Origin of the sequence: Actinomadura madurae, assembly GCF_900115095.1 — a bacterium.
In the GTDB taxonomy this organism is placed as follows: Bacteria; Actinomycetota; Actinomycetes; order Streptosporangiales; family Streptosporangiaceae; genus Spirillospora; species Spirillospora madurae.
This window is the reverse complement of sequence record NZ_FOVH01000004.1, coordinates 1-56,786: the sequence shown is the minus strand read 5'-3', so window position 1 is coordinate 56,786 and position 56,786 is coordinate 1. Positions and strand designations below refer to the sequence as shown.

At 69.5% G+C, this 56,786-nt stretch carries 57 protein-coding genes, 3 tRNA genes and 1 pseudogene (1 of these 61 running past the window's edge); 43 read left to right on the top strand and 18 right to left on the bottom strand.

Annotated features, from left to right (window positions below):
* Positions 1 to 2,753: the 5' portion of an NACHT N-terminal Helical domain 1-containing protein gene (locus BM339_RS47565; RefSeq protein ID WP_083597654.1), read on the bottom strand. Its footprint begins 532 nt before the window's first position; 2,753 of the gene's 3,285 nt are visible here — the first part of the coding sequence; the start codon lies at positions 2,751 to 2,753; its stop codon lies beyond the left edge, outside the window.
* A 1,332-nt stretch (positions 2,754 to 4,085) separates the two neighbouring features.
* Between BM339_RS47565 and BM339_RS13045 the strand changes: the two genes are divergently transcribed.
* The 4 genes from BM339_RS13045 to BM339_RS13030 all read left to right on the top strand — a co-directional run bounded on the left by BM339_RS13045 (position 4,086) and on the right by BM339_RS13030 (position 6,867).
* Positions 4,086 to 4,457, top strand: a complete 372-nt coding sequence (locus BM339_RS13045) for a hypothetical protein (protein WP_083597599.1) — start codon at positions 4,086 to 4,088, stop codon at positions 4,455 to 4,457.
* Positions 4,458 to 4,485: 28 nt separating this feature from the next.
* Positions 4,486 to 5,133: a hypothetical protein gene (locus BM339_RS13040; protein WP_075021002.1), complete on the top strand. Its 648-nt coding sequence runs from the start codon at positions 4,486 to 4,488 to the stop codon at positions 5,131 to 5,133.
* A gap of 355 nt (positions 5,134 to 5,488) precedes the next feature.
* Positions 5,489 to 6,061 carry a hypothetical protein gene (locus tag BM339_RS13035; protein WP_075021001.1) on the top strand — a complete coding sequence of 191 codons (573 nt, stop codon included), beginning with the start codon at positions 5,489 to 5,491 and terminating at the stop codon, positions 6,059 to 6,061.
* A gap of 224 nt (positions 6,062 to 6,285) precedes the next feature.
* Positions 6,286 to 6,867: a hypothetical protein gene (locus tag BM339_RS13030; protein ID WP_075021000.1), complete on the top strand. Its 582-nt coding sequence runs from the start codon at positions 6,286 to 6,288 to the stop codon at positions 6,865 to 6,867.
* A 6-nt stretch (positions 6,868 to 6,873) separates the two neighbouring features.
* Here the strand turns inward: BM339_RS13030 and BM339_RS48625 are convergent, their stop codons facing one another.
* From BM339_RS48625 to BM339_RS12980, 13 genes are all read right to left on the bottom strand, one after another.
* Positions 6,874 to 7,431, bottom strand: coding sequence for a hypothetical protein (locus BM339_RS48625; RefSeq protein ID WP_143118393.1), 558 nt, complete (start codon positions 7,429 to 7,431; stop codon positions 6,874 to 6,876).
* A 24-nt stretch (positions 7,432 to 7,455) separates the two neighbouring features.
* Positions 7,456 to 9,237, bottom strand: a complete 1,782-nt coding sequence (locus BM339_RS13025; protein ID WP_075020999.1) for an ABC transporter ATP-binding protein — start codon at positions 9,235 to 9,237, stop codon at positions 7,456 to 7,458.
* Positions 9,234 to 9,761, bottom strand: coding sequence for a TlpA family protein disulfide reductase (locus BM339_RS13020; RefSeq protein WP_075020998.1), 528 nt, complete (start codon positions 9,759 to 9,761; stop codon positions 9,234 to 9,236). The genes BM339_RS13025 and BM339_RS13020 overlap by 4 nt, the downstream gene beginning before the upstream one ends.
* Before the next feature lie 30 nt (positions 9,762 to 9,791).
* Entirely contained in the window at positions 9,792 to 10,325 is a 534-nt protein-coding gene (locus BM339_RS13015; protein WP_075020997.1) for a MauE/DoxX family redox-associated membrane protein, read from the bottom strand.
* An 8-nt stretch (positions 10,326 to 10,333) separates the two neighbouring features.
* The gene (locus tag BM339_RS49795) at positions 10,334 to 10,477 is read right to left on the bottom strand and encodes a hypothetical protein (protein WP_021595556.1); all 144 of its coding nucleotides are present in this window, start codon (positions 10,475 to 10,477) and stop codon (positions 10,334 to 10,336) included.
* A gap of 162 nt (positions 10,478 to 10,639) precedes the next feature.
* Positions 10,640 to 11,167 (bottom strand): S26 family signal peptidase, encoded by a 528-nt coding sequence (locus BM339_RS13010; RefSeq protein WP_075020996.1) that lies wholly within the window; start codon positions 11,165 to 11,167, stop codon positions 10,640 to 10,642.
* Between the two features lie 27 nt (positions 11,168 to 11,194).
* Entirely contained in the window at positions 11,195 to 12,154 is a 960-nt protein-coding gene (locus BM339_RS13005; protein WP_075020995.1) for a hypothetical protein, read from the bottom strand.
* Between the two features lie 63 nt (positions 12,155 to 12,217).
* Positions 12,218 to 12,799 carry a hypothetical protein gene (locus BM339_RS13000; protein WP_143118391.1) on the bottom strand — a complete coding sequence of 194 codons (582 nt, stop codon included), beginning with the start codon at positions 12,797 to 12,799 and terminating at the stop codon, positions 12,218 to 12,220.
* Positions 12,800 to 12,872: 73 nt separating this feature from the next.
* A complete protein-coding gene (locus BM339_RS12995; protein ID WP_021595560.1) occupies positions 12,873 to 13,520 on the bottom strand; it encodes an MOSC domain-containing protein in 648 nt (215 codons plus the stop codon).
* Between the two features lie 27 nt (positions 13,521 to 13,547).
* Entirely contained in the window at positions 13,548 to 14,459 is a 912-nt protein-coding gene (sigJ, locus tag BM339_RS12990; protein WP_075020993.1) for an RNA polymerase sigma factor SigJ, read from the bottom strand.
* A 128-nt stretch (positions 14,460 to 14,587) separates the two neighbouring features.
* Positions 14,588 to 14,752, bottom strand: coding sequence for a hypothetical protein (locus BM339_RS49790; protein ID WP_021595562.1), 165 nt, complete (start codon positions 14,750 to 14,752; stop codon positions 14,588 to 14,590).
* 3 nt (positions 14,753 to 14,755) lie between these two features.
* The gene (locus BM339_RS12985) at positions 14,756 to 16,018 is read right to left on the bottom strand and encodes a glycosyltransferase family 2 protein (protein ID WP_218163633.1); all 1,263 of its coding nucleotides are present in this window, start codon (positions 16,016 to 16,018) and stop codon (positions 14,756 to 14,758) included.
* Positions 16,019 to 16,223: 205 nt separating this feature from the next.
* Positions 16,224 to 16,880, bottom strand: a complete 657-nt coding sequence (locus BM339_RS12980) for a class F sortase (protein ID WP_256255325.1) — start codon at positions 16,878 to 16,880, stop codon at positions 16,224 to 16,226.
* Between the two features lie 471 nt (positions 16,881 to 17,351).
* Here BM339_RS12980 and BM339_RS12975 point away from each other — a divergent pair, with 471 nt between their 5' ends.
* Positions 17,352 to 18,083, top strand: coding sequence for a MerR family transcriptional regulator (locus BM339_RS12975; RefSeq protein WP_075020992.1), 732 nt, complete (start codon positions 17,352 to 17,354; stop codon positions 18,081 to 18,083).
* On the top strand, positions 18,077 to 18,901 hold the full coding sequence (locus tag BM339_RS12970; RefSeq protein WP_083597597.1) for a hypothetical protein: 825 nt from the start codon (positions 18,077 to 18,079) through the stop codon (positions 18,899 to 18,901). The genes BM339_RS12975 and BM339_RS12970 overlap by 7 nt, the downstream gene beginning before the upstream one ends.
* Here BM339_RS12970 and BM339_RS12965 read toward each other — a convergent pair.
* The gene (locus tag BM339_RS12965; RefSeq protein ID WP_075020991.1) at positions 18,885 to 20,255 is read right to left on the bottom strand and encodes an MFS transporter; all 1,371 of its coding nucleotides are present in this window, start codon (positions 20,253 to 20,255) and stop codon (positions 18,885 to 18,887) included. The genes BM339_RS12970 and BM339_RS12965 overlap by 17 nt on opposite strands.
* 797 nt (positions 20,256 to 21,052) lie before the next feature.
* Here BM339_RS12965 and BM339_RS12960 point away from each other — a divergent pair.
* Both BM339_RS12960 and BM339_RS12955 read left to right on the top strand, forming a co-directional pair.
* Positions 21,053 to 22,738: a TerD family protein gene (locus BM339_RS12960; protein ID WP_075020990.1), complete on the top strand. Its 1,686-nt coding sequence runs from the start codon at positions 21,053 to 21,055 to the stop codon at positions 22,736 to 22,738.
* Between the two features lie 95 nt (positions 22,739 to 22,833).
* A complete protein-coding gene (locus tag BM339_RS12955) occupies positions 22,834 to 23,556 on the top strand; it encodes a protein phosphatase 2C domain-containing protein (protein WP_244938764.1) in 723 nt (240 codons plus the stop codon).
* 26 nt (positions 23,557 to 23,582) lie between these two features.
* Here the strand turns inward: BM339_RS12955 and BM339_RS12950 are convergent, their stop codons facing one another.
* Complete coding sequence (locus BM339_RS12950) at positions 23,583 to 24,614, bottom strand: hypothetical protein (protein ID WP_075020988.1); 1,032 nt, start codon at positions 24,612 to 24,614, stop codon at positions 23,583 to 23,585.
* 88 nt (positions 24,615 to 24,702) lie between these two features.
* On the opposite strand from BM339_RS12950, the gene BM339_RS12945 reads away from it, so the two are divergent.
* From BM339_RS12945 to BM339_RS12900, 10 genes are all read left to right on the top strand, one after another.
* A complete protein-coding gene (locus tag BM339_RS12945; protein WP_075020987.1) occupies positions 24,703 to 25,830 on the top strand; it encodes an acyl-CoA dehydrogenase family protein in 1,128 nt (375 codons plus the stop codon).
* 80 nt (positions 25,831 to 25,910) lie between these two features.
* A tRNA-Thr gene (locus BM339_RS12940) sits at positions 25,911 to 25,983 on the top strand.
* A 291-nt stretch (positions 25,984 to 26,274) separates the two neighbouring features.
* Positions 26,275 to 26,348: transfer RNA gene (locus BM339_RS12935), tRNA-Met, on the top strand.
* An 85-nt stretch (positions 26,349 to 26,433) separates the two neighbouring features.
* Entirely contained in the window at positions 26,434 to 26,598 is a 165-nt protein-coding gene (rpmG, locus tag BM339_RS12930; protein WP_026404241.1) for a 50S ribosomal protein L33, read from the top strand.
* Positions 26,599 to 26,767: 169 nt separating this feature from the next.
* Complete coding sequence (locus tag BM339_RS12925) at positions 26,768 to 27,205, top strand: MaoC family dehydratase N-terminal domain-containing protein (RefSeq protein ID WP_021595810.1); 438 nt, start codon at positions 26,768 to 26,770, stop codon at positions 27,203 to 27,205.
* Positions 27,205 to 27,630, top strand: coding sequence for a MaoC family dehydratase (locus tag BM339_RS12920; RefSeq protein ID WP_021595811.1), 426 nt, complete (start codon positions 27,205 to 27,207; stop codon positions 27,628 to 27,630). Before BM339_RS12925 ends, BM339_RS12920 begins: the two co-directional genes overlap by 1 nt.
* Positions 27,631 to 27,728: 98 nt before the next feature.
* A complete protein-coding gene (locus BM339_RS12915) occupies positions 27,729 to 28,796 on the top strand; it encodes a UDP-N-acetylmuramate dehydrogenase (protein WP_075021319.1) in 1,068 nt (355 codons plus the stop codon).
* A 198-nt stretch (positions 28,797 to 28,994) separates the two neighbouring features.
* Complete coding sequence (locus BM339_RS12910; RefSeq protein WP_021595813.1) at positions 28,995 to 29,576, top strand: TMEM165/GDT1 family protein; 582 nt, start codon at positions 28,995 to 28,997, stop codon at positions 29,574 to 29,576.
* 77 nt (positions 29,577 to 29,653) lie between these two features.
* On the top strand, positions 29,654 to 30,373 hold the full coding sequence (locus BM339_RS12905) for a GntR family transcriptional regulator (RefSeq protein WP_075020986.1): 720 nt from the start codon (positions 29,654 to 29,656) through the stop codon (positions 30,371 to 30,373).
* Entirely contained in the window at positions 30,370 to 30,948 is a 579-nt protein-coding gene (locus BM339_RS12900; RefSeq protein ID WP_063747671.1) for a TetR/AcrR family transcriptional regulator, read from the top strand. Before BM339_RS12905 ends, BM339_RS12900 begins: the two co-directional genes overlap by 4 nt.
* Positions 30,949 to 30,964: 16 nt before the next feature.
* Here BM339_RS12900 and BM339_RS12895 read toward each other — a convergent pair whose 3' ends face one another.
* Positions 30,965 to 32,032 carry an adenosine deaminase gene (locus BM339_RS12895; RefSeq protein WP_083597651.1) on the bottom strand — a complete coding sequence of 356 codons (1,068 nt, stop codon included), beginning with the start codon at positions 32,030 to 32,032 and terminating at the stop codon, positions 30,965 to 30,967.
* Positions 32,033 to 32,310: 278 nt separating this feature from the next.
* On the opposite strand from BM339_RS12895, the gene BM339_RS12890 reads away from it, so the two are divergent.
* The 3 genes from BM339_RS12890 to BM339_RS12880 all read left to right on the top strand — a co-directional run bounded on the left by BM339_RS12890 (position 32,311) and on the right by BM339_RS12880 (position 34,610).
* Positions 32,311 to 33,258: a hypothetical protein gene (locus tag BM339_RS12890; protein WP_021595817.1), complete on the top strand. Its 948-nt coding sequence runs from the start codon at positions 32,311 to 32,313 to the stop codon at positions 33,256 to 33,258.
* Between the two features lie 92 nt (positions 33,259 to 33,350).
* Positions 33,351 to 33,860, top strand: a complete 510-nt coding sequence (locus BM339_RS12885) for a SigE family RNA polymerase sigma factor (RefSeq protein WP_024934194.1) — start codon at positions 33,351 to 33,353, stop codon at positions 33,858 to 33,860.
* A gap of 3 nt (positions 33,861 to 33,863) precedes the next feature.
* The gene (locus tag BM339_RS12880; RefSeq protein WP_021595819.1) at positions 33,864 to 34,610 is read left to right on the top strand and encodes a hypothetical protein; all 747 of its coding nucleotides are present in this window, start codon (positions 33,864 to 33,866) and stop codon (positions 34,608 to 34,610) included.
* A 160-nt stretch (positions 34,611 to 34,770) separates the two neighbouring features.
* Here the strand turns inward: BM339_RS12880 and BM339_RS12875 are convergent, their stop codons facing one another.
* The gene (locus BM339_RS12875; RefSeq protein WP_075020985.1) at positions 34,771 to 35,982 is read right to left on the bottom strand and encodes a pyridoxal phosphate-dependent aminotransferase; all 1,212 of its coding nucleotides are present in this window, start codon (positions 35,980 to 35,982) and stop codon (positions 34,771 to 34,773) included.
* Between the two features lie 257 nt (positions 35,983 to 36,239).
* On the opposite strand from BM339_RS12875, the gene BM339_RS12870 reads away from it, so the two are divergent.
* The 22 genes and pseudogenes from BM339_RS12870 to BM339_RS12765 form a co-directional block, all read left to right on the top strand.
* Positions 36,240 to 36,312, top strand: a tRNA-Trp gene (locus BM339_RS12870).
* A 122-nt stretch (positions 36,313 to 36,434) separates the two neighbouring features.
* The gene (gene secE / locus BM339_RS12865; protein WP_021595821.1) at positions 36,435 to 36,695 is read left to right on the top strand and encodes a preprotein translocase subunit SecE; all 261 of its coding nucleotides are present in this window, start codon (positions 36,435 to 36,437) and stop codon (positions 36,693 to 36,695) included.
* Positions 36,696 to 36,778: 83 nt separating this feature from the next.
* Positions 36,779 to 37,642, top strand: a complete 864-nt coding sequence (gene nusG, locus BM339_RS12860) for a transcription termination/antitermination protein NusG (RefSeq protein ID WP_083597595.1) — start codon at positions 36,779 to 36,781, stop codon at positions 37,640 to 37,642.
* 118 nt (positions 37,643 to 37,760) lie between these two features.
* Entirely contained in the window at positions 37,761 to 38,189 is a 429-nt protein-coding gene (gene rplK / locus BM339_RS12855) for a 50S ribosomal protein L11 (RefSeq protein WP_021595823.1), read from the top strand.
* 59 nt (positions 38,190 to 38,248) lie between these two features.
* A complete protein-coding gene (gene rplA / locus BM339_RS12850; RefSeq protein WP_075020984.1) occupies positions 38,249 to 38,965 on the top strand; it encodes a 50S ribosomal protein L1 in 717 nt (238 codons plus the stop codon).
* A gap of 194 nt (positions 38,966 to 39,159) precedes the next feature.
* Positions 39,160 to 40,032 (top strand): hypothetical protein, encoded by an 873-nt coding sequence (locus BM339_RS12845; RefSeq protein ID WP_075020983.1) that lies wholly within the window; start codon positions 39,160 to 39,162, stop codon positions 40,030 to 40,032.
* A 154-nt stretch (positions 40,033 to 40,186) separates the two neighbouring features.
* Positions 40,187 to 41,041, top strand: a complete 855-nt coding sequence (locus tag BM339_RS12840; RefSeq protein ID WP_033330069.1) for an SCO4651 family lipoprotein — start codon at positions 40,187 to 40,189, stop codon at positions 41,039 to 41,041.
* Positions 41,042 to 41,133: 92 nt separating this feature from the next.
* A complete protein-coding gene (locus BM339_RS12835) occupies positions 41,134 to 42,015 on the top strand; it encodes an SCO4651 family lipoprotein (protein WP_021595680.1) in 882 nt (293 codons plus the stop codon).
* 323 nt (positions 42,016 to 42,338) lie between these two features.
* Positions 42,339 to 42,902, top strand: coding sequence for a 50S ribosomal protein L10 (gene rplJ / locus BM339_RS12830; protein ID WP_021595681.1), 564 nt, complete (start codon positions 42,339 to 42,341; stop codon positions 42,900 to 42,902).
* A gap of 54 nt (positions 42,903 to 42,956) precedes the next feature.
* Complete coding sequence (gene rplL / locus BM339_RS12825; protein WP_075020982.1) at positions 42,957 to 43,349, top strand: 50S ribosomal protein L7/L12; 393 nt, start codon at positions 42,957 to 42,959, stop codon at positions 43,347 to 43,349.
* A gap of 560 nt (positions 43,350 to 43,909) precedes the next feature.
* Entirely contained in the window at positions 43,910 to 45,031 is a 1,122-nt protein-coding gene (locus BM339_RS12820) for an ABC transporter ATP-binding protein (RefSeq protein WP_021595683.1), read from the top strand.
* The gene (locus tag BM339_RS12815) at positions 45,031 to 45,888 is read left to right on the top strand and encodes an MlaE family ABC transporter permease (protein ID WP_083597594.1); all 858 of its coding nucleotides are present in this window, start codon (positions 45,031 to 45,033) and stop codon (positions 45,886 to 45,888) included. Before BM339_RS12820 ends, BM339_RS12815 begins: the two co-directional genes overlap by 1 nt.
* A complete protein-coding gene (locus BM339_RS12810; RefSeq protein ID WP_021595685.1) occupies positions 45,888 to 46,736 on the top strand; it encodes an MlaE family ABC transporter permease in 849 nt (282 codons plus the stop codon). Before BM339_RS12815 ends, BM339_RS12810 begins: the two co-directional genes overlap by 1 nt.
* Positions 46,737 to 46,740: 4 nt before the next feature.
* Positions 46,741 to 48,042: an MCE family protein gene (locus BM339_RS12805; protein WP_075020981.1), complete on the top strand. Its 1,302-nt coding sequence runs from the start codon at positions 46,741 to 46,743 to the stop codon at positions 48,040 to 48,042.
* Entirely contained in the window at positions 48,039 to 49,070 is a 1,032-nt protein-coding gene (locus BM339_RS12800; protein WP_021595687.1) for an MCE family protein, read from the top strand. Before BM339_RS12805 ends, BM339_RS12800 begins: the two co-directional genes overlap by 4 nt.
* Positions 49,071 to 50,150 (top strand): MCE family protein, encoded by a 1,080-nt coding sequence (locus tag BM339_RS12795; RefSeq protein ID WP_021595688.1) that lies wholly within the window; start codon positions 49,071 to 49,073, stop codon positions 50,148 to 50,150. It begins immediately after the preceding gene.
* A gap of 15 nt (positions 50,151 to 50,165) precedes the next feature.
* Positions 50,166 to 51,446 (top strand): MCE family protein, encoded by a 1,281-nt coding sequence (locus BM339_RS12790; protein WP_021595689.1) that lies wholly within the window; start codon positions 50,166 to 50,168, stop codon positions 51,444 to 51,446.
* Positions 51,443 to 52,774: an MCE family protein gene (locus BM339_RS12785; protein ID WP_021595690.1), complete on the top strand. Its 1,332-nt coding sequence runs from the start codon at positions 51,443 to 51,445 to the stop codon at positions 52,772 to 52,774. Before BM339_RS12790 ends, BM339_RS12785 begins: the two co-directional genes overlap by 4 nt.
* Complete coding sequence (locus BM339_RS12780) at positions 52,771 to 54,249, top strand: MCE family protein (protein WP_075020980.1); 1,479 nt, start codon at positions 52,771 to 52,773, stop codon at positions 54,247 to 54,249. Before BM339_RS12785 ends, BM339_RS12780 begins: the two co-directional genes overlap by 4 nt.
* Positions 54,250 to 54,259: 10 nt before the next feature.
* The gene (locus BM339_RS12775) at positions 54,260 to 54,748 is read left to right on the top strand and encodes a nuclear transport factor 2 family protein (RefSeq protein WP_021595692.1); all 489 of its coding nucleotides are present in this window, start codon (positions 54,260 to 54,262) and stop codon (positions 54,746 to 54,748) included.
* Entirely contained in the window at positions 54,745 to 55,821 is a 1,077-nt protein-coding gene (locus BM339_RS49785; protein WP_075020979.1) for a hypothetical protein, read from the top strand. The genes BM339_RS12775 and BM339_RS49785 overlap by 4 nt, the downstream gene beginning before the upstream one ends.
* 390 nt (positions 55,822 to 56,211) lie before the next feature.
* A pseudogene (locus BM339_RS12765) lies at positions 56,212 to 56,786 on the top strand (DNA-directed RNA polymerase subunit beta); the annotation flags it as partial.

The following is a 56,786-nucleotide window of genomic DNA, read 5'->3' as shown; positions in this document are numbered from 1 at the left end:
GGAGAATAGAGAAGAAGGCCCTGCAGTTGCTTATGTGAAGCGAGCGCCGAGTAGTCTTCCACTTCGTCGCATTGACTGACGTATAGACGCTCCAAAGGGGAAAGTTCTCTCAAGAAGTCGATGCTATTCGGGGACACTCTTGGCACGAAAGTAAAATCCTTCAAGCGCGCAAAGGTAGTGAGTGCAGACAAACTATCCGCCTCCACTCCAGAGTAGATCGACAACTTTCTTATTTGTTGCGCTTTAGATGCAAGCACCGACAAGTCGATCGGCACGTCAGACGAGATGCTTATCTCAGTAACTTCGGGAATCTTGTTCAAGGCGTGAAGCTGGCCCGGGGAGCGCAAAGTCAAGCTACGTGTGACACCCTTTGGCGCCCTTGCCAGGACGCGTTCCGCAAATACTCCTGGATCAAAAAAATCCCATGCATTATCCAGTTCTTGTTGTATGTTGAACCTTGGATCGCAACCATATCCTTCTAGAAACTCTAGTGCCTTCGGGCCATTTATCATCCAAGCCACACTGACCGTAGCTCGGGCTGAGGAATCAGACAGTTGACTCAGTGACCTCGGCAGCCGATCAAGAACCGGCTCCCCAGCAGTCGCTAGCGAACGCGCAGATGCAAGATCGCGAGGTGGCACCAAATCCGCCAAACACTTGCTCATGCTGGATTCAAGTCCCCGAGGAATAGCGGGAAGTGTCTCCATGCACGCCACAACAAGTAGTTTGAGGCGGCGTGCATGTCGAGGTTCGGCTTCCACTCGAGACAGTATGCCAGCGATCAACTCATTCCGGAGAGGCTCATTGGCATGGCCAGCCGCCATAATTACAGTCTCGCGCCATTGGTCACGATGGGCGTTTCGGATGAGAATATCCATATCGCCGAGATCGGCGATATGCTTCGCAGTAAGATACTCCTGCACCGTACGATGAACGAAGTCGACGCGCCCGAGAACTGGCTCTCGTATAACACCGCTGCGGTCTAGAAGATATTCCAGGACCTCTGGTGCCGATTGATTTATGTACGGCATCGCAGCGAGCCTATCGGCGATCAATTGCTCTGCGAGAGCTTTTGGCAGTTCGACGCGATTACTATTAGACAGATGCGCTGCAATGTACTGCAATATTCTGATCTGTTGTGCACGTTCTAGAGATAGCGATCTAGAGCTAGGAATACCGCGCTTGGCATCTCTTGTGACAAGGAGCATATCAAGAGCAGCCCCATAAAGCCCCATGCGATCACGCGGAAGCTGCGTCTCACGGTCAAGGTTAAGAGCACATAGCATTGCTGCTAGAAGAGGATTAGCGGCAAGCGTTCGAAGATGCACGGCGCTCTCTAACCTCGCGAGCAGAGCCGTTTCATACGATGGCAGACGTTCAGGAGGACACGGTAGGTCACCACAGTGCCTTACAGCTGAGTGCCAATGTTGAATTAGAGCACGAATATCCGCCGGGCTCATCCGCTCCAAGAAGGCAGAAAAGAAGCCTTCCGCTCGAAGCCAATCAGCACTAGCTGCGACAGGACGTGAAGTGACAACTATTCGAGTCTGAGGAAAATCTGAGATAAGCCCGTGAAGCCACTCGCGAACAGCATGTCTATCCTGGCCAACTAGTTCGTCAACCCCGTCTACGAGTATCAGGGCCTTTCCGGCGATAAGTTGCCGATGCACCCATCCCCGAGGCATAATCCCCGTTAGGTTATCAGCTATCCGATCAATAAATTCTTCTGGCCGAGGCATACGCTCGCCCGAGAAACTTCGCAGTTTAATAAGGAATGGAATGCAGCCGTTCCAACTAGTCATGTCGCCGCTAAATTTTCCACGTGCGGCGGTGATAGCAATCCATCTCAATAGTGTGCTCTTACCAGCGCCGGCCTCGCCACGGAGAAGCAATAGACGACTTTCGGCAAGTACCGATTCCACTCTCACTGAACTATTAAATTGCTGGTCGCCTCGCCAATCGGAAACACGCGTGCCCCGAAGCGTTTCTGTAACTCTTCCGGCCTTCTTCTCGGTCGACACAGAAAGGCCAATATAGGCGACACTAAGGGTGATTCGCGGTCTCGTGAAGCGCTCGAATCGCACGCCAAAAAGTTCTAATGTATCCAAAGTGTCGCTAAGATGCTCAAGGTATCTCTGAGTGAATTCTCGATCACTTGACGTACCTTCGGGGGCGGTGACCGAACGTGCTGGCAGTCGGGCTAGGACAACATTGACCTGATCGGCGAGACCACTAATTCTACTCAACGTCTCCACGGAGGCACGTGGTGCGAACTGCGGAAGCTGTATTACTATGCGTACTAGACAGTCGCAACACTCGTCGAGAATCACGTTGTATAACTGCGCCCCCGACTCTCCAACTTGCCGCATCACTTCTCCCTCGGGAAGATTGGCACGTACCCGTCGCGATAGATTGATTGCATCAACATCATCGCTAAAGAGTGCCGCATCCGAAAGGTCGGCCTTTTCAAGAGTTCGTATGACCTCAAAAAAGACGGCGGACCGATCCCCTTCCGACAATCCACCAAACTCTTGGCGGCAAAGAGGTATAAGTCTTTCCGCGACTGAATCAGCAATGTCGTCGAGTTGCCGCTCAACACGCCGGGCGGCTATCTGATCCGTAAATCTCATTCGAATGAGCTCAACAAGATCCTTGTCTCGGCCAGCTTTAGCGTTACGTCCCGATAGCCATAGGCGTCCAGCAAGCTGAGCCACCACCCTGCCAGTGGTAATCGCAATAGGATCAAGTGCCATATAATCACGCTGACTATCCGCTGGTGGGTCGAGATGTGCGAGCCTAATATATCATTTCTCCTTAAAAGTGCCATAGGATGACCTATGTCGGCCATCTGCGGCAAGTGGTAGATTCGCCGAACTTGAGACGCTTCCAATGCCACTTTTTGTTGTCTGTACCTTGGGCTGAATGAATCGATCACCGCAGCCCGCCCGCTCCTGCATGCTTGAGTATCGCCGTGAGGTCTCTCATCTCACGACCCACCGTGGCACTCAGTGGGACAGGGTGTGTGCAGCCTGCCGGTAAGCGTGATCGGTGTTGTCATGAGCCGGTGAGGCACGGCCACCTGCGAGAGGCTGTAAGGCACATTTGCTTCCATGTCTGTACAGAACGAGGCATGTTCAACACGTTCGTGCAGGCGAGGAAGATTTACGGCATTGGTCACTGGCGCCGTGTGCAAGCTTCCCCGCATGTCTTCTCTATGTGGCCCCGAGTCCGGGCCGCACGTGCCGCCCCTCGGCGCCTGCCCTCGAGAGTTACGGAGCCGCGCCAAGACAGCGAAGGGTCAAGCATGGTGGCGAGTGATCTGGCGGAACAGGTACGGAACGTAGGCACGCTCGGAGAGGGCGGCGAGTGACATAGCTGCAGGTCGCGAAGACAATGGCCGTGAGTTCGTGATCTCTCTGTAAATCCGTCGGCTTAGCCTACCCAGGTTCGAATCCTGGACCCGCCACCCCAGCTGAAACAGCCCCTGACCAGGCACGTCGCGGTCGGGGGCTGTTCTCGTCGCGTCCGGCTGTCTCTGATCGTTTACGGGCCTTCTCCGGGTGGCCATGCTGAAGTTCTGGAGATCCTTTGGCCTGGTCGCGTGGCGATCCAGCGCTTGGCGTCAAGCTCACGGGCCGGCGGCGAGGAGCAGGAACCTGGTCCGTTTCGCCCTGTCACGGTGGTCTCAATCCACGATTCGCCGGCGGCCACGAGGGGCTCTGTTGAGAACGCCGAGGCGCGTGGACTCCGCGTTCGGCCCATCGGATAGATCGACGAAGCGGCCACAGACCGTGGCCCGGACCGGCTCCACCGTCACCGATCTGCGGAACGAAGTCGCGATACGACTCCGAAAGACGGACATCAAGACGCCGTTCCAGCTCAACTAAATGATCCAACCGGCACGGCGGCCCAACTCACCCTTGTCCCCAACAAGGAGAGAGCGGCCAGGATCATAGGTCGACCCAGGCTGCGCATCCATGGGAGATTTCGGGGCCTTCGTCGCTCAAACCCCGACGTCGTCGCGGCCCTTGCGTCCATGCATGCAACCACGCTGCGGCGCACTTCCTGAACGCGACTCCTCCGACATGAGCCAGTACCTGGAACCCCGCCTACTCGGCCACCTGGGCCGGGGGCATACCAGCGCCCCGAGCCAGAAGGTGCCGCCCATTCGCGGCCAGGTCCGCCGCCGGCCCAGGCGGTTGCCGGCCGATCGCGGCTACGACCATGACGAATACCGCCGCATGGCATGGAGCAAGGGCGGCAAACCGATCATCGTACGCCGCGGGAGCCCGCATGGCTCGGGACTGGGCGTCCACCGCTGTGTCGTCGGGTGCACCATCAGCCTGCTGCCCTGGTTCCGCCGCCCGCGTATCCGCTGGGAGATCCGCGACGACGTCCACGAAGCGTTAATGATCCTGGCCGCGGCCATCATCTGCTGGCGACGCCTCGTCCGCTGATTCTGTTACGACCTATTAAGGTGTGTCTATGGGTATTTATGCGGAGCCGGAGCGCGTGCGGGATCTGGCCATCGCCCTCGTCGAGGTTCGCGGCCTTGCCCAGTCCCTGTACGTAGACCTTCGAGAGTCTTCGCAGCCCGCGGATGAACCGCTCATCGAGCGTGCGAGAACGCTCGTCGACGCGTTCAATCGCATGCCCTCGCCCGATCTGCGCATCCTGCGGAACGGCGGCTGGTACCTGCAGCGAGGGGAGGGCAGCTGGTACCTGGAGCGAGCCGCTGGGCATGCTCAGCAAACCCTTTATTATTTGAACGAGGAAACCGCTGGTGCAGAACACCGAAACCAGTCGGGTCTATCGCAGGCGACCGACCTCGCGAAGCAATTTCACGGGGATCCATCCCTAGTCCGCGCACGCGAGAAACTTCCTCACGTACAGCGTTCCGCTGTTGAAAGCGCGCAGAAGACATCGATCGTTCTGGGGGGCATCAAGATCGACGTGTCGGACATCGATCTGTCGGGGATGGATTGTCGAGACCCCATATTCTTCGACGGCTTCACCTGGTCACGAAAGACTAAATGGCCACCCGGCTTCCCCCTGCGGGACCTCCGCCGCCGCGCTGGACCGCCCTACAGGGGGAGATGGAGCCTGCCGACGACCTTCACCCGGATGTCCTAACGCCCGAACATCTCCTCAGACGGTCGGGCGGCTAACCGTCCGCGACCGGACACAACGGCTTCAACTCCGGTGGAGACTGGCAGGTCGGCCCCGACCACACCCCCCACCAGAGCACCCCGTCAGGTGGCGGCACATGACCTCCTGCCGCAACCCCGGAGCAGATGCCTGCCCACGCGGGTCATCGGGGTCAGGTTCCCCGGCCGGGTGCATTTCACCCGAAAGGGGGAGCCTGATCGCCCGGGTGGGGGACCCGGTGCCGGAGCGTCGATCCCAGGCTGGTGGCGTCGAGAGTCACCCCCCGCTCGATCGGAGCGCACATATGATCAACTGGACTCGTCGCGTATCCGGCGCACGTATGGCCGTCGCCGCCGGCTTCGCTGCGGCTCTGACGGTGTCGATCTCCATGGGCTCCTGGGCGGCGGCCGACGCCCCAGCCCCGGCGAGCCAGGCCTCGGTCGGCGTCAAGACCTCCCACCTGGAGGGACGGGCCAGGATGTACTTCCCGGCACCCGACAACGACATCCACGTCACGGTCAATGCGCACGCCGCGTTCGATCCCAGCGGTGCGTCCAAGCCCACCCGGTCGTGGGGCACCTTCCGGATCTCCCACCGGTTCAAGATGCCCGACGGGACGTGGTTCACCAACTGGGGGGACCTCATCGTCGACTGCCTGACCACCGGCGGCCCCACCGCGACCGTGACCGGCACGCTCACCAGAACCACTCCCGGTGGGCCATGGGAGGAAATGCTGAAGAAGCACGAGCGCATGGGCGTCAGTTTCTACGTCGCCGGCAAAGGCGCGGGACCCAGCCGGATCGGGCTGAGCGGAGGCCCCGGCCCCGGGGACGGTCCCCTGCGCAAGTGCATGGCCCCCGCGGCCGACGCGCCGGTGCTCGACGGTGGCTACACACTGATCGACAAGAAATGATCACCTGACGGCGGCTTCTGATCACGGTCTGCTGCCTGCACCTCTGACGTCTGCGCGCCGACGGGCAGCCTGCCCGGATGGGCTCGCCGGTTGTAATCGGGATCAGCGGCATGCTGGTGGCCGTAATCGTCGATTCACTTTGCCGAGTTGGGCGGTGTCCGATCCTTGCTCGGGCGTGAACCGGCTGTCTCGGAGGGCTCCTACTTAGTGGTTGGGGGATCGTGGTGGACGAAGGTAGGAGGTTGGTTGCCGGGGGTGAGGAGATCAGCTGGGGGGAGTTCTGGGACGGACTCACTTCGGTGTGGCGGCAGGTGCTTTGTGGCTCCGATATCCCGGAGCCTCCGGCACTCGACCCCATCTTGCGCCGTCACCGCCTCACGACGGACTTCTTCTGGGTGGGGTCGTTCGAGCCCGTCCGGTGGTTGCCCTCGGTCAAGGAAGCCTTGTTGTGGGAGGACAACGGCATGGATTTGGGGCCGCTCGCGGGGCGCTCGTGGGAGTTGCTTCAGCTGGCGGGGCCTGCCTCCAACATTGACCTCGGGCAACTTAGCGGGACTCCTGTCCGGCACCTCATCCTGTCGGTTGTGGACGTCGATTCCATGTCCAGGCTTCAGGACATTGTGGGGTTGGAGTCCCTGACCTTGGCGCATGGCGATTTTGGGCGGTTGCCGGCTCTGGAACACCTGAATGAGGTCGTGCTGTACGCCGAGGGGGAGGTGGACCTGTCTGTCGCCTGGCATCCCGGTCTGCGTGTGACCCGCCGTGATGAGATCTATCTTCCGCCTTTCGGGCCTGACGACGTGTGACGGCGGTCACTCGTTGGTGCGAAAGGAGTGGGCTAGTTGGTTGCCGGATTTTAGGGTTTGGGTGGCGTGGGGGGTGGGGGCTTGGGAGGTCACTATGGCTAGACGGTCCTGGTCGAGGTCGAGGATGTGGTGGCTTTGGCGCCAGGGGGCTCCTTCTTCGGTGTAGGCGAGTTCGATGGAGTTCGCTTGTTGGTCGACGACTTGTTGGCCCGGGCCTACGAGGTCTGAGGGGGCTGTTAGGCGGGTTCGGCGGATTGGTCCCTGGACCCAGATCAGTGACTTGTCCGGGCCCCACAGTAGGAACGGGGCGAACGGGTCGTTCTCTCCGGCGCACTCCAGGGTGAATCCGCTGGGCCACGTGACCGAGTACAGCTGGGTTTCGATTCGCCAGGTCGGACGGTCGGGGCCGGCTGTCACGTGCGGTTGGCCGTCCTCGCCGCATCGAATTACACCCAGTGCCGTCCCGTCGCCGCCCACGTCTGCCGGGTGGATGAACGCGAAGGGCCATTTCGGTTTGATGCGAAGGCCGTATCCGGTCACGTTGATGTAGACGCCTTTTGTCACACCTGAAGTCTGCCAGTCGTGAGATCAGGGCGTGGTGTAGGCGCTGGATTGGAGGGTGAAGAGGCGGGCGTATTCGCCGTTCCGGTCCATGAGGGTGTCGTGGGGGCCGCGTTCGACGATTTTGCCTTCGGAGAGGACGGCGATGAGGTCGACGTCGCGTATCGCGCCCAGGCGGTGGGAGATCAGGACGCTGGTGCGGCCGTGGCGGTGGCGGCGTAGGGATGCGTGGACGGCGTGTTCGGCGTCCGCGTCCAGGCCGGAGCTCGGCTCGTCCAGTAGGAGGAGGTCGCGGTCTTGGCGCAGGAATGCGCGGGCTAGGGCGAGGCGCTGCCACTGGCCGCCGGACAGGGTGACGCCGGTTCCGTCGCTGGGGAAGATCTTGCTGAGCATCGTGTCGTAGTCGCGCGGCAGTGCCTTTAGGGTCTCGTGGACGCCGGCGCGCTCGGCGGCGGCCGCGATTTGTTCGTTGGTGCTCTCCAGGTCGCCCAGCATGATGTTGTCGGACGCGGTCAGGTCGTACTCCATGAAGTCCTGGAAGACCGCGCCGATGCGTTCGCGGAGTTCGGCGGGGTCCAGGTCGCGCAGGTCCACGCCGTCCCAGAGGACGGCGCCCTTGTCCGGGTCGTAGAGGCGGCAGAGGAGTTTGACCAGCGTGCTCTTGCCCGCGCCGTTCGCGCCGACGAGGGCGACACTTTGGCCGAACGGGATGTGCAGGTCGACGCCGCGCAGGATCCAGGGGTGCGCTTCGCTGTAGCGGAACCACACGTCCCGCAGCTCGATGCCATGGCGCAAGGGTGGGACGGGACGAGGGCGGGGGTTCGGAGGCGGGTCGGGTTCGGCGTCCACGATGGTGGTGAAGTGGCCGAACAGGAGCAGGGCGTTGTGTGCGTCCGCCCACCGGTCGACGATCGATGTCAGGGCGGCTTGGACTCCGGCGACGGCCGCGATGAACACCGTTACGTCTCCTGCGGTGAGGGCGCCGGATGCGGCCGCCAGCACTGCCCACACCAGGCCGCCGCCTGCGACGGCGCTGCCGACCAGGGCGAGTAAGCCCTGGCTGCGTAGTGTCTTGAGGTCGATCCGCCGTTCGGCTTCGCTGGTCGAGCGGACCTCGTCGAGCATCCGGGAGCGGAAGTGGCCGCCGAGGCCGAACAGGCGCACTTCCTTGGCGGCTTCGGGTCTTGTCAGTAGCTCTCCGTAGAAGACTTCGCGTCGCTTCCCAGGGCTGATGCTCCACATTGTGCGGGCGCGTTCGCGGCTCAGGCCGAGCTGGATCCAGACGGACGGCAGCGCCGCCAGGAAGATCACCAGGGCCAGCAGCGGGTTGATGACCAGGAGCGTTCCGACGAATCCGGACATGGTGATGGCCGCTTGGCCGATGGCCAGCGTTCCCAGGATCAGCCGGTCCGGTGCGGTCTGGCTGGATTCGTGCGCCAGCCGCAGCGTGTCCTGGAAGGCCGGGTCCTCAAGACGGCGCAGGCCCGCGTGGGCGTTGACCGCGCCGAACAGGCGGTCGACGACCAGGGCGCGCACCGCGCGGCGCAGCTGGGCCTGGGCGTAGGTGGACGCGTGCGGCAGGACGATGACGCACAGGCCGCAGGTGGCGAGCCCGGCGGCGAGGCCCGGCAGGACGTCGCGGTCTCCGCTCCCGGCGAGCGCGTCCAGGACGAGTTTCGTCAGCCACGCGGTCGCGACGGGGGCCAGCCCGGTGAGCACGGCGAGGACCACGGACGCGGTCGTGGCGGTCCGGTGGGCGCGCCATGCCAGCGCGGCGACGACCGCGGTGCGCGCCCCCGGTCGTCTCACGCGCGGGCCGGCACCGGCAGGCCGGCGGGCGAGAGCGTCGAGGACGTCACCACGGCACCGTCCCCGACGACGTAGAAGCTGGGGGACGCCGGGTGGCCGAACGCCGTGTTCACGGGCCCTCTCGCCGGCTCGGCGATCACGGTGGCGACCGGTGCGAGCGCGGTGGTGAAGGGTTCGGCCTCCTCTTGCTCGCCCTCGATCACCGCGAGGACGCGCCGGGCGTCCAGGCCTTGGATCCGGTCGGTGAACTCGGGCAGCCGTTCCCGGCACGCGGCGCAGGTGGTGGAGAACAGGCCGACGATCGTCGGCTCGGTGAAGAAGGCGCGGGTCACGACCGTGCCGTCGAGGCTGGACGCGCTGAACTCGGGCAATGTGGTGCCGGGGGCCGTGAACGGAACCTGGGCCCGCCCGCCCTCAAGCAGGGCCGCGTGCTCGCGCAGGCGGCGGACGACCGCGAGGGTCAGGATCAGGTCGATCGCGCAGAGGACGCCGACGAGGATGACGCCCGCGACGAGATAGGGCAACGGTGCTCCCTCATGCTGGTGCCGGACGCGTCATCGCGGAGGGCGTGCGGACGGCGCGATCAGCAGGTCGGCCAAGTCGTCGAAGAAGATGAACACCAGGGTGAGCACGCCCGCGCCCGCCACCGCGACGGCGGCGCCGGCCGGATGCACCGGGGCGGGCGCCGCGAGGTGCGCGGCCAGGCCGCCGAAGGCGAGCGCGGTCAAGGCGAGGTTGCGCGCGAGGTGCACGCGCCCGGCAGGGGACGGGCGCGTGCCGAAGCAGCGGCAGGTGGCGTGCCTGCCCCCGCGAAGGGCGCGGTGGATTCCCGTGGCGAACGCGAGCAGGACGGCGCCGGCCAGCGCGAGGCCGGCCGGTGCCGTCCGCGGTACGGCCAGCAGTACGACGGCGGCCGATTCCGCGGCCACCACGGCGACGGACGTCGCCGTGGGAGGCAGGCCGGGGGCGAGGCCGGGCACCGACCGCCGGAACTCCCGGAAGGCGTCCCGGTCGCGGACCTTGCCGAAGACCGCGACCAGGAAGACCAGACCGAGGGCGCAGCGGGCGGTCAGCGTGACGTACTGCAAAGCGGACGTCAGATGCCGCAGTAGGTCTTGCCGGCGTAGATGCAGCAGCGGATGCCGGTGTCGGTCCACCAGCAGGGCTCGGCGCGGGCGGTCGTGTTCGGCAGGACGCGGCCGAGCATCCGGTCGCCCAGGCGGTTGAGTGCACGGATCACGAGGATCTCCTCAGGTCGAGCCGGAGCGTTCCGGCTGCGGCGTTTCCGAGCGGCGGCGCGTCGCGCCTAGATGATCACGCTCGCCGGTGCCGAAGCTAATGACGTTGATCATTTACGGCAAGGGGGCCGTCGCCGGGCGGTACCGGCTTGTGCACTCTGCGATCAAGATCCCGGTGATCTTGTCGGTATCTGCCCCCCGTCCGGCCGTTGACTCGGCCGCGCTGTGACGTTCAGGCGGCGGACCACGACGCCCAGTAGCCGGTCGCCGGAGAACAGGCCCCGGTGGCGGGAGTCGATGCTGTCGGGATTGTCGCCGAGGACCGCGAGCGCCCCCGGCGGCACCGTGTCCCCCGAGGCTCCGGGGACGCCGGACGGTAGGTCGTCGCCGGGGAGGGCGGCGACTCGCTTGACGTTCCAGGTCCGTCCGTCGGGTCCCGCGGGGCCGGGAAGGTAGCGACCGTCAAGGGGAGGTTCGAGCACGACGATGTCGCCGCGCCGGACGTGCGGTAGCGGACGCCGCCGGACGAGCACGCGGTCGCCGTCTCGCAATGTGGGCATCATGCTGGTCCCGTGCACGGTGACCACGACCAGGCTTCTCTGCCCCCACCTGAGCGCCAGCAGTCCGCCCGCCGCGGCGATGCCCGCCCCGCCCAGCAGTCGCAATCCCCGTGAAGTCGATAGTCGCCGCATGATCGACCGATGGTAGCGATGGGCCGCTCAGACGTAGTCCTCCCAGGAGTCCGGGGGTTCGTACATCTGTTGTCCGCGTTCCTCGGCGCGTCGGGCCAGGCGGTGTTGTGGGAGGTGGTCTTGGACCTGCCACCATTCCAATCGGAAAAGGCGCCGGTGCTCACCACAGACGATGAGCGGACCCCCTTCATAGGCGTGGAAGTAGGTGTAGAACTGGCCCCTGCGGGCGAGCACCGTCTCCGAAGCCAGGTGGGCCGGAACGTAGCCCCTGTCGTTGAAGGCGTAGATCCGGGGGGTGTCGGCGGCGGTGATGTCCCGGTCCGGCGTGAGGACGAAGGGCCAGTGATCGGGGTTGTCGGAGTCATCGACGTCGTCCGGAAGCGGCACGGGCCCGTCCGCCAGGGCCTGCACGGTCCAGATGTCGGCAGAGACTGCCCGGCAGATTTCCGGAAGGGGAAGCCCCAGCCGTATTGCGGCCACGGCGAAGTTCTCGGTTTCGGGACGGGCGCCGCGCTGGCGCTCCGCGGACATGGCGGCCTCTCCTGCCAGCCGGAACCAATGGAACGGCCCGTTCGACGCGGGGTCCAGGAGATGATCCGGGCAGCGGCTTCCAGGGCCGGCGGGCGCGATGTTCGGGCAGAACGCGTGCCCGCACATTTCGAGGACACGTTGCGTCCCGAGGTCGGGGACGAACACCGTGCACGCGCGGAACGGACGCAGAGAATCGTCGCCGACGGCGGTGAAATAGCGGATCCGGTCGCCGTGGTCACCGCGCTCGACCTGGAAGGTTCTCACCTCCCAGGCGGAGAGCACGTGAGACGCCATGGCGATCGCGAGGGCCGGGAAGGGCCGGAATGGCCGCGAGGCCGCTTCGTCGAGGGTGGGGATCTCGGCGATCGGCCGCCGGGTGTCGTGGTCGTCCAGGTGCCGGAGCGCCGTCACGAGCAGTTCGGCGGCATCGACGATCGTGCCGTCATCGTCGGTCATGGCTCCGCACTCCCCGCACATCCGGATCTGGCCGGGGTCAATGGTGCCGCAGCGTGGTGCGGGTTAGGAGGGGTTCGCTTCGCGGGCAGGTCGTGATGTGGATGTGGAGAGACCGAGCGTCTCCGTCTTGGTGTCCGGGGAGAACGTTCTTGTCGCGGCCTCGACCTCTTGCCACGCGGTGTCGCTCATGTGCCAGGGCCATTCGAGGGTGATGCGATCGGAGGTCACTCCGGGTGGGCGGTCCTCGTCGGGGTGAAGGCTGATGACCAGGATTGGTCCCGTGTTGGCGTAGGTGACGCGGTCCACACAGTGCCAGGGGAGGCGACTCTGCCCGCTGGATCCGATGCGGATGCCTGGCTCGTCCAGGACCAGCACCACCCCGTCAGGGAAGGCGCGTTTCCGTTTCCAGATGGTGGCCGCATACACGGTCATCAGGGTGGCGAGTGCGCCGGTGAGCAGTGTCCCCAGCCCCTCCCGCAGTGACCTCCAACTCGGAGTGCCGAGCAAACCGAACGGGGCCAGAAGCAGGAAACCGACGATCCACACCACTACCGCCAGAACGACAAGGAGGATGAACGTCCCCATCAAATGCTGGAGTACGTTCCACCAGGTCCATCGACGAACGTAAGCGGCTTCCGGGTTCACGGCGTCTCCCCGCGGTGAGATCGGTGCGACAAAATGATTGTCGGTTCACTTCACCGGGTTGGCCAGCGCCGGATCAGGAGAGGCGTTTGCGGACCATCTCCTTGATGTCCGGGGGTAGCGCTTCGGCGGCGAGCAGGTGCGGCAGCAGGTCGGGTTCCCTTGTCATGGCTCGGAAGGCCAGGGAGACCGTTACCTCGTGGTCGGGACGGTGGATGATCTCGACCGGGTCGTCCGCGCTGATCCGGCCTTCCGCGATGACGCGGAGATAGGCCCCCGGCTTGCCTGCCTGCGTGAACCTCTTGATCCAGCCGGTCTGCCGCAGCCAGCCCTGGAACGTCCCGCACGGGATGCGGAAGCCGGAGACCTCCAGGATCACCTCCCGGCCCACGCGCCAGCGGTCGCCGATAAGGGACGCGTTGACGTCCAAACCCGCCGTGGTGAGGTTCTCTCCGAAGACGCCGTTGTGCAGCGGCACGCCCAACTCGGTTTCCCACAGGTCGAGGTCTTCGCGGGCATAGGCGTAGACGGCCTGGTCGGCTCCGCCGTGGTGCTTGGTGTTGTGGACGCGGTCGCCGGCGAGGCCGACCGCGCCGGTGCCTCGGGGGCCTGGATCGGTGACCGTGACCGGGCCGTCCACGGGCCGCTTGTCGATACCTGTCAGGGCAGCGGCCATCCACGGGTTCGGCCGCGGCCTGCCCACGTTGACCGACAGCAACTTCATGCGGCGACAGTACCGGGCGACGGTCGGTCAGCCGCTCGTCCAGGCGCGGAGCTTGTCGGGGTTGCGTACCGCCCAGATGTGCTTGATGCGCTCGCCCGCGACATCGAACGCCATGACCGCGACGGTGACGCCGTCCTGCTGGGCGATCAGGCCGGGGCGGCCGTTCACCGTGCGCTCAAGGATCTTCAGGCCTGGGACGGTGCGGGCGATGTCGACGAAGGTGCGGGCGATCTGCGGGGCGCCCTCGATCGGGTCGAGCCGGGCGTTGACCACGCCGCCGCCGTCGGCGACCGCCGTGGCGTCGGGGTCGAGGAGGCCGATGAGGGCGTCGATGTCCTTGGCCTCCCAGGCCTGCTTGAAGTCGCCGACGAGTCCCGCCTGCCGGGCTGTCGGGGCCGGGGCGGTCTGCGTCGAGCGGAGGCGGCGGCGGGCCGAGGACGCCAGCTGGCGGCACGCCACCGGTGTGCGGCCGACGATCTCGGCCACTTCGGCGAAGGGGTAGCGGAAGACGTCGTGCAGGACGAACGCGACGCGCTCGGCCGGGGTCATCGATTCGAGCACGACGAGGAACGCCATGCTGATCGACTCGTCCAGGGTGATCCGGTCGGCCGGGTCCGCGGTCGGCTCGCCGGCCCATTCCGTGCGTTCGGGCAGCGGCTCGGGGAGCCATTCGCCCACGTAGCGTTCGCGGCGAACCCGTGCCGACCGGAGCAGGTCGAGGCAGATGCGGCCGGCCACCGTGGTCAGCCACGCCCCGGGGGACTCGATCGCGTCCTGCTCCTGCCGGGACATGGCGTACCAGCGGACGTAGGTCTCCTGCACCACGTCCTCGGCCTCCGCCAGCGAGCCGAGCAGGCGGTACGCGAGATTGATCAGCCGGCGACGCTCGCTCATGATCGCGGTCAGGCCCGGATCGGCCGGCTCGGATGGCGTGGTCATGCGACTCCCTCGGTTGCCCTCCCCTTCTGACGAGACACCGCTCGTGAACGTGAGGGCCTCACCGTACGCGGACGTCCGAGCCGAGGCCGATCGGGGAAGGCCGGGGCGTAGTGCCCCGGCCTTCGGGGTCAGCCCTTGCGGGCGGGGAGGATGCGCTTCACGGCCAGGCCGGCGGAGACCAGCGTGAAGAGGGCCAGGCCGATCCAGAGGGCCTGGAGGCCGAGCCAGGGCGAGGCGGCGGCGGCACCGCCGAAACCGGCGGCCACGCCGCCGATAGGGGGATTGTTGTACATGACCTACCATTTCCTTTCTTTGCGCCAGGCGGCCTGCCAGAAGGCACGTGCCTGGACGATCTGGAGGAAGACGTCGAAGACCATTTCGACGACGATCGTTGCGGCCAGCGCCATCTGGGCGGCGCCGCGCTGCCGGACGGTCACCGTGCGCTCCACCATGAAGATGACCGTGATGCCCGCCCAGACCGGGCTGAGCTGGATGCCGCCGAGCCAGAACACCGAGTAGGCGAGCGAGATCAGGTAGGCGGAGATCACCAGGATGCCGATGAGGGAGAGGAGCTGCCGGCCCCAGTAGGGGCGGGTGATCGGCGTCCAGCCGTAGTCGACCAGGTTCTCCAGGGCGCCGCGCTTCCAGCGCAGGCGCTGCCGGGCCAGCTCGCGCCAGGTCGGCATCACCTCGGTGGTGAGGGTGCACTCGCGCGGACACAGGATGCGGAAGCCGAGGTGCAGGATCGCGAGGGTGAGCTCGTTGTCCTCGGTCAGGACGCGGACGTCGTAGACGTGCGGAAGCCCTGGAAGGCGGCGTTCGCGGCGGGCGGCGATCACTTCCCGCAGGGTGGCGGCGCGGAAGATGGTGGCGGTGCCGGTCAGCACGAGCGCCCTGCCCTGCAGGCGCCGGACGTCGCGGGCGTAGCGGGCGTACTCGTTCCGCTGGAACATGCCGACCGTGCCGCCGCCGGGCTTGCCGGTGAACGTGCCGCCGACGGCCGCGTACCGGCCGGAGGCCAGGTAGTCGACGCCGTGCCGGATGAAGCCGGGGTCGAGCGCCGAGTCGGCGTCCATCACCATGATCGCGTCGTCCGGGCCGAGGATCGGCAGCAGCCGGTCGAGGACCTGGTTCAGCGCGCCGGCCTTCTTGTGCCGGTTCTCCCGGGTCCCGACGATCTCGACGCCGCAGAGCTGCGCGAGCGCCGCGGTGGCGTCGGTGCAGTTGTCGGCGATCACGACGATGTGGTCCGGTGGGCGTTCCTGCCGCCGCAGCGACGCGATCGTCTCGGTGATCTGCTTGGCCTCGTTGTGCGCCGGGATCAGGACCGTCACCCGCATCGCGTCCGGGCGCGTGACCGGCAGGCCGCGCTTGCCGTCCCGGTCCCGGCGGCGCCGCGCGGGCTCCGGCGCCGGGCGGGGGAGATCGCGCCGGACGGACGGCCGCGGCGTCTGGACCGGCGGCGCCGCTTCCCGGAGGGGCGGTCGTGGCGGGGTGACCGGCCGCCGCCGCACCGGCGGGGGCATGATCGCGGCCGCCGCCCGATCGGGCACGGTCACGGTCGGGGAGATGGCCGCCGCCGGGTGATGGAGCCCGGGCCGGGTTCCCCAGGGGGTCGAGGACGCCAGGTGCCCCGGGCCCGGTCGGGCCGGCAGGGCATGGCTCGGCGCCGCGTGCCCCGGCCGGGTGAGACGGTGACGCTCGGGGCGCGCGTGGGGGGCCGCGGTCATGTCGCCCTCGGAGGCGCCGGAGGCCGGGTGCATGTCAGCGCGTCCCCTCGGACCGCAGGAGGTGGCCGTAGGCGATGACGTTGTCGGTGTAGTGGCCGGTGCCGCGGTCGAAACGTCCACCGCAGGTGATCAGGCGGATCGCCGCGTAGCCGGGGTCGGTGTAGACGCGGCGGGTGGGGAAGCGGTCCTTGCGGACGCGTTCGACGGAGTCGATGCGGAACACGGCGGTGCGGCCGTCGGCGCGGAGCACGCTCGCCCGGTCGCCGGGACGCAGTTCGCCCAGCCGGTGGAAGACCGCCGGCCCGCGTGCCGAGTCGACGTGCCCGATGAGCACCGCCGCGCCCCGGCTGCCGGGTGCGGCGCCGAGCCGGTACCAGCCGGCCTCCTGGGCGCGGCTCGGCGGCGGCGTCTCGACGGTCTGGTCCGCGTTCTTGGCCAGCTTCATCAGCGGTGTCCGGACGTCGATCCGCGGCACGTCGAGACGCAGCGGCACCGAACGCGGCAGGGCGGCGGCGGTGGGGACGGCCGTGCCGGGCGTTCCGCCTGACGCCGCGGGGGCGGGCACCGGCGGCGCGGCGGTGGCCGGGTTCCCCCGGAGCGCCTGGACGGCGAGGAAGGCCGCGACGGCCAGGCCCGACAGGCCGATGACAGCGGCCGCGACGGTGCGCGAGTGCCGACCCCGATGCGACACGGACCGTACTCCTTCGCCACTCGACCGATGCGGGATCTCGCCGCGGACCGCGGCGATGCCGGGACCGTAATCCCGGAGAGTGAACATATGCCTTCTATGGCGTGAATCGTCGCAGGTGAGGAGGGTGATCACGCACCGTCACCGGTCTCCGAGAGTAATCGCGCGTGACCTTCGGGAATCGGACCAATTGCGGCGGACGGGCAGCAGAAAATGCCGTTGACCTGCAGAAACTCCGAACCGTCCGAGGGTGCGAGCCCATGACCGACCGTGTCGAGGCCGAGCCCGAACCGATGTGGATACAGAGATCGCTGACCGGAAGTGGTCTCTTGGTCGGCCGAAAAAGATCATCCCAGGTGAACGAGCGGTCCAGTGGTCCGCTGGCCAGGTCCGAAAAGCAGGTCGGGGGCGGTCCAAGTTCCGGGGCCGGTGTGGGCTTGACCTTGACGTCGCGTCAACGTTTGTAATGAGGGCATGCGGATCGGGGAGCTGGCCGCGCTGGTCGGGGTGTCGGCCAGGACCGTGCGGCATTACCACCATCTCGGGTTGCTGCCCGAGCCCGAGCGGCTCGCGAACGGCTACCGGGAGTACCGGCTGCGGGACGCCGTGGTCCTCGCGCGGGTGCGGAGGCTCGTCGAGCTCGGGCTGTCGCTGGACGAGGTCCGGGACGTCCTGGCGGACGAGCGCGGCCGGGACCTGCGCGAGGTGCTCCAGGAGCTCGACGCCGATCTGGCCGCGCAGCAGGACGCGATCGCGGCGCGGCGGGCGCGGCTGGCCGAGCTGCTGGCGGACGAGGACCTGGGCCCGGACTCGGCCGTGTCGCCCGAGATGGCGACGGTCCTGCGGGGACTGCCGGACGGGTCGCGGTTCGCCGCGTTCGACCGGGAGCTGCTGGCGCTCGTCGACACGGCTGCCGGGGACGCCGGGCGGGCCCGGTTCGCGGAGATGCTGCGGCCGTTCGGCAGGCCGGAGGCGCGGCGGCGGATCGCCGCGCTCTACGCGCGGCTGGACGAGATCGCCGACGCGCCGGAGGACGATCCGCGCATCACCGACATCGCGGCGGATCTCGCGGACCAGATACCGGAGGAGATGGCGGTGCTGATGGCCGGGCAGGGCATGGACGGCGGGTGGCTGGACGCGATGCCCGCGGCGCAGGGCGAGGTCTTCCGCCGCGTGATCGGCATCCTCAGGGACAGGACGTGCTGAGCCTCGCTCGGGCCGCGGTCGTCGCGATGGTGCCCGCGGAGCTGGTCGTCGTGGTGCTCCTCGTCTCGGGTGTGACGCTGCCGCGCCCCCTGGTGGCCGCGGGCGAGGTCGCCTTCTCGGCCGTGCTGGTGCTCCAGCTCGTGGTCGCCGGACGGCTGGTCATCGCGGCACGGCGGGCCGGTGCCGGGTGGCCGGTGGCACTACGGAGCGTCGGCCGGCTGGTCCCCGACCGTGTGCGCAGGGTCATGGCCTTCGACCTGCGGGGGATGGTCAGCCTGGTGCTGCTCGTGACCCGCCGCAAGCACGGTGTGCCGCCGGGCGCGGTCGCGGTGCCCTACGCGGGCGGGCAGCTTTCCCTGCAGATGGCCTTTCTCTTCGCGATGGTCTTGGAGGCCGTCGTGGTCGAGTTGCTGATGCGGTCCCTGGACGCGCCGGAAGGCCTGCGCGCGGTGGTGCTTGTGGTCGACCTGTACTCGATCCTCATCGTGGTGGCGATCATCGCGGCGTGCGTCACCCGGCCGCACGTGCTGTCGGACGACGAGCTGCGCATCCGCTGCGGGGCGTTCCTCGACCTGCGGGTTCCGCGGGCGCAGATCTCCGCGCTGCGGGTCGCGCGGAACTACGACGAGACGGGCATGGTCCGGGTGCGGGACGGGCGGCTCTCGGTGGCGGTGGCCGGGCAGACGAACGTGGTGGTCGAGTTGCGGGAGCCGATCCAGGTCGTCCGGCCGCTCGGCGGACGGGCCGAGGTCGGCACGATCCGGTTCTTCGCCGACGAGCCGGCGGCGGTCGGCGCGGCCGTCACGTCCGGCGGATGACGAGGCAGGCGAGGCCGGCGGCGGCCGTGGCGAGGACGGTCAGGAGCCAGCCGGCGTCGTAGTCCCCGTCCCGGCCGAGGGCGGCGATCAGGGCGGCGACGCCGATGACCGTGCCGACCTGCCGCGCCATCGTGACGACCGCCGACCCGGTGGAGAACGCCGCCGGGGGCAGCGCCGACACGGCCGCGCCGATCAGGGTCGGCAGCGTCACCCCGACCCCGATGCCGGTCAGCAGCATGCCGGGCAGCATCCCGGCGGCGTAGCCGTCCGCCATCCGCCACATCCACCAGCCGATGCCGGCCGCGAACACCGCGCAACCGGCCGCCGCCACGCGCCCGGCGCCGAAGCGGCGGGCGAGCGGCGCGCCGCCGAGGGCGAGAGCGGGCACCATCAGCGGGCCGGGCGTGATGGCGAGGCCGGTGCGCAGCGCGGACCAGTCCCAGACGTCCTGGCACCACAGCACGCAGGACAGCAGCATCGCGGCGAACGCGACCGCGAACAGCACGTTGGCCACGGACGCGGATCCGAACGCGGGGGTGCGCAGGAGGCCGAGCGGCAGGACGGGCGACGGGTGTCGCGCCGACCGGAGCACGAACCAGGCGAGAAGGGCTCCGGCGGCGAGCAGCGTCCCGGTGACCTCGGCTCCGCTCCAGTCCTCGGTCTTGACGACGCCGAGCGCGAGCGCGGCGATCCCGGCGGTCAGCAGGGCCGCGCCCGGCAGGTCGGGACGTCCGGCGTCCCGCCGGGCGGTCGCGCCGGGCAGCAGCCGGGCGCCCGCGACCAGGGCGGCCGCGCCGGCGGGGACGTTGACGAGGAAGATCCACCGCCAGTCGACCTGGGCGAGGAGCCCGCCCGCGACCGGGCCGAGGGCGGCGGCCAGCCCGCCGATCGCGGTCCATCCGCGGACCGCCGCGACGCGCCGCTCGGCCGGCGCCGCGGCCAGCAGGAGGCCGAGCGAGGACGGGACGAGCGTCGCCGCGCCCGCCGCCTGCACCACCCGCGCGGCGACGAGCCACCACACCCCCGGCGCGGCCGCGCACGCCGCGGACGCGAGCGTGAACACCGCGACGCCGAGGAGGAAGGCCCGCTTGGGCCCGGTCCGGTCGGCCAGCCCTCCGGCGGGGACCAGCAGTGCCGCGAAGACCACCGCGTAGGCGTTGAGGATCCATGACAGCGACGCCAGGGACGCGCCCGCGAAGTCGCCGCCGATCTGGGGCAGCGCCACGTTGACGATGAACACGTCGAGGTTCGACATCGCGACCCCGGCCGCGACGATCGCGAAGACGGCGCCGAACCGGGGCGCCGTCTCCCGTTCGGCGGCCGGCTCCGCCGCCCGCGTTCCCGTACCGTCCACGGCCTCTCCCCAGGGCTCGGCTCCGTGAGCCGGGACGCTAGCAAGACTAGGTTGGAAAACACAACCCACTAGCGTGGCCGGCCGTCGACGCTCGATCGGCAGCACCATGCGGAAGGCCTCGGGGTTCGAGGTCGACGCGAGATGCCTGGTCGGCGGCTTGATGTCCCGCTTCGATCTCGTGTGATCGGCTCCGGAGTCGTGGGTGATGTGCCGAAGAGGCGGCGCATATTGGTGGTTTGTCGGGTTTTGTCCTTCGCATCCCGCGCAATGATCGTCGGCACGCGATGGAATGCCGCGAATGTCTGGGTTTGCGATCAGCGCCGATGTGCCGATGCGTCCGCGGCCGTAAATCCACCGTGAGTGCGGGCGACCCGACCAGAACCAATTGCGCCGGCTAATTGACTGGTGTGACCAAGCGCTGCGGACAAACTCACAACCGCAGGACGCGCGTCCTCGCGCTTCCTCCGACGATGTGGCTGATGTCGGTAAGAGCATGCCATTAGCAAGCCGCCGCGGGTTGGAACGGCGACAGCTTGTGCGGTGAAGCTCGTCAAGGCGGTGTCGTCGGCTTGATCGGCATTCGATACCACCACCAAGATCGCCAGCTCCCCGGGCTGTCCGAACGTCCGGCGGGCATAGGCGAGCGGACGCCGGAACCTCGGTGCAGCAGGCGGGCCGCGTCCCATCGTAGAGCGGGCAAGCCGATGATCGCACCACGTGGGAGGGCTGGTGTCCGCATGTGGGCAGGGTCTCCGGATCGTCCGCTCGAACTGTAAGGCCGGGATTAGCCTGCCGCCATGTTCGGGAATGAGTGGGCGCTGGTGGACGTGGAGACTTCTGGGCTCCGAGCCGTTCAGCACAGGATTCTGTCCCTCGCCGTTGTAACGGTCGGAAGCGACGGGAGGACGAGCGGGGAGTATTCCACCCTGCTCGACCCGGGATGCGATCCCGGGCCGGTTCACATTCACGGGCTGACGCCCGAGAGGCTGAAAGGGGCGCCCAAGTTCGAGGACGTGTCCCGGCGCGTCGCGGAAATGCTCCGCGGCCGGGTGCTCGTCGCCCACAACGCCCCCTTCGACTACGGCTTCCTCGCGCAGGAGTTCCAGCGCGCGAACGTCCGGCTTCCGGTCGAACGGCGGCTGTGCACGCTGGCGCTGAACCGCCGGCTCTCCCCGGCGACCGGCGACCTGAAGCTCGGGACGCTGGCCGCGCACTACGGGATCAAGCCCGCCAAGGCCCACGACGCGCTGGAGGACGTCCGGACGCTCCGAGGCGTGCTGCGCGGATCGCTCCAGGAGGCGAGCCGGCTCGGTCTCGCGCTGCCGTTCGTGGCGTGCCCGCCGAAGCAGAACTTCCGGGCCGGGATTCCCAAGACCCGGTGCGCCTACCGGTGTCCGGGCAGGTTCGGCGACCGGCTCGTCCAGGGGATGAAGGTCGCCATCACCGGCGAGACCGAGACGCTGCGCGAGAGGCTCACCGAGCGGGCGGTGGCCGCTGGGCTGAACATGATGACGTCCGTGAGCCGCCACACGAGCCTGCTGGTGGCGAACGATCCCGGCTCCGGCACGGCCAAGGCACGCCGCGCACGCCAGGACGGGGTGCCCGTCATCGACGAGCGGACGTTCCTGGAACTGCTGGGGGACGTCCAGCCCGGCACCCTGCACGGCACGCGGGAGCAGGCGAGGCCCGTGGAGAAGCCGCCGGTGAGGAAGGGGCCGCTCGAAGGGCGCCGCGTGCTCGTCCTCGGCGGAACCCATCCGAGGGCGTCCGCCGCGCGGAGCGCGGTCGTGGAGCTCGGCGGCGCCGCCGCGGTGAACCTGTCGGCCGGCGTGACGGACGTCGTGGCCCTCGAAGGCGGCGAGCCGGATCGGCGCATGGAGCGGGTGGTCCGCCTGGAGGTCCCCGTTCACGATGTGGAGTGGCTCAAGGCGCCGGAGCAGGCGGAGACTGTCCGGGTGTCGACAACGGTGTTGCCGAGGGGGGCGGCCATCGACCTCCCGCCGGCGGAGAGGTGGACGGTCGGCGCCTCCTGGGTCCAGCACTCGGCCTGCGAGGTGGACGTGGTGGCGTTCGCGCTCGACGAGGACGGCCAGGTGTCCTGCGACGAGGACTTCGTCTTCTACGGCGCCGCCGAGACCCCCGACGGGACGGTCCGGCTGGCGGCCGAAGGCCCTACCGAGCAGGCGATCGTGATCGGCCTGGCCGCGCTTCCCGAGGCCGTCCGCAAGGTCACCGTGGCGGCGGCGATCGACGGCGACCTCACGTTCGGCGAGCTGGGGGCCGTCGAACTGGTCACCGGCCCCGGCGACGGCGAGCGCGCGCACGCGCAGGCGACCCTCGACGCCGGGACCACGGAGCGGACGATGCTGGTCGCCGAGGTGTACCGGCGCGGCCCGGGATGGCGGCTGCGCGTCGTCGGCCAGGGATACGACTTCGGGCTGGACGCCCTGGCGCGCGGCTTCGGCGTCGAGGTGGAGGAGTAGTGGAGCGGCGGCGGTGCGGCAGGTGAGGGTTTTGGTCTAGCTGTCCCGCGCGGGGCGGCCCAGAGGGTAGACCTGCATCCGTGCAGGTGAGTTATGTGAGTGAGGCGACGCCGGGGCGGGAGAACGAGGACTTCGTGGCGGCCGGACCCGGCTGGGTCGTGCTGCTGGACGGGGCGACGGCGCCGCGGGGGGTGGACAGCGGATGCCGGCACGATCCGGCGTGGCTGGTGCGCAGGCTCGGCGGGCGGATCGCCGCGCTGCTGGCGCTGAAGGACGGCAAGCCGCTGCCCGACCTGGTCGCGGAGGCGATCAAGGTGACGGGGGAGGCGCACACCGGGACGTGCGACCTGGAGAACCCCGACAGCCCGTCCGCGACGGTGTCGCTGCTGCGGCGCCGCGGCGAGGCCGTGGAGTGGTTCGTGCTCGCCGACTCCCCGATCGTGGTGGACGTCGGCGAGACCAGGGTGTTCCGGGACGACCGGGTCGACCACCTTCCGAGCTACACGCTCGAAGGCGTCCGGAGGTCGCGCAACACCCCCGGCGGGTTCTGGGTGGCGAGCACGAAACCGGAGGCCGCGTACGAGGGGCTGACCGGCGAGGTGCCGGTCGAGGGGCTGCGGAGGGCGGCGGTGCTCAGCGACGGCGCGTCCCGGCTCGTGGAGCGGTTCGGGGAGTTGGACTGGGACGGCCTGATCCGCCTGCTGGACGAGGAAGGCCCTCGGGAGCTGGTCAGGAGGACCAGGGCCGCGGAGGTGTCCGCTCCCGCGGCCCGGGGGAAGCGCCACGACGACGCCACGGCAGTGTTCGTCCGTTTCTGACAGTGCCGGCGCCGCCGCGGGCACCGTCAGCGCGTCGCGGGCTTGATGTGCGGCCACCAGGCGCCGAGGTCCTCCGGCAGGTGCGTCCCGTCGACGCGGAAGGTGGCGGGCATGAGCGGGAAACGCCGTCCGGCCGGGAAGTGCCGCCCGTAGGACGGCGGGTCGAGCACGACGACGCGGGTGCCGTTCACCACCGGGATGTCGGCGGGGACGCCCTCGTTCCAGATCGGCTCGCCGTGCGCGTCCACGAGGTTCCACGGGCTGGAGACGATCGGGCGCCCCGGCGGGACGTCGGCGTTGAGGAAGGAGGCGATGATCTCCGGGGCGGGACGTTCGCCTTCCAGCCCGCCGGGACGTCCGATGAGCGCGCCCGCGAGCAGGACGTGCAGCTGGAAGTTGTCGCCGACCCCGCCGATCGTGACCGTCCAGCCCCGGCGGCTCGCGCGGTCGAGGACGAGGATGCGCTCACCGTCCAGGACGCGCAGCAGCGCCGCGTAGTGGTTCATCCTCCCCAGGTACTGGCCGGCCTTCTGCGAGATGAAGGAGCGGAAGTCGCGGTCCGTGACGCCCGCCCGGACCGACGGTCCCATCTGCAGGACGGTGCATGCCGCCAGCGCGAACTGGTGCAGGGAGAACCAGGACATCATCGCGGTCACGGCGCCCTCGCCCAGCGCCGGCGCGACGGTGTCGAACACCTCCTGGGACGGCTTCTCCTCTTCCATGTCGGGCGGGGGCTTGCCGTCGGCCCCCTCCTCCCATGCCTTGGCGAAGGACAGGGAGGCGGCGGTGACGTCGGTGGTCCGCTCGATGACGGCCGTGCCGACCGGCGCGGGATCGGCGCCCTGCTCGATCCAGGCGCCGGTGAGGACGGCGAGCCAGCCGCCGAGGTTCGGGGGCGCCTCGGCGATGCCCTCGGCCAGCCGGGGCAGGGCGGCGTTCAGCTCGGCGAGGGGCGTGCTCTGGGCTTCCCGCATAAGCTGCGGCAGCAGGTCGCTGAAGGACCGGTCCTCGACCACCGCGGCCTGGACGATCTGGTCGACGAGTTGCTGGAACGACATGGTCGGTCACCCTGGCACAAGTTGATCAACTTGGCAGCCGCTCCCGGGGAACCCGCACCTTTTTGGAATCTCGTTCTAGTATGCGGTCATGGAGCCACAGGATTTCGCCGACGTGCTGAAGGCCGTCCGCAGCTTCGTCCGCGAGCAGGTCGTCCCCCGCGAGGAGGAGATCGAGGAGACCGACGCGATCCCGGAGCAGCTGCGCCGCACGTCACGGAACATGGGCCTGTTCGGGTACGCGCTGCCCGAGGAGTACGGCGGGCTCGGCCTGTCGCTGAGCGAGGAGGTGCGGCTGGTCTTCGAGCTCGGCTACGCCAGCCCCGCGTTCCGGTCCATGTTCGGCACGAGCAACGGCATCGCCGGGCAGGTCCTGGTCAACTCCGGCACGGACGAGCAGAAGGACGCCTGGCTGCCGAGGCTCGCGTCCGGCGAGGTCGTCGGGGCGTTCGCGCTGACCGAGGCCGAGGCCGGCTCCGACCCGAGCGCGCTCGCCACGACCGCGGCGCGCGACGGCGGCGACTACGTCGTCAACGGCGCCAAGCGGTTCATCACCAACGCCCCCGAGGCCGACGTGTTCATGGTGTTCGCCAGGACGGGCGGCAGCGGCTCCCGCGGCATCTCCACGTTCCTCGTCGAGAGGGGCACGGACGGCCTGAAGATCGGGCCGTCCGACCAGAAGATGGGCCAGCGCGGCGCCCACACCGCCGAGGTCTTCTTCGACGGCGTGCGCGTCCCGGCGACCGCGATGGTCGGGACAGAGGGAACCGGCTTCCGCACCGCCATGGCGTCGCTCGCCCATGGACGGCTCAGCATCGCCGCCGTCTGCGTCGGTCTCGCCCAGAGGATCCTGGACGAGACCGTCGCCTACGCCAAGGAGCGCAGCCAGGGCGGTAGGACGATCGGCGAATACCAGCTCGTGCAAGGACTCGTCGCCGACTCCCAGACCGAGCTGTACGCGGGACGCTCGATGGTCCTGGAAGCGGCGCGTGCCTACGACGCGGGCGAGGACACCAAGCAGGGACCGTCCTGCGCCAAGTACTTCTGCTCCGAGATGGTGGGACGCGTCGCCGACCGCGCCGTCCAGGTCTACGGCGGGATGGGCTACATGCGCGGCGTCGCCGTCGAGCGCTTCTACCGCGACGTCCGGCTGTTCCGCATCTACGAGGGGACGAGCCAGATCCAGCAGCTCGTCATCGCCCGCAACCTGCTGCGCTGACCAGCGCGGACACCCGGGGCCCAAACCGGTTCGCACCACACGGCCGGGCCGTGTATGGTTTCACTGCGCGAACGACGCAGGCCCCTTTAGCTCAGTCGGCAGAGCGTCTCCATGGTAAGGAGAAGGTCTACGGTTCGATTCCGTAAAGGGGCTCACGGCATACCGGCCGCCATCCGCTCGATCGGACGGCGGCCTTCGTCGTTCCCGAGGACACCGCGTCGTTCCCGGGGGACACCGCCCTGATTCGCTCGATACCGGGGCCTGTGGTACCGTCCCTCCGGTTCCAGTAGGACGTTTCGCAGCTCATCGGCACACCCGGTAACCTGGGAGACGGTCCGGCGGAACCCGCGAGACCGATTCCCTGATCCTCACCCGGGGATTTCGCGTTTCCAGGGTTCGGTGAGCATCCGGTATCCTTGCATTCCGGTCCACACCGACCATCGCGGCGGGGTAGCTCAGTCAGGCAGAGCAAGCGGCTCATAATCGCTGTGTCGCCGGTTCAAGTCCGGCCCTCGCTACTACCCATGTCTCTCACCCCCACCCCGGGGGTGAGCAGGCTGGGTCGGTAAGTTCCTTGTCCCTAGCTCAGAAAGGCACTCCATCGTGGCTGCCACCGACGTCCGGCCGAAGATCACGCTGGCCTGCCAGGAGTGCAAGCACCGCAACTACATCACGCGGAAGAACCGGCGCAACGACCCGGACCGCCTTGAGATCAAGAAGTACTGCCCCAACTGCAGGACCCACCGTCCGCACCGGGAAACCCGCTAAGGCGCAGCGCACCAGGCCCGCCGAGCGGCGCGACTTCTTCGCACGCTTGTACTGACGTGATCAGCCCGTCCTCGCACCAAGACCCGCGAGGGCGGGCTGAACGTCGTTCTGTTACCGTCCGTCCGGAGAGACGGAACCGGCGTGCTCAGGCCCTGGAGGGACGGATTGCATGGCACTCAACCGTGATTTCATCGGGCGGAGCTTCCCGCCCAGCGACCCGTACGAGGTCAGCCGGGTGAAGATCCGCGAGTTCGCGGACGCGATCGGCGACCCGAACCCGGTCTACCGCGACCAGGAGGCGGCCAAGGCGGCCGGACACCCCGACGTCATCGCGCCGCCCACCTTCCCGATCGTCGTCTCCCTCGGCAACCCCGGCCTCGCCGACCCCGACCTCGGGCTGAACTACGCGATGGTCGTGCACGGCGAGCAGCGCTTCGTCTACACCCGCCCGCTGCGCGCCGGCGACGTCATCACCTGCACCTCGACGATCACGGAGATCAAGTCGATCGGCAACAACGAGAAGATGACCGTCGAGACCGAGGTCAAGACCGTCGAGGGCGAGCTCGTGTGCACGTCCCACAACACGATCGTGGAGCGGGGGGCCTGATGACCGCCAAGGTGAAGCACGCCGACGTCGAGGTCGGCGCCGAGATCCCCGCGCGGACGTACGCCGTCGACCGCGCGAACCTCGTCATGTACGCGGGCGCGTCCGGCGACTTCAACCCGATCCACTGGCGCGAGTCCGTCGCCAAGGCCGTCGGCCTGCCCGACGTCATCGCGCACGGCATGTACACGATGGCGCAGGGCGGCCGGTTCGTGACCGACTGGGCCGGCGACCCCGGCGCCGTGGTGGACTACGGGGTACGGTTCTCCTCTCCGGTCGTGGTCCCGGACGAGGGCGGCGCGACCCTGGAGATCAGCGGCAAGGTGGAGGAGAAGCGCGACGACGGCACGGTCGTCGTGGCCCTCACCGCCCGGTCGAACGACCAGAAGGTCCTCACCCGCGCGAAGGCGGTCGTCAAGCTCGCCTGAACGCGGCGGCGCACCGGCCGGGCGTCCCCGGCCGGTGCGGGACCGGGGAGGTGCGCGGCCGGCTCGGGCGGGGGCGCGCACGGGAGGGGAAGGACGACGTGGCGGTGTTCGCCGAAGACGTGAACCTGGCCGGATACACCACGCTGCGGCTGGGCGGCCCCGCGCGGCGCTTCGTCGAGGCGACGACCGAGGCGGAGGTGGTCGCCGCGATCCGCGCGGCCGACGACGAGGGCGAACCCGTCCTCGTGCTCGGCGGCGGCAGCAACCTCGTGGTCTCCGACGCCGGGTTCCCCGGCACCGTCGTGCACGTCGGGACCCGCGGCACCGAACGCGTCGGCGCGGACGGCGACACGATCCTCGTCCGCGTCCAGGCCGGCGAGGACTGGGACCCGTTCGTCGCCCGCTGCGTCACCGACGGGCTCGCCGGCGTCGAGTGCCTGTCCGGCATTCCCGGCCGCGTCGGCGCCACCCCCATCCAGAACGTCGGCGCCTACGGGCAGGACGTCAGCGAGACGATCGTCGAGGTCCGCGCGTACGACCGGCGGGCGCGCGCCTGCGTCGCGGTCGACCGCGAGGCCTGCCGCTTCACCTACCGGCACAGCGTCTTCAAGGGCGACGACCGGTACGTCGTCCTGGACGTGACCTACGCGCTGCGCCAGGCCGAGGAGTCGCAGCCGATCGCCTACGCCGAGCTCGCGCGCAAGCTCGGCGTCGAGCCCGGCGACCGGGTCACGCTGAAGGAGGCCCGCGACGCCGTCCTCGAACTGCGCCGCGGCAAGGGCATGGTCCTGGACGCGGCCGACCCCGACACCCGCAGCGCGGGGTCGTTCTTCACCAACCCGATCCTCGGACCCGGCCAGGTCGCCGAGCTCGAACGCCGCGTCGCCGACCGCCTCGGCCCGGACGCGGCGTTCCCGCGGTACCCGGAGGCCGGCGGCCGCGTGAAGACGTCCGCCGCCTGGCTCATCGACCGCGCCGGCTTCACCAAGGGGCACGCGCGCGGCCCCGCCCGGATCTCCACCAAGCACACCCTCGCCCTCACCAACCCCGGCGACGGCGGCACCGCCGACCTGCTCGCGCTGGCCCGCGAGGTCCGCGACGGCGTCCGGGACGCGTTCGGCGTCACCCTCGTCAACGAGCCCGTGCTCGTCGGCGTGACCCTGTGACCCGGTAGGGTGGACGGAGCCGAGGGGGAGTAGTCCCAATCGCGTGATCGACATACTGGCGCCCCCATGGGCGCCCGGTCACGCGGGCCCGATCACCGATCGCGGCGGACGAGACCTTCGGCCCGGCAGTCGTGCCGGGCCGAGGTCGCGCGTGCTCGAACCCCCGCCCTCGCCCGGCCTCCGAGCGAGAGGGAACCGGTGTCCGCCTTCCTCATCAGCCTGGCCGTGATCTTCGTCGCGGAGCTGGGCGACAAGAGCCAGCTCATGGCCATGACCTTCGCCGCCCGCTTCCGCGCGCTCCCGGTGCTGATCGGCATCACCGCCGCGACCGCGATCGTCCACCTGGCGAGCGTCGCCCTCGGCGCGGCCCTCGGCGCCGCGCTCCCGACCGGCCCGATCTCCGTCCTCGCCGGCGTCGCCTTCCTCGGCTTCGCGCTGTGGACGCTGCGCGGCGACGAGCTCGACGACGACGAGCGCGACCGCGCCCGGCGCGCGACGGGATCGGCGATACTGGCCGTCGGCGGGGCGTTCCTCCTCGCCGAGCTGGGCGACAAGACGATGCTCGCCACCGTCACCCTCGCCGCCGACCACGGCGGGCTCCTCGGGCTGACCGGCGTGTGGCTCGGCTCGACGGTCGGGATGGTCGCAGCCGACGCGCTCGCCATCGTCGTCGGCCAGATCCTCGGCCGCAGGCTCCCCGAGCGGGTCATCAAGTACGGCGCCGCGGCCGGGTTCGCCGTCTTCGGCGTCCTCCTGCTGATCGAGGGCATCACCGCCTGACGGGGCGGGAACCATGGAGTCAGGGCCCTCGACCGCCGCGGGGCTCGCCGCGCAAGGGCCCGGACGGGAGTACGACCGTGGCCCTACCCGCCCCCCTCCCCCCGCCGCCCCGGCGGGTGCTCGGCACGCGGCTCCAGCTGAGCGACGAGGCCGCCGCCCGCATCCGCGAACTGATCATGGACGGCCGGGTCCGCCCCGGCGACTACCTGCGGCTCGAACGCCTCGCCCTGGAGTTCGGCATCAGCGTCACGCCCGTCCGGGAGGCCCTGAAGTCGCTGCGCAGCGAGGGGTTCGTGGTCCTGGAGCCGCGCCGCGGGTTCGTCGTCGCGCCGCTGTCGAAACGGGATGTCCAGGACCTGTTCTGGGTGCAGGCCGGCATCGCCGCCGAGCTGGCCGCGCGGGCCGTGCCGCGGATCGGCCCGGCCGCCCTGCGGGAGCTGGACGGCCTCCAGCTCGGGCTGGAACACGCCATGGCCGTGCACCGGCCCGACCTGATGGAGGACGGCAACCACCGCTTCCACCGGGAGATCAACCTCGCCGCCGGATCGCCCAAGCTCGCCTGGTCGCTCGGGACGGCGGCCCGGTACGTCCCGCGCGGGCTCTACGGGCGCCTCGCCGGCTGGCCGGGCCTCGCCGTCCGCGACCACGCGCTGATCCTGGCGGCGCTGCGGGACGGCGACCCGCGGGCGGCGGCGCGGGAGATGCGCGCCCACATCGTCCGGGCCGGGGACCTGCTCGTCGCCCACCTCGAACGCCGCGGCATGTGGAGGGAGGAGAGCACTAACGTGAAGCCATGAGCCCGAGGATGAGCGCCGGTGAACGCCGCGAGCTCGCGGTCCGGGCCGCGATGGCCGAGTTCGCCCACGGCGGCTACGACGGCACCTCCACCTGGACGATCGCCCGGCGGATCGGCGTGTCGCAGCCCTACATGTTCCGGCTCTTCCCGTCCAAGCACGCCCTTTTCCTCGCCGCCGCCGAACGCTGCTTCGACGACATCGAGGACCGGCTGGCGGAGGCCGCCCGCGGCCGGCGCGGCCCGGACGCGATGGCCGCGATGGCCGCGGCCTACCGCCGGCTGCCGCGCGAGGACCCGGCGCTCCCGCGGCTCCAGGTCAAGATCCACGCGGTCGCCGTCCGGGACGACGAGGTGCGCCGGCTCGGCCGGATCCGCTGGGCGCGGCTGTGGCGGCTCGCCGGCGACCTGTCCGGCGAGCCCCCCGAGGAGGTGGCCCGGTTCATCTCGGACGGGCTGCTGGTCAACGTCCTGGCCGCGTTCGGCGTCCCGTCCGGGCCCGACCTGCCCGGCTCGGCGGCGGCCTGGGCGGAGGGGCTGCGCGGCGTGGAGTCCTTCGCCGACCGGCCGCAGAGCTGACCCGTCCCCGCGCCGGCTATCCCTTCAGCCAGGCGTCGACCCCCGCCAGCAGCCGCCCCCGCAGGTCGGAGGGCGCGGCCGAGGCGCGGATCGACTGCCGGGCCAGCTCCGCCAGTTCGGCGTCGGAGAACCCGTGCTCGGTGCGGGCCAGGTCGTACTGGCGCGCCAGCCGCGAGCCGAACAGCAGCGGGTCGTCGGCGCCCAGCGCGATCGACGCGCCCGCCTCGAACAGCCGCCGCACCGGGACGTCCGACGCCGTCGCCACCACCCCGAGCCCCACGTTCGACGCCGGGCACACCTCCAGCGTCACGCCCCGCTCCACGATCCGCTCCAGCAGCCGCGGGTCCTCGACCGCGCGGACGCCGTGCCCGATCCGGTCGGCGTCCAGCGTCTCCAGGCACTCCCGGACGCTCGCCGGGCCCAGCAGCTCGCCGCCGTGCGGATCCGACAGGAGCCCGCCGCGCTTGGCGATCCGGAACGCCCCCTCGAAGTCGTACGCCCGCCCCCGCCGCTCGTCGTTGGACAGCCCGAACCCGACGACGCCCTTCCCCGCGTACTGGACGGCGAGGCGCGCGAGGGTCTTGGCGTCCAGCGGATGCCGCGTGCGGTTGGCCGCGATCACAACGCCGATGCCGACCCCGGTCGCCTCCGAGGCCTCCCGCGCCGCGTCCAGCACCAGCTCCACGGTCGGCGTCAGCCCCCCGAACCTCGCCGCGTACCCGCTCGGGTCGACCTGGATCTCCAGCCAGCCGGACCCCTCGGCGGCCTCGTCCTCGGCGGTCTCGCGCAGCAGGCGGCGCAGGTCGTCCGGCGTCTGGAGCACCGACCGCGCGATGTCGTAGAGGCGCTGGAACCGGAACCAGCCGCGCTCGTCGGTCGCGTGCAGCCGGGGCGGCCAGTCCTCGACGAGGGCGTCCGGCAGATGGACGCCGTGCAGCCCGGCGAGCTCCACGAGCGTGGAGTGCCGCATCGAGCCGGTGAAGTGCAGGTGCAGGTGCGCCTTGGGCAGCAGGGCCACGTCCGGGCGGGCGGGGCCGCGCGCGGGGGCGGGCTCGGCGCGGTCCGCCAGGGAAGAGTCCGGCATGGAACGGTCCGGCATGGGGTGCGCCTCCGCCGGACGGGGTGCAAGGGTACGGGCCTCCATGAGCCAATGTTGCCGGATCCGCGTCCGCTCCAAACCCCGTCCCGGCAGGATCACCACACCGGACTACCTCGCATGACACGCGATGGCCATCCCGCCCATGGGCATCTCCGAAAAAACTTTGGAATCCCGTGCAACCCCTTCCGGCGACCGTGCGTATACGAGGGGCGCCAGAGAGAGACAGGCACCCCCGCAGAGAAGTAGGGCAGAAGGGATACACCATGATCACGCTGAAGGCCGCCTTGATCGCGGCGTCCGCCATCGGGACCGTGGCCGTCGGCGGCGGCGCGACGTGGGCGATGACCGGCTCCCACCACGACGCCGGCCTCCAGTCGCAGGGCGCCAAGGCCCCCGCCGCCACCCGCCAGGTCCAAGAGGCCGCGCCGAAGACCGTCCCGACCTGCCTCCCGGCGAAGCCCGGCACGCCCAAGGTCCCCGACGCCGGCGCCAAGAAGAAGGTCGAGCAGCACCTCAAGCAGAACCCGGCCACCGGGAAGCTGCCGCAGGGGCAGCTGCCCGACGCGAAGGTCCCCGCCGCGGGGCTCCCGCAGGCCGGCGCCCCGAACACCGAGGTCCCCGGCGTGAAGGCGCCGGACGGCAAGAACCTCCCGGCCAAGCCCGGCGTGCCCGCCAAGCCCGGCGTCCCGGCGGACCTGCCCACCTGCGTGCCGTCCACCGGCGACCTGCCCGGCGCCCCGGCGACCAAGCCGGACGCGCGCGTCCCGGCCCAGCCCGCCGTGCCCGCCGTGCCGAAGCTCGACTGCAGCACGCTGAAGCCCGCGGTGAAGGTCGGCGGCGCCGCCGAGAAGGCCGTCATGCTGCCGAAGGGCCTGCGGTACGTGTCGTCCGTCCCGGGTTCCGCCGAGCTGCGCAAGCAGCAGGTCTGCGCCGTCACCCAGAAGTGGCAGGGCAAGGCCGGCCAGTGGCTCTCCGTCGAAACCCTGAAGACCCCGTCCGGCATGACGCAGAATCAGCTGCGGCAGGCGCTGAACCTGCCCGAGGGCGGTACCCCGGTCAGCGTCGCCGGGGTGGCCGGCTGGCAGAGCCCGAACGGCGGCGGCGTGCTGCTGTTCGACCCGGCCGGCTACTCGCTGTTCGTCAACGGATCCCCCGTCCTGGCCGGCAACGGGCTGAAGGACGTGGCCACCGCGCTGCGCCAGGCGCGGTAAGGGAGAAGGCGCGGGCGGACGGCTCCGGCGCGGGGGCCGTCCGCTCTCGGCACACCGATCTGCTGGAAGCGCTCTAGCCGGGACGGAGCACAGTGGGGCGTCGAGACGACGAGTCGTTCGTGGAGTTCGTGGCGGCACGCGGCGATGCCCTGCTGCGCGTCGCGGCGCTGATGTGCGGGGCCCGGCAGGACGCCGAGGACATCCTGCAGACCGCGCTGGAGAAGGCCTACCGCCACTGGGGGCGGCTGGAGGCCGGCAGCGATCCCGAGCCGTACGTCCGCCGGATCCTGGTCAACCTGGTGATCAGCCGGTCCCGGCGGTGGAAGGTGCTCCGGGAGATCCACATGGCGCGGCTGCCGGAGACGCCGGCCGCGTCCCCGAACCACGCCGTCGAACTGAGAGGGACCCTCATGGACGAGCTGCGCAAGCTCGGCCCCAGGCAGCGGGCCGTGCTGGTGCTCCGGTTCTGGGAGGACCTCTCCGAGGCGGAGACGGCACAGGCTCTCGGCTGTTCGGTCGGAACGGTCAAGAGCCAGGCATCCCGGGGGCTCGCCAGGCTCCGGGAGCGCCTCGACAAGAACCTGGCGCCACTGGGGAGCTGAGCGATGGATCTGGAGAGTGAACTGCGGAAGGCCATGGCCGAGCAGGTGGCCGAGACGTCCGCGTCGCCGTCGCTCGTCACCGACGTCAAACGGCGCCACCGGCGCCGCAGGGCCCGCGTCCACGCGGCCGCGGGAGTCGCGGCCGCCTCGGTCGCGGCGCTCGCCCTCGTACCCACCTATCAGTCGTTCCGGGCCACACCGGCCGGGAGTTCGGAGACGGCCCGTCCGACGGACACCGTCTCGGCCCTCCGGCTGCCGGAACGACCCTCCGCCCCGGGCCTCCCCGCGTCCCCGTCATCCAAGGGGAGGCCCGGGACGGACTCCTCGCCGAAGCCGGAGGCGCGGGAGTCGTCCGGCGGGGCGCCGCACAAGCCCGGACTCGGCGGCGCCGTCGGCGGGCTGCCGTCCTGGATCACCTACCTGCCGGACGGCCTGGCCTCCACCGGGCCGTGCGAGGTGAGCGGGAACGCCGGGCGCAAGACCACCACCTGCGGATGGCGCGGCGGATCCGGGTGGGTGGAGATCGCCCTGGTGAAGGGCGGCGGGCTCACCGGCCCGCAGGACCTGATGAAGTCGGCGGGCGTCCCCGGGCGCACGTCCGTCCGCGGGACGCCGGCGCTGATCGGCGACCGGCCCGGCTCGGCGCGCCAGGTCTCCTGGCTGGCGCGGCCCGGCGTCGGCGTCACCGTCACCGCGGCCGGCACCGCCCGGGACCAGCTGATGCGCATCGCCGAGGGGGTGCGCCCCTGAGACCCCGCCCCGGCGGGACGTCGCGCGGCGGAGAGGGGCCGTGCGCGGGACGTCCCGCCGGGCATCCCGGGACGGGACCCGGCGGACCCGTCCCATCGGAAACCGGCCCCGGGCGGTGTGCGCCCGGGGCCGGTCCGTACGTTCAGGGACGGTCAGCGGATCAGCTCGCCTCGGAGAGCAGCTTCGCGACGCGCGAGACGCCCTCGACGAGGTCGTCGTCGCCGAGCGCGTAGGAGAGGCGGAAGTAGCCCGGCGTGCCGAACGCCTCGCCCGGCACCAGCGCGACCTCGGCCTCCTCCAGGATCAGCGACGCCAGCTCCACCGACGTCTCCGGGCGCCTGCCGCGCAGCTCCTTGCCCAGCAGCGCCTTGACCGACGGGTACGCGTAGAACGCGCCCTCCGGCTCGGGGCACACGATGCCGGGGATCTCGTTCAGCATCCTCACCATCGTCTGGCGGCGCCGGTCGAACGCCTTGCGCATCTCCGCCACGGCCGACAGGTCGCCGGTCACGGCGGCGAGCGCGGCGGCCTGGGACACGTTCGCCACGTTGGACGTCGCGTGCGACTGGAGGTTCTGCGCGGCCTTCACCACGTCCGCCGGGCCGATCATCCAGCCGACCCGCCAGCCGGTCATCGCGTAGGTCTTGGCCACGCCGTTCAGGACGAGCGTGCGGTCGGCCAGCTCCGGCACCAGCACGGGCATCGAGTGGAACTCGGCGTCCCCGTACACGAGGTGCTCGTAGATCTCGTCGGTGACGACCCAGAGGCCGTGCTCGGCGGCCCAGCGCCCGACGGCCTCGATCTCGTCCCGCGTGTAGACGGCGCCGGTCGGGTTGGACGGCGAGACGAACAGCAGCACCTTCGTCCGGTCGGTGCGGGCCGCCTCCAGCTGCTCGACGCTCACCTTGTAGCCGGTGGTCTCGTCGGCGACGACGTCCACGGGCACGCCGCCGCCCAGCTTGATCGACTCGGGGTAGGTCGTCCAGTAGGGCGTCGGGACGAGCACCTCGTCGCCCGGGTCGAGCAGCGCCGCGAACGCCTCGTACACCGCCTGCTTGCCGCCGTTGGTCACGAGCACCTGCGACGCCTCGACAGTGAGGCCGGAGTCGCGCCCGGTCTTCTCGGCGATGGCCGCGCGCAGCTCGGGCAGCCCGCCCGCCGGCGTGTACTTGTGGAAGCGCGGCACCCTGCACGCGGTCACCGCCGCCTCGACGATGTAGTCCGGGGTGGGGAAGTCGGGCTCGCCCGCGCCGAACCCGATGACCGGGCGGCCCGCCGCCTTCAGCGCCTTGGCCTTGGCGTCGACGGCCAGCGTGGCGGACTCGGAGATCGCGGCGATGCGCTTGGAGATGCGAGGACGGTCGATGCTCATGTCCCCATCGTTACAGATCGGCCCGCGTGACCCGAGCCATATATCCGGGCCGGTCGGACGGGTCGCCGCCGCCGCGTTCCCGCCGATCTCCGGGTATCGGTTCGACGCGGGCCCCTCCGGCACGTAGACTCACCCAGCAAGTGACGCGTCGCCGGTATACGAGCCTGTCCGCACCCGGGCACCTTCGTGAGGCCGTAAGCTGGGACGCGGCACCACCCCGGCCCCGCGGCCGGGCTTTCTCCTTAGCCGGAGAACGAAGGGCAGTGGCTCAATTGGTAGAGCTCCGGTCTCCAAAACCGGCGGTTGGGGGTTCGAGTCCCTCCTGCCCTGCGAGGTGCGGTGCGCGCACTCGTGCCGGCCGCGCCACGGCGTCGCCGTGGCACTCCGCGGCACGGGACGGCGCGGCAACCACTTGGTGGTTGGATCACGACCTATGAGGTGAACGGCGGCAAATGGCGACTGAGACCGACGAGCGCGACGAGCCCGAGGCCAAGGACGAGGGCAAGACCAAGAAGAAGTCCTCCTCCGGGCGGACCTCGCCCGCGCTCTTCGTGCGCCAGGTCATCGCCGAGCTGCGCAAGGTCATCTGGCCGACGCGGCGGGAGCTCATCACCTACACGACCGTCTCGCTGATCTTCGTTCTGGTCATGGTCGCGATCGTCTCCGGCGTCGACTACGGGCTCCAGAAGGGCGTCTACGCCATCTTCGGCTGACGCCGCGCGGCCGCCGCCGCGCGCCGGGGAAAGCCCGCCGTACCATCGCAAGTCCATCACCGCAGACCGAGAGAAGAGTCACCGTGTCCGAGCCCTCACAGCCCTACGACGAGGCCGTTGACGAGGCCCAGTCCGCTGCGGCTGCTGCGGCAGACCAGGCGGCGCAGCCCGCCGACGAGGCGGCCGAGGCGGTCGTCTCCGCCGGCGACGCCGAGCCGGCGGACACGAAGCTGGAGGGCGAGGGCCCCGCGCCGGACGCGGCCGAGGGCGCCGCCGAGCTCGCCGAGTCCGTCACGGGCGAGGAGCCGGCCGAGGAGCCGGCCGAGGACGAGGAGGCCGCCGCCGAGCCTCCGGCCGATCCGTACGCCGACTTCAAGATGCAGCTGCGCCTCCAGCCGGGCGACTGGTACGTCGTGCACTCCTACGCGGGTTACGAGAACCGGGTCAAGACCAACATCGAGACCCGCACCCAGACCCTCAACATGGAGGACTACATCTTCCAGATCGAGGTCCCGCAGCACGAGGTGACCGAGATCAAGGGCGGCAAGCGCCAGAAGGTCAACGAGAAGGTCCTGCCGGGCTACATCCTCGTCCGGATGGAGCTGACCGACGAGTCGTGGGCCGCGGTCCGCAACACCCCGGGCGTCACCGGGTTCGTCGGCCTGCTGAACAAGCCGTCCCCGCTCAGCCTGGACGAGGTCGCCAACCTGCTGGCCCCCGAGCCCGAGGAGGGCGTCGCCAAGGCCGCCAAGGAGCAGGCCAAGGTCACCGCCACCGTCGACTACGAGGTCGGCGAGTCGGTCACCGTCATGGACGGCCCGTTCGCCACCCTCCCCGCGACCGTCAACGAGATCAACGCCGAGCAGCAGAAGCTCAAGGTCCTGGTCTCGATCTTCGGCCGCGAGACCCCGGTCGAGCTGAGCTTCAACCAGGTCTCCAAGATCTGACGGAGCCCCCGCGCTCCGTCTCACATAGCGGTTCCTACACGGTGGATGCGTCCCAGCCGCCGTGTTGCCCGGGTGACCGGGAGTCGGAACCACCGATAAATGGGACAAAGGGGTTCGCATGCCTCCGAAGAAGAAGGTCGCCGCGCTCGTCAAGGTCCAGTTGCAGGCGGGCCAGGCGACGCCGGCGCCGCCGGTCGGTACCGCGCTCGGTCCGCACGGCGTCAACATCATGGACTTCTGCAAGCAGTACAACGCCGCCACGGACTCCCAGCGCGGCAACGTCATCCCCGTAGAGATCACCATCTACGAGGACCGGTCGTTCAGCTTCATCACCAAGACCCCGCCGGCCGCGCAGCTCATCCTCAAGGCCGCGGGCGTGGAGAAGGGCAGCGGCGAGCCGCACAAGACCAAGGTCGGCTCGGTCACCCGCGACCAGGTCCGCGAGATCGCCACGACCAAGATGCCCGACCTCAACGCCAAGGACCTGGACGCCGCCGAGAAGATCGTCGCCGGCACCGCGCGGTCGATGGGCATCGAGGTCAAGTAAGTCACCCAGTGGGAGGGTCCGCTTCGGCCCGCACCACGAGTTCCAGTGGAGGAACGCACATGAAGCGCAGCAAGGGCTACCGCGCCGCGGCGGAGAAGATCGACCGCGAGCGGCTGTACAGCCCGGTCGAGGCCGTGAAGCTGGCCAAGGAGACCGCGGTCACCAAGTTCGACGCGACCGTCGAGGTCGCCCTGCGGCTGGGCGTCGACCCGCGCAAGGCCGACCAGATGGTCCGCGGCACGGTCAACCTGCCGCACGGCACCGGCAAGACCGCCCGCGTGCTCGTCTTCGCCGTCGGCGCCAAGGCGCAGGAGGCCGAGGCGGCGGGCGCCGACCTGGTCGGCTCGGACGACATGATCGAGCGGATCCAGGGCGGCTTCCTGGACTTCGACGCCGTGGTGGCGACGCCGGACCAGATGGGCAAGGTCGGACGGCTCGGCCGGGTGCTCGGCCCGCGCGGCCTGATGCCGAACCCGAAGACCGGCACGGTCACCATGGACGTGGCGAAGGCCGTCACCGACATCAAGGGCGGCAAGATCGAGTTCCGGGTCGACCGGCACGCGAACCTGCACTTCATCATCGGCAAGGCGTCCTTCGACGAGCGCAAGCTGGTGGAGAACTACGCCGCGGCCGTGGACGAGATCCAGCGGCTCAAGCCGTCCGCGGCGAAGGGCCGGTACGTCAAGAAGGCGTCGCTGACCACGTCGATGGGCCCGAGCATCCCGGTGGACCCGAACGCGGTCCGCAACCTGACGGCGGAGCTCGAAGAGGCCTGATCGAGCGCGGCGTCGTCGCACGCCACCGAGCAGGGCGTCCCCGGTGCGACCGGGGGCGCCCTGCCGCTTTTCCCGCGGCGTGACCGGAACGGGCGCGGGCGGGTGGCCGGATACACGGATCACGGTCCGGAACCGGACAATCTGGGTTTCGATTGCTTTGTTACCAATGGGGAACTTGGTGTTGAATTGCCCGGGTGAAGCGTCGAACCGACCGGGCCATCGCCATCTCCGCCGTGACCGCGGTGGCCGTCGTGCCCACGGCGATCCTGATGGTGGTCAAGGTCGGGGGCGACGGCCCGAAGGACGGCGGCGCGCCGCCGCCCGCCGCGAACATGGCGCAGCGGGATCCCGCGAACCCCAACGGCTCGGCGTCCGGCACGGTCACGCCGGGCGCGCCCGGCGCGCCGGGCTCCGGGACGGGCGCGGGCGCCAGGCCGGGAACCCCCGGATCCGGGGGCGGGGGCGCCGCGCACGGGCTGCCGACGGCACCGCCGCAGCCGGGCCCCAGCCTGAACTCCTTCACCCGCAAGACGGACATGAAGGTGACCATCGGGTCGGACGGCGACTACCGGCACGCCACCGAGACCGCCACGTTCACCCTGTACCCGAAGTTCGCGATGAACGCCGTCGGCGTGACGCGGGCGATGCGGGGCGGCGAGCTCAGCAAGATCACCCAGAAGGTGATCGTGCAGGGCAACGTCCTCAAGGGCTTCGACGGGCAGAAGTGGACGCGGTCGACGCTGACCGCGGCGCAGCTCGGCACGCTGCAGAGCGGCTCCGACCCGCGGCAGTTCACCTTCATGATCGGGACGCTGCCCGGCATGACCGCGAGCGGGCCGGACGCGTCCGGCAACACCCGCTTCACCGCGCAGGCGCTGATGGGCAGCGTGTACGCGCTGCTGCCGAGGGACGCGGCGGCGGAGATGCGCAAGTGGGTCCCGGACAGCGCCGGCTGCGGGCTCGACCTGTGGGCCGACAGCAAGGCCCGCCCGACCACGATCGCGCTGAACGCGCAGGCGCCGGGCGCCGCCCTCACCGGCTCGATGAGCTTCGGCTCCTACCGCTGACGCCGGCGCCGCCGGGTGGCCGAACGGCGCCCCGGCGGCTACGCCGTTGGTCGTACGGTGCGAGGGTCCGTTCGTACCACCGGGGGATGTGGCGACGTTGGCGCCTCGGGACACTGGGTAACACCAGCAGGGCGACAAGGGAGGCTCAACCCTCATGAACCGACGACTCGTGGTGGCGGCCGGAGGCACCGCCGTGGGCGCCGCTCTCCTCCTGTCCGGATGCAACGGGGACGGGTCGGAGACCAACACCGGCAACATGAAACTGACCGCCGGGCAGGCGCTCCTGAAGGCATCCGAGAAGACCGGCAAGACCGACACGTTCAAGGCCGACCTGACCGTGACGGGCACCGGCGACGGCGGCGGCAAGATCCACGCCAACGGGCAGTTCCGGCTGCGTCCCTCGCTGGAGTTCAGCGCGAAGCTGGACGAGTTCAGCAAGAACGGGCAGACCGTCCCGGGCGCCAAGGGCCAGGCGGTCTACAAGGGCAACGTGCTGTACGCGAAGGTCCCGCAGCTCGCCCAGTTCGTCAGCGGCGGCAAGCCGTGGGTGAAGATCGACGTGAACCAGGTCGCGCAGCGCACCGGGTTCGACGTGCAGAGCCTGGTCAGCCAGGTGCAGAAGGTGGACCCGGCCGAGCAGACGAAGATGTTCACCGGTTCCAAGGACGCCCGCCGGGTCGGCACCGAGACGGTCGACGGCGTCAAGACCACGCACTACACCGGGACGGTGACCGTCGACGACGCGCTGAAGCGGCTCGACGCGCAGTCGCGCGAGAAGGTCGGGCAGTGGCTGCCGAAGGACCGCGCCAACAGCAAGATCAACTTCGATCTGTGGACGGACGGGAGCAACCTGCCGCGCAAGCTGGTGTCCAAGGCGACCGGCACCGGGGGCGAGAACGGCACCGTGACCGTCCTCTACAGCGACTACGGCAAGTCGTTCGACGTGAACACGCCGCCCTCCGACCAGGTGGGCGAGCTGACGATCGGCAACCTGTTCGGCGGCAACTAGAAACGGGGTGAACCTCGGCGGTCTCCTTCGCGTCTCATGTACCGTTCGGCCCCATCGTCCGGGCCGCCCAGAGACCAAGGAGACCCCCCACGATGATCCGTCGTTTCGCCGCAGGCGCGGCGCTGGCCACCGGCCTCGCCCTCTCGCTGACCGGCTGTCTCGGGGACGCCGGGAAGACGGTGGACGAGGCCGGCAAGGGACTCAAGCTGTCGGCCGCGCAGGTCCTCGGCAAGACCGCCGAGAAGACCGGCAAGATCGACTCCTTCCAGGCCGACATGTCGATGGAGATGACCGGATCGTCCGACGGGAACATGTCGGCGACCGGCACGATGCAGTACCGCACGAAGCCCGACCTGGCCTACAGCATGAACTTCGCGCAGATGACCGTCGCGGGCCAGTCGATGTCCGGCATGGAGCAGCGGCTGGTGGGCCGGACCATGTACATGAAGATGCCGGCGCTGAACCAGCTCGGCGGCGGCTCCGGCAAGCCGTGGCTCAAGATCTCGCTGGACGAGCTGGGCCGCAAGTCGGGCATGAACATCGATGAGCTGCTCCAGCAGTCCCAGCAGATGGACCCGGTGCAGAACACCAAGATGCTGACGGCGTCCAAGGACGCGCGCGAGGTCGGCAAGGAGATGGTCGACGGCGTCGAGACGACCCACTACACGGGGACGTACCGGATGGAGGACGCGATCGCGAAGCTGTCCCCGGAGACGCAGGAGGCCTACCGCAAGAGCGTCGGCACGACCGGCATGGAGGCCATGCACTTCGACCTGTGGGTGGACGGCCAGCAGGTGCCGCGCAAGATGACGATGAAGTCGCAGCAGACGTCGGCCGGCACGATGACCATGACGATGAAGTACCGCGACTTCGGCAAGCCGGTGCAGATCACCGAGCCGCCGGCGAGCGAGGTCACCGACTTCGGCGAGCTGATGAGCCGGCTCGGGAGCGGCTCCGGCCTTCCCGGCAGCTGATCGCCCGCCCGTCTTCCGCGCCGAGGGACCGCACCCCGCATGGGGCGCGGTCCCTCGTTCGTGTCCGCCGATTTGGTCTACCCGGGGGACGCACGTATCCTGTTCCGTGCCGAAGACCGCCGGTCGTCACTTCTCTGAGGTGACCGAAGGACCCGACACCCGTTCGGGCGGCCTGCGTAGGTGAGACGAGAGCTTCCCGCATGGCCTCCGTGCCGTGCCTGGACGCCCCGTGCGCCTGCGCCGGGGCGTTTTTTGGTGGACCCGCATCGCCGTCCCCCGGGACGGCCGCGGGTCGGACCACCCAGGTAATCGGAAGGAGGGCTATGGCCAAGGCCCACAAGGACGCGGCGATCGCCGAGCTCAAGAGCGAGTTCGAGAGCTCCAACGGCGCCGTGCTCACCGAGTACCGCGGGCTTTCCGTCGCGCAGGTCAAGGAGCTGCGCGACAACCTCGGCGAGACCGCGCGGTTCCGCGTGGTGAAGAACACGCTGACCAAGCGCGCCGCGAACGAGGCCGGTGTCGACGAGCGGTTCCGTGACCTGCTCGAAGGCCCGTCGGCCATCGCGTTCGTCCGCGGCGACGTGGTCGAGGCCGCCAAGGGCCTGCGCGACTTCGCCAAGGCGCACCCGATGCTGGTGATCAAGGGCGGCTTCATCGACGGTCAGTCGATGGACGCGGCCGAGGTCACCAAGCTCGCGGACCTCGAGTCGCGCGAGGTGCTCCTCGCGAAGCTGGCCGGTGCGATGAAGGGCTCGATGGCGAACGCCGCCGCGCTGTTCAACGCGCTGCCGACGCAGGCCGCCCAGCTCGCCGAGGCGCTGCGCGCCAAGCGCGAGTCCGAGGGCGAGGCCGCCGAGGCGCCGGCCGCCGAGGCGCCCGCCGAGTAGGCACACCCGCGGTCCAGTAATCCCCAGTTCTCAAGCCATAGCGGAGGAAAGATCATGGCGAAGCTCAGCACCGACGACCTGCTCGACGCGTTCAAGGAGATGACCCTCCTCGAGCTCTCCGAGTTCGTGAAGCAGTTCGAGGACGTCTTCGACGTCAAGGCCGCCGCGCCGGTCGCGGCCGTCGCCGCCGCGCCGGGCGTTCCGGCCGCCGCCGGTGGCGAGGAGGCCGCCGCGCAGGACGAGTTCGACGTCATCCTTGAGGGTGCCGGCGACAAGAAGATCCAGGTCATCAAGGAGGTTCGCGCCCTGACGAGCCTCGGCCTGAAGGAGGCCAAGGACCTGGTCGACGGCGCGCCGAAGCCGCTGCTGGAGAAGGTCAACAAGGAGACGGCCGACAAGGCCAAGGAGGCCCTGGAGAAGGCCGGCGCCTCGGTCACCGTCAAGTAACCGGTTCACATGACCGGAGCCCGCGCGGCTCCACCGCTCTCCAGGGAGGCGGTCACCCCGGTCGGGGTGGCCGCCTCCTTCGCGTCCCGGCTCGCGGGGCTTGTCGTGGAGCGTGAAGGGTGGGATGGAGGCGCGTCCGTTTTCTGTGCCGAGGTGACAAACGCCTGTGGAAAACCGTGCGCCCCGGCGGGTTGTGCGGTTTCCGGTCCCGGGCGTAGCGTCCCGTTCTGACGCTGGGGTCACATCCGGCCGCGCACGCCCCACCGGTGACGGTGGGACGTCCGGTCGCAGCCGTCGGTCGGCACCTCCCTTGAGACGCCGGTTCTTGGACCACTAGTCTCATTGGCGCTGTAAGTAACGATTGTCTTACGACGTCGCATTTAGCTGCTGATCTGGGCAGGAACCCCTTCCTTTTGGACGGGGGGCCGCTACGGTAGTGGAACCCGTCTCGGCTACCGGACGGTAGCAACACGGCGGACACACGGTGTGACGACAGAAAGAGCCTGAGTGCTACTCGCTCATTGGTTCGGGATTCCCCCGGCCTGGACGAAAGGTGACGAGTGGGCGTCGAGATCAGAGTCGAGGGCCTGACGAAGTCCTTCGGCCGCCAGGTGATCTGGCAGGACGTGTCGCTGACCATCCCCGCAGGGGAGATCTCCGTTCTCCTGGGTCCGTCCGGTACCGGCAAGTCGGTCTTCCTGAAGTCGCTCGTGGGGCTGCTCAAGCCCGACCGCGGGCACATCTGGATCGGCGACCGGGACCTGCCCTACCTGCCCGAGTCGCAGCTGTACGACACCCGGAAGCTGTTCGGCGTCCTCTTCCAGGACGGCGCGCTGTTCGGCTCGATGAACCTCTTCGACAACATCGCCTTCCCGCTCCGCGAGCACACCAAGAAGTCCGAGTCCGAGGTCAAGCGCATCGTCCTCGAGAAGATGGAGATGGTCGGCCTCCTCGGCGCCGAGCACAAGCTCCCCGGCGAGATCTCCGGCGGCATGAAGAAGCGCGCGGGCCTCGCCCGCGCCCTCGTGCTCGACCCCGAGATCCTCCTGGTGGACGAGCCGGACTCCGGCCTCGACCCGGTCCGCACCGCGTTCCTGAACCAGGTCTTCATCGACCTCAACGCGCAGATCGGCGCGACGTTCCTGATCGTCACCCACGACATCAACACCGCCCGGACCGTGCCCGACAACATCGGCCTGCTGTACCAGCGGCACCTGGCGATGTTCGGGCCCCGGGAGATGCTGCTGTCCAGCGAGGAGCCGGTCGTCCGGCAGTTCCTCAACGCCAGCAAGGTCGGCCCCATCGGCATGTCCGAGGAGAAGGACGAGTCCGAGCTGGAGGCCGAGGCCAAGATGGGCCTCGACTCCGGCAAGCTGCCCCCCATCCCGCCGCAGCAGATGCCGAGCAACGGGCTGCTGCGCTCCGGGATGCACGCGCCCGGCGCCTGGTGCGCCGCGCACGGCGTCACCCCGCCGCCCGGCTCGTTCATCGACGACCTCGGCCGCAACTGGGTGGAGGAGTGGCCGCGGTACGTGGCGTCCATGGCGCCGGTCGGCGCCCCGGCCGGCGGCGCGCACGGGGCGCCCGGCGGCATGCCCCCCGCGGGCCCGCCCCCCGGCGGCCCCGGCCGCTTCCCCGGCAACCCGCCGCCCGGACAGCCAGGGGCGGGTGCAGGGTACTGATGTCCACTCCTGACACCGGCATCGGCGCGGGCCGGCCAGGGGGCGGGAAAGGCGGAGGCTCCTCCGCGTCGTTCCGGAAGGTCGGGGACGGCGCGGTCAACGTCCTCGTCAAGGAGCCGGGACGGTTCTTCGCCCTCTGCCTGGACGTGGGCCGCGCGCTGTTCAAGTGGCCGTTCCAGTGGCGCGAGTTCATCCAGCAGGCCTGGTTCATCGTCAGCGTCACCGTCGTGCCGACCATGCTGGTCGCGATCCCGTTCGGCGGCGTCCTGTCGTTGCAGGTCGGCGGGCTGATCCGGCAGCTCGGCGCGCAGTCCTACACCGGCGCGACCGCGGTGGTCGCGATCGTCCGGGAAGCCAGCCCGCTGGTCACCTCGCTGCTGGTGGCGGGCGCCGCCGGGTCGGCGATGTGCGCCGACATCGGGTCCCGGAAGATCCGCGAGGAGATCGACGCGATGGAGGTGCTGGGCATCAACCCGCTGCACCGCCTCGTGGTGCCGCGGATGCTCGCCTGCGCGTTCGTCGCGCTGTTCCTCAACGGGCTGGTGTCGGTGGTCGGCCTGCTCGGCGGCTACTTCTTCAACGTGATGCTCCAGGGCGGCACCCCCGGCGCCTACCTGGCGTCGTTCAACGCGATCGCGCAGCTTCCCGACCTGCTGCAGGCCGAGTTCAAGGCGTTCGTGTTCGGCATCACCGCCGGCCTGGTCGCGGCCTACAAGGGCCTGAACGCCAAGGGCGGGCCGAAGGGCGTCGGCGACGCGGTCAACCAGACCGTGGTCATCACGTTCATGCTGCTCTTCCTGGAGAACTTCCTGATCTCCACCCTGTACTTCCAGTTCGTCCCGTCGAAGGGGATGTGATGGCCACCCCCGGAAAGACGGGAAAAGCGGTCTCGCGGGTGGTGAGCGCGCCGCTGGACCGGTTGGACGACTTCGGTCACCAGATGTCGTTCTACGCCCGCGCGTTCGCGTGGGTGTTCCGGGTGTTGCGCCGCTACCGCACCGAGGTGCTGCGGCTGCTCGCCGAGGTGAGCCTCGGCACCGGCGGCCTCGCGGTGATCGGCGGCTCGGTGGTGATCGTCGGCTTCATGACGTTCTTCACCGGCAGCCAGGTCGGCCTGCAGGGCTATGAGTCCCTGAACCAGATCGGCACCGCCGCGTTCACCGGGTTCGTCGCGTCCTACTTCAACACGCGCGAGATCGCGCCGCTGGTGTCGGCGCTGGCGCTGTCGGCGACGGTCGGCTGCGGATTCACCGCGCAGCTCGGCGCGATGCGGATCTCGGACGAGATCGACGCGCTGGAGGTCATGGCCGTCCCGTCGATGCCGTTCCTCGTCACCACCCGGATGCTGGCCGGGATGATCGCGGTCATCCCGCTGTACATCGTGGGCCTGCTCGCCTCCTATGGCGCGACGCGGGTGATCGTGACGATGTTCTACGGCCAGTCGACCGGCACCTACGACCATTATTTCCATTTGTTCCTACCGCCGTACGACATCCTATGGTCGTTCGGCAAAGTGATCATTTTCGCGGTGCTGGTGATGCTGATCCACTGCTATTACGGCTACCACGCGAGCGGCGGACCGGCGGGCGTCGGCGTCGCGGTGGGCCGCGCGGTGCGCACCAGCATCGTGGTGATCAACGTGGCGGACCTGCTGCTCGGCATGGCGATCTGGGGCACTACCACCACAGTGCGGATCGCGGGGTAGCACGATGAGCGAACGCGTGCGTTACCGGGTGCTCGGGATCTCGATGGTCATCGTGATCGCCCTGCTGCTGGCGCTGACCGTGGCGCTGTTCAACAAGGCGTTCACGCCGGTGCTCGAGGTGACGGTGAAGAGCGAGCGGGCGGGCCTGCAGCTGCTGCCGCACTCGGACGTCAAGGTGCGCGGGCTGATCGTCGGGGAGGTGCGCGACACCGACGCCACCGCCGAGGGCGCGACGCTCCACCTGGCGCTCGACCCGGACAAGGCGAAGCTGGTCCCGCGCAACGTGCAGGCGCGGCTGCTGCCGAAGACGCTGTTCGGCGAGAAGTACGTGGACCTGCAGATCCCGGCGCAGGCGGGCCCGCTGGGCCTGCGCGAGGGCCAGGTGATCCAGCAGGACCGCTCGCAGGCCGCCGTCGAGATCGACAAGGTGCTGAACGACCTGCTCCCGCTGCTGCAGGCGGTGAAGCCGGCGCAGCTGAACGCGACGCTGAACGCGCTGGCGACGGCGCTGCAGGGCCGCGGCGACCAGATCGGCCGCAACATCGAGGAGGCGGACGAGCTGCTGCGCAAGATCAACCCGCAGCTCGGCACGCTGGTGCACGACCTGCACGGCCTCGCGGACGTGTCCGACATCTACCACTCCGCGGCGCCCGACCTGATCCAGACGCTGCGCAACCTCAACGTGACCAGCCGGACGATAACCGACAAGACGGCGACCATCGAGCAGCTGATCCCGGCGACGACCGCGCTCGCGCAGGACGGCGACGTGTTCATGCGGCACAACGCCCCGAAGATCATCGGTTTCAACATCGCGAACCGGGACGGGCTGGACCTGGTCGCCCGGTACTCGCCGTCGCTGCCGTGCGTGTTCGCCGGGCTGATGAAGCTCAAGCCGGAGGCCGAGCGGGTGGCCGGCGCGGGCGGGTCGAAGACCTTCAACCTGACCGTGGAGATCGTCAAGCCGCGGCCGGGCTACAAGTACCCGCTGGACAAGCCGGAGGCCAGGGACCAGCGCAACCCGCGCTGCTACGGCCTGCCGAACCCGAAGGTGCCCTCGCCCGACTACCTGGCGCTGGACGGGACGCAGGACGACCTGTGGTGGAAGAACCCCGATGACCCGAACGGCGGCGGCCGGGGCCGGGCGCTGTCCAACGTCTTCGTGGACCCGGGATCGATGAGCGAGAAGGAAAAGATCAAGAGCGTGCTCGGGCCGGCGACGCGGACCCCCGCCGACCAGCTGTCCGACGTCGCCGCGCTGATGTTCGGCCCGCTGCTCGCGGACGGATCGGTGGTGACGGTCAAGTGAGGACGACCAGCGCGGCGATCAAACTGGCGATCTTCGTGGTCATCACCTCGGTGGCCACCGGCACGCTGGCGATGACGATCTCCAACATGCGGTTCCGGGAGACGGCCACCTACAAGGCGGTCTTCACCGACGTGACCGGGCTGCTGGACAACGACGACGTCCGCGTCGCGGGCGTCCGGGTCGGCCAGATCGAGCACATCGAGCTGTACAAGGGGACCCAGGCGAGGGTCACGTTCAGCCTGGAGAAGGACGGCGTCTTCCAGGCGGGGCTGCCGTCGTCCACGCAGGCGCAGATCCGCTACCGCAACCTGATGGGACAGCGGTACCTCGCGCTGACCGACGGCGCCGGGCAGGCCAACGACTACCTCAAGCCCGGCGGGACGATCCCGGCCTCGCAGACCAAGCCGGCGCTGGACCTGACGACGCTGTTCAACGGCTTCCGGCCGCTGTTCACCGCGCTGGAGCCGAAGGACGTCAACACGCTCGCGATGCAGATCATTCAGGTGCTGCAGGGCGAGGGCGGGACGATCAACAGCCTGCTCGCGCACGTGGCGTCGCTGACCAACACGCTCGCCGACCGGGACAAGGTCATCGGCCGGGTGATCGACAACCTGAACACCGTGCTCGGCACCATCGACGAGCGGCACGCCGAGGTCAACCGGCTGATCACGGACCTGCGCGGGTTCGTCAGCGGGGTGTCCGGCGACCGCCAGGCGATCTTCGACTCGGTGTCGGCGATCAACGACCTGACCGGCACCACGCAGGACCTGCTCGCCGACGCCCGCCCGGACATCCGCGACGACATCGCCGGGCTGCGCAAGCTCACCGGGACGCTCGCCGCGAACGGCAAGGACATCGACGCGGGCCTGCGGCGGAGCCCGAAGCAGCTGGAGGGGCTGGTGAACATCTCCTCCTACGGCTCCTGGTTCAACATGTACATCTGCGGTCTCGACGCGCGGGTGCGGCTGCCCGGCGGACCGGTCTACCAGACGCCGGCGATCGTGAACGAGAACGCGAGGTGCAAGTAGATGAGGGTCTCGTTCCGGGAACGCAACCCGGTCCCCATCGCGCTCTCCGCGTTCGCGATCATCATCCTGGCGGTGGCGCTGGCGCTGAACCTGGACAGCATCCCGCTCATCTCCGGCGGCCGGACCCACACCGCCGCGTTCAAGGAGGCGGCGGGGCTGAAGGCCGACGAGGAGGTCCGCATCGCGGGCGTCAAGGTCGGCAAGGTCACCGCCGTCGAGCTGGACGGCGACCACGTCAAGGTCACCTTCCGGGTGGACGACGGCGTCAGGCTCGGCGACCGCACCGGCGCCGACATCAAGATCAAGACCGTGCTCGGCGCGCACTACGTGGCGCTGACGCCGCAGGGCCGGGGCAGGCTCGGCCGGCACATCCCGATCGAGCGGACGCACACCCCGTTCGAGATCGTGCCGGCGATCAGCGGGCTGACCGAGCGGATCGAGGACATCGACGTCCAGCAGGTCGCGAAGTCGTTCGACGTGCTGTCGGAGACGTTCAAGAACTCGCCGGAGGAGGTCCGGGCGTCGCTGCAGGGGCTGCGCCGGCTGTCCAACACGGTCGCCTCCCGCGACGACCAGCTGCACGAGCTGGCGGGCAAGGCCAAGAACGTCTCCCAGCTGCTCGCCGACCGCAACCAGGACTTCGCCGAGCTGGTTCAGGACGGCGACAAGGTGCTCCAGGCGGTGCAGGCCCGTCGCGCGGTCATCCACCAGCTCCTGATCAACACCGTCACCCTGTCGCAGCAGGTCAACGCGCTGATCAATGAGAACGAGAAGCAGCTGCGGCCGATGCTCGACAACCTGGCCAAGGTCAACAGGATCCTGCTGAAGAACCAGAACAACCTGGACCGGATCCTCCAGCTGTTCGCGCCGTTCGCCCGGCAGTTCTCCGACGTCACCGGCACCGGACGGTGGTTCGACTCGTGGATCCAGAACCTCCTCCCCATCCCCGCCTCGATCCAGGACCCCCAGAGCGGCGGCGGCGCCAAGACCAACAAGCAGGGCGGCCGGCAGGGCGGCGGCTCGTCCGGCACCGGCCAGACCGGCAACGGCGGCGACAACCCGTTGCCCTTCCTCCCGTGAGCAGGCAGGTCACCCGTGCGTAGTTCAGCGACCATCCTCCGCCTCGGCGGCGCGATCCTCGCCGTCGCGGTGCTGGCGGCCGCGCTCCTGCTGGTCTTCCAGGAGCCGAAGCAGCGCCACCTGACGGTGTACTTCACCAAGACGGTCGGCCTGTACAAGGGCGCCGACGTCCGCATCCTCGGCATCCCGGTCGGCGAGGTCACGAGCGTCGAGCCGGTGGGCGACTCGGTGAAGGTCGGGCTGAGGTACGAGGCCAAGTACAAGGTCCCGGCGAACGCGGAGGCCGTGATCGTCAACCAGAGCCTCGTCGCCGACCGCTACGTCCAGCTGGCACCCGTCTACAAGAGCGGCCCGGTCCTCGCCGACGGCGCGACCCTGACCACGAGCCGCACCCGCGTCCCGGTCGAGGTGGACCAGATCGGCGGCAGCCTGAACGAGCTGTCCAAGGCGCTCGGCCCGCAGGGCGCGAACGCGCCGGGCGCGGACGGCACCGGATCGCTGTCGCGGCTGCTCCAGGTCGGCGCCGCGAACCTGGACGGGCAGGGCGAGGACATCCGGCAGACGATCGCCGACGCGTCCAAGGCGCTCAGCACGCTGAGCACCGACCGCGGCGACGTGGCGGACACGATCAGGAACCTGCGGATCATCACCGACGCGATGAAGGCCAACGACCAGCAGATCAAGTCGTTCTCCACCCACCTGAACGGGGTGTCCGGGCAGCTGGCGGGGGAGAAGGAGGAGCTCAGCGCGGCCCTCAACACGCTGGCCCCGACGCTGCGGAACGTGCAGCGGTTCGTCAAGGACAACCGCGGCGAGCTGGCCTCCAACGTCCGGCAGCTCGCCCAGATCACCGGCGTGCTGGTGAAGGAGAAGGACGCGCTCGCCGAGATCCTGACGGCCGGCCCTCTCGCCGTGAACAACCTGGCCCGCGCCTACGACCCGATCAGCGGCACGATCCACACCCGCAACAACTTCCGCCAGTTCCACAACCTGGCCGACTGGATCTGCTCGCTGGCGTACTCGGTCGGCACGCCCGCCAAGGAGTGCCTCGACTTCGTCACGCCGTACAACGGCATCGGCAAGGCGCTGACGGGCTTCAGCCTCGACCTTTCCTGGATCACCGCGCTGACCACGCACTACGACCCGGTGCCGATCCCGCCGGACGCCTACGGCCCGCGGGGCCGGTCCGGCGGCGGCAAGACGAGCAAGAACGCCCGGACGAACAGGACGGCGACGGCCGGGGCGCAGAGCAAGCCCAACGACATCACCGCGCTGCTGCCTGGAGGTGGCCGATGAGCAGGACATGGCGCGCCCGCCGGCCCGCCGGCCGGCCCGTCCGGCGGGCACGGCTGTTCGGCGCCGCCGCGCTCGCGGGCGTGACGGCCCTGTCCGGCTGCTCGTTCAACGGCGTGGAGTCGCTCCCGCTGCCCGGCGGCCCCGACCTCGGCTCGAACCCCACCACCGTGAAGATCGAGTTCGCGAACGTGCTGGACCTCGTCCCGAAGTCCGCGGTCAAGGTGAACGACGTGTCGGTGGGCCGGGTCGAGAAGATCGAGCTGGAGGGGGAGAAGGGCGCGCCGGGCGCCGGCTGGCACGCCGTCGTCACGGTCAAGTTCCGCAAGGACGTCCGGCTCCCCGACAACGCCCTCGCGACCATCGGCCAGACCAGCCTGCTCGGCGAGAAGTTCGTGCAGCTGGAGCCGCCGAAGAACGAGGCGCCGTCCGGGACGCTGGAGAACGACGACCTGATCCCGCTGAACCGCACCACCCGCGGCACCGAGATCGAAGAGGTGCTGTCGGCCATGTCGCTGCTGCTGAACGGCGGCGGCCTGGAGCAGGTCTCCACGATCAGCCACGAGCTGCAGGCCGCGATGGGCGGCCGGGAGTCGACGATCCGGTCCGTGCTGCAGCGGGTCAACACCTTCGCCGGGACGCTGGACCGCAACCGCGCCGCGATCACCCGGGCGCTGGACAGCATCGACCGGCTGAGCGGCAAGCTGGCGGCCGAGCGCAAGACGATCCAGGACACCATCGACGAGACGGGTCCCGCGATCGCCGTCCTCAACCGCAACCGCGCCGACCTCACCAAGATGCTGGTCGCGCTGAACAAGCTCAGCCGCACCACCACCAACGTGATCAACCGCTCCAAGGCCGACATGCTGGCCAACCTTCAGGACCTCGACACGATCCTGCGGAACCTCAACAAGGCTGGCTCCGACCTGCCGAAGTCGCTGGAGACGCTGATCACCTTCCCGTTCCCGTCCACGTTCCACAACGTCATCGAGGGCGACTACGGCAACGTGCGGCTGACCGTCGACCTGGACTTCGAGTCCATCGCGCAGAACCTGCTCGGCGGCACCGACCTGGAGGGCCTGCTGGGCAGCGGGCGACAGATGCGCAGCATGCTCCAGGTGCCGAACGTGACGCTGCCGGACTCGCCGCTCGGCGTGCTGCCGCAGATGCCGTCCGGCGGTTCCGGCGGCGGGCTGCCGGGCCTGCCCGGCGGCTCCCAGGTCCCGGGGCAGACGCCGGGCGGCACGAACCAGCAGGGGCGCCCGGGGGCGTTCGCCCCGCCATCCGATGACGGCGGTCTGCGGACCCTGATGACGGGGGGCCTGTCGTGATCCTCAAGCGCGGCGTCATCCTCCAGCTGATCGCCTTCGCGGTGATCACCATCGTCGGCGTGACGATCGTGTCGGTGAACTACATCGGCCTCGGCCGCGGCCTGCTCGGCAAGCAGTACACGGCCTACGTCGACCTCACCGACTCCGGCGGCGTGTTCACCAACGCCGAGGTCACCTACCGGGGCGTCCCGGTCGGGCGGGTCGGGCCGATCGAGCTGACCAAGGACGGCATCCGGGTCAAGCTGCTCCTGGAGCGCGGCGAGCGGATCCCGCGCGACGGCACGAAGGCCGTCGTGGCGAACCGGTCCGCGGTCGGCGAACAGTACATCGACCTGGAGCCCACCAAGAAGTCCGGGCCCTACCTGCACGAGGGCGACCCCTACACGATCCCGCGCGAGCGCACCACGCTGCCGGTGTCGACCGCCGAGCTGCTGCGCAACGTCGACGCGCTCGTCGGCTCGGTGAACACCAAGGACCTCGGCGTCATCGTGGACGAGCTGGACAAGGCGTTCTCCGGCTCCGCGTCCGACCTCCAGTCGATCCTGGACGACACCGACCGGCTGCTGAAGACCGCCAACGAGGCCTACCCGGACACCGAGCGGCTGCTCGACAACAGCGTGACCGTCCTGGACACCCAGCGCGGGCAGGCCACCAACATCCGCGGCTTCGCCCGCAACCTCAACGAGCTGACCACCTCGCTCCGCAACGACGACCCGGCGCTGCGCAAGACGATCGACAACGCCCCCGGCGCGGTGAGCGAGACGCACAAGGCCATCAACCAGCTCGCGCCGACGCTGCCCGTCCTGCTGGCGAACCTCACCACCACCGGCCAGATCATCGCCTCGCGCAAGGCCGGCCTGCGGTCGCTGTTCATCCTCTACCCGGTGACGGTCGCGGGCGCGTTCACCGTCACGCCCGGCGACGGGACCCAGCACCTGGGCCTCGCGCTGAACATCGACTCGCCGCCTCCCTGCACCAAGGGCTACGAGAAGACCAAGCACCGCTGGCCGCAGGACACGTCCAAGAAGAAGCCGCGCCTGGACGCCGGGTGCAAGCTCCCCCACAACGCGGAGAGCGCCGTGCGCGGCGCCCGCAACTTCCCGCCGGAGGACCTCGCGCCCTTCCCGCGGGTTCCGGCGGGCGCCACCGCCGGGGCCGGCTTCCCGGAGGGCGGCGCGACCGGCACGGACGGTGACGGCGGCACCGGCGGCTCGGACGGCGGCGGCAAGTCGCAGGCCAAGGGTTCGGGCGACGCCAAGGCCAAGGCCGCCGCCCCGACCGGGCAGCTGTCGGACGGCAACCTGCTCCTGTCGTATCCGGCGGATTCAGTGGAATTCGCTGGATACGATCCAACGACCGGTGCGGTCTACGGGCCCGACGGCAAGCGATACGTCATGCCGCGCAGCGCCGGAACACGCCAGTTGGGAGAGGAATCCTCGTGGAAGTGGCTCCTGCTCGGCCCGCTCAGCCAGTGAGGGGGAAGCGATGAGGCGCAGCCTGCCGATGACCGCCGCGATCGTGCTCGGCGTCGTCGTGGTCGGCCTCGCCATCGCCTCCGGCTGGCTCGGCGTGTCGTCCCTGCGCAACAAGGACGAGGCCGACCAGCGGGCGAAGGCGATCCAGTCGGCGCGGCAGATGGGGGTCAACCTGATGTCGGTCGACTCGGCCAACGCCCAGCGCGACCTGGACCGCATCGTGGCCGGCACCACCGGCGACTTCAAGAACAAGCTCGCGGGCCAGTCGAAGGCCTTCATGGACCAGGTGACCAAGGCCAAGGCCAAGGCGACGGTCAGTGACGTCGACGCCGCGCTGGTCTCCATGGACGGCGACTCCGCCGAGGTGATGGTCTCCCTCACCGGGACCGTGACCAACGACAAGGTGAAGAACGGCACGCCGCAGGGCTACCGGTATCAGATGGAGCTCACCCGGGTCGACGATCGCTGGCTCGTGTCCGGACTGGAGGTTGTCCCGTGACGATCAAGGCGGAGGAGCGGGCCGCCCGGGCCGCCGAGCGCGCGGCCAGGGCCGAGGAGCGGGCGGCGAAGGCCGAGGAGGCCGAGGAGGCCGCCCGGCTGGCGGAGGAGGCCGCCGCCAAGGCCCGGGAGGCCGCGCGGCTCGCCCAGATCGCCGCGGAGGAGGCCGCCGCCGAGGAGGCGGACGAGGAGCCCGAGGAAGAGCCCGAGGCGCCGTCCGGTGGCAAGTCCCAGAAGGCCCTCAAATCCTCCACGAAGTCCCGGCGCCCCCGGAAGGCCGCCGAAGTCGCGCCCGAGGGGGACGACGCGGCAGCGGAGCACTCAGAGGCCTCGGGAGCCGTCTCCGTTGACACGGAGGCCGAGGAGGACGCCGAAAGCGACGCCGACGCCGACGCCGACGCCGACGCGAAGGCGGAGGACGGCGACGCGGGCAAGGCCGAAGCCGCCGAGACCGACGACGAGGCGGACGACGACGAGAGCGACGAGGACGACGACGGGGACGAGGAGGCGAAGGCTTCCCGCCTCCGGTTCCGGAAGGCCGCCAGGGCCTCCGCGGCGGCGGACGACGAGCCCCGCGGCCGGTTCCGGGTGGGCGGCCTGTCCACGGTCCTCACCGTCCTGGTCGTCCTGGCGATCGCGCTCGGCGCCGGCACCACCGCGCTCGCTCTCAAGATCAAGGAGCAGAACGCGACCGAGGAGGCGTCCAAGCAGGCCGCGATCGCGGCCTCCCGCGCCGCCCAGAAGCTGTCCTCGTACGACTACCAGACGCTCGACGCCGACCTGAAGGCCGCGTCGGCGGCGACGACGGGCAAGCTGCACACCCAGTACGACAAGCTCGCCCAGCAGCTCCGGACGGTCGCCGTCCAGCAGCAGGCGGTCTCCAACACGACGGTGATCAAGACCGGCGTGGTGAGCGCGACGCCCGACAAGGTCGTCGCGCTCGTCTACGCCAACCGCTCGTCCGCGACCAAGGACGACAAGCAGCAGCGCCTCCCCGAGCCGCTGCGCATCAAGATGACGATGGTCAAGAAGGACGGCGCGTGGCTCGCCTCCGAGCTCACCGTCCTGTCCTGACCTGAGCGGGACCCCGAGTACGACCGAGCGGTCACCCGGTGCGCGGGTGGCCGCTCGATCGGTTTTTCCATGCCGTACCCGGCGGTAGGTGGCGAGTCTCTAAACTATGGCCTTCCTCACTGCAGGTCAGAGCCCGAAAAGTCCATGTCCGCTCTTGACTGAGAGGCGCTGAGGGGCGATGCTCCATGGCAACGTGATGCATACTGCGGCGCTAGAGTTGCGAGCGGTGTACCGGTCGGCTACACTGCCCCTTTGCGCTGCCCTCTGACTATCCGCGTGTGAGAGTACCCCTGTGAAGGTCCGTTTTGGGCCTCTTTGTGCAGGTCTCGGACGTGGATCGTCTGGCGTGCGTGTCGTCAGTTACGCCGCGAGCCCTCGGAAGGACCACTCTTGGCAGCCTCGCGCAACGCCTCGAATACCGCAACCGGTCCGAACCGCGTCTCCTTCGCGCGCATCAAGGAGCCGCTCGAAGTCCCGGACCTCCTTGCACTGCAGACCAACTCGTTCGACTGGCTGCTGGGCAACGAGAGGTGGAAGGCCCGGGTCGAGGCGGCCCAGAAGGCCGGTAGTAGGAGTGTCCCGACGCAGTCGGGGCTGGAGGAGATCTTCGAAGAGATCAGTCCGATCGAGGACTTCTCCGGGACGATGTCGCTGTCGTTCCGTGACCACCGGTTCGAACCGCCCAAGTACTCCGTGGAGGAGTGCAAGGACAAGGACATGACCTACTCCGCCCCGATGTTCGTCACGGCGGAGTTCATCAACAACACCACCGGTGAGATCAAGAGCCAGACGGTGTTCATGGGTGACTTCCCGTTGATGTCGCCCAAGGGCACCTTCATCATCAACGGGACCGAGCGGGTGGTGGTCTCCCAGCTGGTCCGCTCGCCCGGCGTGTACTTCGATCGGGCGCTGGACAAGGCGTCGGACAAGGACATCTACGGGTGCCGGGTGATCCCGAGCCGGGG

Bases quoted from the DNA above. Each gene is read 5' to 3' on its own strand.
- rplJ (WP_021595681.1), top strand. From the start codon at position 42,339: ATGGCCAAGGCCCACAAGGACGCGGCGATCGCCGAGCTCAAGAGCGAG.
- BM339_RS12785 (WP_021595690.1), top strand. From the start codon at position 51,443: ATGAGCAGGACATGGCGCGCCCGCCGGCCCGCCGGCCGGCCCGTCCGG.
- BM339_RS13040 (WP_075021002.1), top strand. From the start codon at position 4,486: ATGGGTATTTATGCGGAGCCGGAGCGCGTGCGGGATCTGGCCATCGCC.
- sigJ (WP_075020993.1), bottom strand. From the start codon at position 14,459: ATGACCACGCCATCCGAGCCGGCCGATCCGGGCCTGACCGCGATCATG.
- BM339_RS12840 (WP_033330069.1), top strand. From the start codon at position 40,187: ATGAACCGACGACTCGTGGTGGCGGCCGGAGGCACCGCCGTGGGCGCC.
- BM339_RS12950 (WP_075020988.1), bottom strand. From the start codon at position 24,614: ATGTCGTTCCAGCAACTCGTCGACCAGATCGTCCAGGCCGCGGTGGTC.
- BM339_RS12875 (WP_075020985.1), bottom strand. From the start codon at position 35,982: ATGAGCATCGACCGTCCTCGCATCTCCAAGCGCATCGCCGCGATCTCC.
- BM339_RS12795 (WP_021595688.1), top strand. From the start codon at position 49,071: ATGAGGGTCTCGTTCCGGGAACGCAACCCGGTCCCCATCGCGCTCTCC.
- BM339_RS12920 (WP_021595811.1), top strand. From the start codon at position 27,205: ATGACCGCCAAGGTGAAGCACGCCGACGTCGAGGTCGGCGCCGAGATC.
- BM339_RS12960 (WP_075020990.1), top strand. From the start codon at position 21,053: ATGTTCGGGAATGAGTGGGCGCTGGTGGACGTGGAGACTTCTGGGCTC.
- BM339_RS49790 (WP_021595562.1), bottom strand. From the start codon at position 14,752: ATGTACAACAATCCCCCTATCGGCGGCGTGGCCGCCGGTTTCGGCGGT.
- BM339_RS12945 (WP_075020987.1), top strand. From the start codon at position 24,703: ATGGAGCCACAGGATTTCGCCGACGTGCTGAAGGCCGTCCGCAGCTTC.
- BM339_RS12810 (WP_021595685.1), top strand. From the start codon at position 45,888: ATGGCCACCCCCGGAAAGACGGGAAAAGCGGTCTCGCGGGTGGTGAGC.
- BM339_RS13045 (WP_083597599.1), top strand. From the start codon at position 4,086: ATGAGCCAGTACCTGGAACCCCGCCTACTCGGCCACCTGGGCCGGGGG.
- BM339_RS12900 (WP_063747671.1), top strand. From the start codon at position 30,370: ATGAGCCCGAGGATGAGCGCCGGTGAACGCCGCGAGCTCGCGGTCCGG.
- BM339_RS12815 (WP_083597594.1), top strand. From the start codon at position 45,031: ATGTCCACTCCTGACACCGGCATCGGCGCGGGCCGGCCAGGGGGCGGG.
- BM339_RS12890 (WP_021595817.1), top strand. From the start codon at position 32,311: ATGATCACGCTGAAGGCCGCCTTGATCGCGGCGTCCGCCATCGGGACC.
- BM339_RS13010 (WP_075020996.1), bottom strand. From the start codon at position 11,167: ATGCGGCGACTATCGACTTCACGGGGATTGCGACTGCTGGGCGGGGCG.
- BM339_RS12880 (WP_021595819.1), top strand. From the start codon at position 33,864: ATGGATCTGGAGAGTGAACTGCGGAAGGCCATGGCCGAGCAGGTGGCC.
- BM339_RS12775 (WP_021595692.1), top strand. From the start codon at position 54,260: ATGAGGCGCAGCCTGCCGATGACCGCCGCGATCGTGCTCGGCGTCGTC.
- BM339_RS12835 (WP_021595680.1), top strand. From the start codon at position 41,134: ATGATCCGTCGTTTCGCCGCAGGCGCGGCGCTGGCCACCGGCCTCGCC.
- secE (WP_021595821.1), top strand. From the start codon at position 36,435: ATGGCGACTGAGACCGACGAGCGCGACGAGCCCGAGGCCAAGGACGAG.
- BM339_RS13035 (WP_075021001.1), top strand. From the start codon at position 5,489: ATGGCCGTCGCCGCCGGCTTCGCTGCGGCTCTGACGGTGTCGATCTCC.
- BM339_RS12895 (WP_083597651.1), bottom strand. From the start codon at position 32,032: ATGCCGGACTCTTCCCTGGCGGACCGCGCCGAGCCCGCCCCCGCGCGC.
- BM339_RS12975 (WP_075020992.1), top strand. From the start codon at position 17,352: ATGCGGATCGGGGAGCTGGCCGCGCTGGTCGGGGTGTCGGCCAGGACC.
- rplL (WP_075020982.1), top strand. From the start codon at position 42,957: ATGGCGAAGCTCAGCACCGACGACCTGCTCGACGCGTTCAAGGAGATG.
- rplK (WP_021595823.1), top strand. From the start codon at position 37,761: ATGCCTCCGAAGAAGAAGGTCGCCGCGCTCGTCAAGGTCCAGTTGCAG.
- BM339_RS12995 (WP_021595560.1), bottom strand. From the start codon at position 13,520: ATGAAGTTGCTGTCGGTCAACGTGGGCAGGCCGCGGCCGAACCCGTGG.
- BM339_RS13005 (WP_075020995.1), bottom strand. From the start codon at position 12,154: ATGACCGACGATGACGGCACGATCGTCGATGCCGCCGAACTGCTCGTG.
- BM339_RS12805 (WP_075020981.1), top strand. From the start codon at position 46,741: ATGAGCGAACGCGTGCGTTACCGGGTGCTCGGGATCTCGATGGTCATC.
- BM339_RS12925 (WP_021595810.1), top strand. From the start codon at position 26,768: ATGGCACTCAACCGTGATTTCATCGGGCGGAGCTTCCCGCCCAGCGAC.
- rplA (WP_075020984.1), top strand. From the start codon at position 38,249: ATGAAGCGCAGCAAGGGCTACCGCGCCGCGGCGGAGAAGATCGACCGC.